This window comes from Halomonas saccharevitans, from assembly GCF_900116405.1.
Taxonomy (GTDB): domain Bacteria; phylum Pseudomonadota; class Gammaproteobacteria; order Pseudomonadales; family Halomonadaceae; genus Halomonas; species Halomonas saccharevitans.
Map to the genome: position 1 here is coordinate 709 of NZ_FPAQ01000031.1, position 40781 is coordinate 41489.

At 66.4% G+C, this 40781-nt stretch carries 31 protein-coding genes and 1 pseudogene; 21 read left to right on the plus strand and 11 right to left on the minus strand.

From position 1 onward, the window contains the following. From BM388_RS13365 to BM388_RS13375, 4 genes are all read left to right on the plus strand, one after another. Positions 1–357: Spy/CpxP family protein refolding chaperone (locus BM388_RS13365; RefSeq protein ID WP_139233947.1), on the plus strand; the 357-nt coding region annotated here is incomplete at its 5' end. A 102-nt stretch (positions 358–459) separates the two neighbouring features. Next, on the plus strand, positions 460–762 hold the full coding sequence (locus tag BM388_RS13370) for a hypothetical protein (RefSeq protein ID WP_089850983.1): 303 nt from the start codon (positions 460–462) through the stop codon (positions 760–762). Positions 763–840: 78 nt separating this feature from the next. Further along, positions 841–993 carry a hypothetical protein gene (locus tag BM388_RS17885; RefSeq protein ID WP_175535102.1) on the plus strand — a complete coding sequence of 51 codons (153 nt, stop codon included), beginning with the start codon at positions 841–843 and terminating at the stop codon, positions 991–993. Next, positions 990–1430 carry a DUF411 domain-containing protein gene (locus tag BM388_RS13375; protein WP_089850985.1) on the plus strand — a complete coding sequence of 147 codons (441 nt, stop codon included), beginning with the start codon at positions 990–992 and terminating at the stop codon, positions 1428–1430. Before BM388_RS17885 ends, BM388_RS13375 begins: the two co-directional genes overlap by 4 nt. A gap of 103 nt (positions 1431–1533) precedes the next feature. On the opposite strand, the gene BM388_RS13380 is transcribed toward BM388_RS13375, so the two are convergent. The 6 genes from BM388_RS13380 to BM388_RS13405 form a co-directional block, all read right to left on the minus strand. Further along, positions 1534–2754, minus strand: a complete 1221-nt coding sequence (locus BM388_RS13380; RefSeq protein ID WP_089850988.1) for a TauD/TfdA family dioxygenase — start codon at positions 2752–2754, stop codon at positions 1534–1536. A gap of 98 nt (positions 2755–2852) precedes the next feature. Further along, complete coding sequence (locus tag BM388_RS13385; RefSeq protein ID WP_089850990.1) at positions 2853–3818, minus strand: GlxA family transcriptional regulator; 966 nt, start codon at positions 3816–3818, stop codon at positions 2853–2855. A gap of 134 nt (positions 3819–3952) precedes the next feature. After that, positions 3953–5560, minus strand: a complete 1608-nt coding sequence (locus BM388_RS13390) for a BCCT family transporter (protein WP_089850992.1) — start codon at positions 5558–5560, stop codon at positions 3953–3955. Positions 5561–5752: 192 nt separating this feature from the next. Further along, positions 5753–6214: a thioesterase family protein gene (locus BM388_RS13395; RefSeq protein ID WP_089850994.1), complete on the minus strand. Its 462-nt coding sequence runs from the start codon at positions 6212–6214 to the stop codon at positions 5753–5755. Then, on the minus strand, positions 6214–7170 hold the full coding sequence (locus BM388_RS13400; protein ID WP_089850996.1) for an L-carnitine dehydrogenase: 957 nt from the start codon (positions 7168–7170) through the stop codon (positions 6214–6216). Before BM388_RS13400 ends, BM388_RS13395 begins: the two co-directional genes overlap by 1 nt. Then, the gene (locus BM388_RS13405; RefSeq protein WP_089850998.1) at positions 7167–8075 is read right to left on the minus strand and encodes a beta-keto acid cleavage family enzyme; all 909 of its coding nucleotides are present in this window, start codon (positions 8073–8075) and stop codon (positions 7167–7169) included. The genes BM388_RS13400 and BM388_RS13405 overlap by 4 nt, the downstream gene beginning before the upstream one ends. Positions 8076–8387: 312 nt before the next feature. Between BM388_RS13405 and BM388_RS13410 the strand changes: the two genes are divergently transcribed. Further along, positions 8388–9206, plus strand: coding sequence for a ribonuclease H family protein (locus BM388_RS13410; protein ID WP_089851000.1), 819 nt, complete (start codon positions 8388–8390; stop codon positions 9204–9206). Positions 9207–9325: 119 nt separating this feature from the next. Here BM388_RS13410 and putA read toward each other — a convergent pair whose 3' ends face one another. The 3 genes from putA to BM388_RS13425 form a co-directional block, all read right to left on the minus strand. After that, positions 9326–13006: a bifunctional proline dehydrogenase/L-glutamate gamma-semialdehyde dehydrogenase PutA gene (gene putA / locus BM388_RS13415; protein WP_089851002.1), complete on the minus strand. Its 3681-nt coding sequence runs from the start codon at positions 13004–13006 to the stop codon at positions 9326–9328. Positions 13007–13184: 178 nt separating this feature from the next. Continuing rightward, positions 13185–17168 (minus strand): EAL domain-containing protein, encoded by a 3984-nt coding sequence (locus tag BM388_RS18115; RefSeq protein ID WP_245781552.1) that lies wholly within the window; start codon positions 17166–17168, stop codon positions 13185–13187. Between the two features lie 160 nt (positions 17169–17328). Then, entirely contained in the window at positions 17329–17556 is a 228-nt protein-coding gene (locus BM388_RS13425; protein WP_089851004.1) for a DUF2835 domain-containing protein, read from the minus strand. 211 nt (positions 17557–17767) lie between these two features. Here BM388_RS13425 and BM388_RS13430 point away from each other — a divergent pair, with 211 nt between their 5' ends. Continuing rightward, the gene (locus BM388_RS13430; protein WP_089851006.1) at positions 17768–18310 is read left to right on the plus strand and encodes a FlgO family outer membrane protein; all 543 of its coding nucleotides are present in this window, start codon (positions 17768–17770) and stop codon (positions 18308–18310) included. Positions 18311–18350: 40 nt separating this feature from the next. Here the strand turns inward: BM388_RS13430 and BM388_RS13435 are convergent, their stop codons facing one another. After that, complete coding sequence (locus BM388_RS13435) at positions 18351–19355, minus strand: OmpA family protein (RefSeq protein ID WP_089851008.1); 1005 nt, start codon at positions 19353–19355, stop codon at positions 18351–18353. Positions 19356–19646: 291 nt separating this feature from the next. Between BM388_RS13435 and BM388_RS13440 the strand changes: the two genes are divergently transcribed. Then, positions 19647–21173, plus strand: coding sequence for a methyl-accepting chemotaxis protein (locus BM388_RS13440; RefSeq protein WP_089851010.1), 1527 nt, complete (start codon positions 19647–19649; stop codon positions 21171–21173). On the opposite strand, the gene BM388_RS13445 is transcribed toward BM388_RS13440, so the two are convergent. Further along, on the minus strand, positions 21104–21709 hold the full coding sequence (locus BM388_RS13445) for a transglycosylase SLT domain-containing protein (protein ID WP_425431938.1): 606 nt from the start codon (positions 21707–21709) through the stop codon (positions 21104–21106). The genes BM388_RS13440 and BM388_RS13445 overlap by 70 nt on opposite strands. A gap of 496 nt (positions 21710–22205) precedes the next feature. On the opposite strand from BM388_RS13445, the gene BM388_RS18120 reads away from it, so the two are divergent. The 14 genes and pseudogenes from BM388_RS18120 to BM388_RS13520 all read left to right on the plus strand — a co-directional run. Beyond that, entirely contained in the window at positions 22206–23645 is a 1440-nt protein-coding gene (locus tag BM388_RS18120) for an SrfA family protein (RefSeq protein ID WP_089851014.1), read from the plus strand. A gap of 18 nt (positions 23646–23663) precedes the next feature. Beyond that, positions 23664–26729 (plus strand): virulence factor SrfB, encoded by a 3066-nt coding sequence (locus BM388_RS13455; protein WP_089851017.1) that lies wholly within the window; start codon positions 23664–23666, stop codon positions 26727–26729. Continuing rightward, positions 26726–29452 carry a putative virulence factor gene (locus tag BM388_RS13460; RefSeq protein WP_089851019.1) on the plus strand — a complete coding sequence of 909 codons (2727 nt, stop codon included), beginning with the start codon at positions 26726–26728 and terminating at the stop codon, positions 29450–29452. The genes BM388_RS13455 and BM388_RS13460 overlap by 4 nt, the downstream gene beginning before the upstream one ends. Continuing rightward, positions 29445–30677 carry a hypothetical protein gene (locus BM388_RS13465; protein ID WP_089851021.1) on the plus strand — a complete coding sequence of 411 codons (1233 nt, stop codon included), beginning with the start codon at positions 29445–29447 and terminating at the stop codon, positions 30675–30677. Before BM388_RS13460 ends, BM388_RS13465 begins: the two co-directional genes overlap by 8 nt. Continuing rightward, the gene (locus tag BM388_RS13470; RefSeq protein WP_089851023.1) at positions 30674–32644 is read left to right on the plus strand and encodes a vWA domain-containing protein; all 1971 of its coding nucleotides are present in this window, start codon (positions 30674–30676) and stop codon (positions 32642–32644) included. The genes BM388_RS13465 and BM388_RS13470 overlap by 4 nt, the downstream gene beginning before the upstream one ends. Before the next feature lie 77 nt (positions 32645–32721). Further along, the gene (locus BM388_RS13475) at positions 32722–33348 is read left to right on the plus strand and encodes an ABC transporter ATP-binding protein (RefSeq protein WP_245781553.1); all 627 of its coding nucleotides are present in this window, start codon (positions 32722–32724) and stop codon (positions 33346–33348) included. Further along, positions 33332–34555 (plus strand): ABC transporter permease, encoded by a 1224-nt coding sequence (locus tag BM388_RS13480; protein ID WP_089851027.1) that lies wholly within the window; start codon positions 33332–33334, stop codon positions 34553–34555. The genes BM388_RS13475 and BM388_RS13480 overlap by 17 nt, the downstream gene beginning before the upstream one ends. Further along, positions 34545–36125 (plus strand): formylglycine-generating enzyme family protein, encoded by a 1581-nt coding sequence (locus tag BM388_RS13485; protein WP_245781554.1) that lies wholly within the window; start codon positions 34545–34547, stop codon positions 36123–36125. Before BM388_RS13480 ends, BM388_RS13485 begins: the two co-directional genes overlap by 11 nt. 31 nt (positions 36126–36156) lie before the next feature. Beyond that, a complete protein-coding gene (locus tag BM388_RS13490) occupies positions 36157–36891 on the plus strand; it encodes a hypothetical protein (RefSeq protein ID WP_089851029.1) in 735 nt (244 codons plus the stop codon). Positions 36892–36902: 11 nt separating this feature from the next. Beyond that, positions 36903–37403, plus strand: a complete 501-nt coding sequence (locus BM388_RS13495; RefSeq protein ID WP_089851031.1) for a hypothetical protein — start codon at positions 36903–36905, stop codon at positions 37401–37403. A 36-nt stretch (positions 37404–37439) separates the two neighbouring features. Next, positions 37440–38456 (plus strand): hypothetical protein, encoded by a 1017-nt coding sequence (locus BM388_RS13500; RefSeq protein ID WP_089851034.1) that lies wholly within the window; start codon positions 37440–37442, stop codon positions 38454–38456. Between the two features lie 97 nt (positions 38457–38553). Continuing rightward, positions 38554–39000, plus strand: coding sequence for a hypothetical protein (locus BM388_RS13505; RefSeq protein WP_089851036.1), 447 nt, complete (start codon positions 38554–38556; stop codon positions 38998–39000). 233 nt (positions 39001–39233) lie between these two features. Next, entirely contained in the window at positions 39234–40058 is an 825-nt protein-coding gene (locus tag BM388_RS13510) for a DUF2628 domain-containing protein (RefSeq protein ID WP_089851038.1), read from the plus strand. 475 nt (positions 40059–40533) lie between these two features. Beyond that, positions 40534–40781: pseudogene (locus tag BM388_RS13520) on the plus strand (IS481 family transposase); the annotation flags it as partial.

Genomic DNA, 40781 nt, shown 5'->3' on the forward strand with positions numbered 1-40781 from the left:
GGCATGATGATGGGCGGCCAGGGCGGCATGGGGCCCGGCATGATGATGGGCGGCATGGCCAACCTGCTCGATGAGGAGCAGCTGGGCACCCTGCGCGAGATGCGTCAGCAGCACCGCACCACCCACTTCGCGCACATGGGCGAGATGATGAACCTGCGTGACGACATGGCGCTGGTGATGCGGGCGGAGCGCCCGGATCCCGAGGAGCTCCAGGCGCTGCATCGCCAGATGGCCGAACTGCAGGGCGAGATGATGGCGGACCGGGTGCGCCTGCACAATCAGATGCAGGATCTGCTGACCGACGAGCAGCGCGAACAACTCAAGCAGCGCGCCCCTGGCCTGCAGCGCCAGCCCTGATGCCGCTGGGCGCTGCCGGGTGATGCGATCCAAGCTTGCGCTGGATCAAGATGGCGGATCGCCCCTTGGGCCCACAATGAGGCTGCCACGACGAGGTAACCCATGACCGTACCGGCTCGACACTCGCATCACCCCCGAGGCCAACGCCTGCTGGCGCTGCTGCTCGCGGTGCTGCTGTCGGTGGCGAGCCTCTCGGGTCACGCGGCGATGGACGCCTGCAGCGTCGACTGCGCGACGCCGCTGGCGGAGATGGTCGATGGCGTCGACGCCGATTGCGGCGCCTGCGCGGCCATGGCCGCCATGCCCCTCATCGCCGCCAGCGCGGCCGACACCCTGGCCGGCACCGCCGACCCGGCGCTGGTCGACTTCATCCCCCTGCCGGCCCGGCCCCCTCCCAGACCCTGACGGCACCTTCGCCTGCTCGGTGACGCCGGCATCCCGCCCGCCACCGGAACTTTCCGCACTCTCGTCAGGAGTCACACCATGATGACCACCGACTGCTTCGCCCTGATGGGCTCCATGGGCTGGATAGGCTGGCTGATGCCGCTCGCCGTCCTGCTGCTGCTGGGCCTCGGCATCGCCTCTCTCGCCAAGTACCTGTTCTCGTCACGCCGTTCCCGGGAGGATCGCTCATGAGCCGCCACGCCACGCCGCTGCTGCTGTCCGCCGCCCTGCTGCTGGGCGCCGGCACCGCCCAGGCCGCCCTGCCTGCCGAGGCCACCCTTTACAAGAATCCGCAGTGCGCCTGCTGCGACGGCTATGCCCGGCACCTCGAGGCGCTGGGCGTCGAGGTCAGCGTGGTCGATGACCGACCGCTCGGCCAGCTCAAACAGGCCACCGGCGTGCCCTACGGGCTCGGCTCCTGTCATACCGTGACCATGGGCGACTACGTGATCGAGGGCCACGTGCCGATGGCGGCCGTGGCGCGGCTGTTCGAGGAGCGACCGGCGATCGATGGCATCGGCCTTTCGGGCATGCCGATCGGCACCCCCGGCATGCCCGGCCCCCAGCGCTCGCCCTATGAGGTCTACCGGTTCACCGACCGACAGGACGCGCCCTTCATGACGCTATGAGGTGTGCCCTCAACGCGACGCTTAGCAGCAACACATAGCAGCCACCCAACGAGATCGCCCCGGCAGTGCCGGGGCGATCTCACTTTCGCGTTCACCAGGGGCCTCAGGCCTCGGCGGTGACCCGCCGGCGTCGCCGGGCGCGCTGGATCATGCGATAGCGCGAGCGGATCTCGTCGCGCTCCATGTAGCAGCCCTGCAGCCAGCGGCGGCCGGTACTGCCCTCGAAGGCGTCCCGAGCGTGCAGCAGGCGGCGGTTGTCGAAGATCACCAGATCGCCGGGATAGTAGGTGAAGCGGATCGCGAAGGCCGGATCGCCCAGCAGGCGCTGCAGGGTCATCAGCGCCTCATAGGCCGGCTCGACGTCCTCGAAGGCAGTCTGCAGCGGGCCGCGCAGGAAGTCGGCGATGCGCACCTCGAGCAGCTCACCCCGGGCGTCCAGGCGGATCATCGGTTCGAACCAGACGTAGTCGCTGGTCTTGGCTGTATTGGCGTAGCACCAGCGCACCCGAGTCAGGGTCTCCCAGGCGTCGGGATGGCGCTCGCGCAGCGCCTCGGCCACGGCGAAGCCGTCGAGCATCACCGCCTGGCCGCCTTCGACGCTGTTCTCCAGGCAGTGCAGCATCTGCAGGCCGGGATGGTACTCGCGGGTCGGCAGGTCGGTGTGCGGCGGCAGGGCGATGGAGGTGTAGGCGTTGGAGTCCGGATCCGGCTTGGCCCGGACGTCGAACAGGCCGCCGAAGTTGGTGTCGCGGATCGGCCCGATGCGATGGGCGATGGCCTCCAGGGAGCCCGGCTCGGTGGGCAGGTCGCGCAGGCGCACCAGGCCCTTGGCGAGCACGCTCTCGAGCGCCGGGGCGAGGATCGCCTCCTCGGCCTCGCTGTCGAGCGCGGTGTCGAGCAGCCCGGCGGCGGAGAGGGTGTCCGGGCCGGCCTCGGGGCCGCCCTGCCAGTGGGTCACCGGCACCAGCGGCGCGTCGGCGTCATGGAGGTTGTCGTAGTCGTGGGCGCGCAGCCAGCCGGGGTGGAAGCGCAGGCGGCGATCCTCCACGGCGAAGTCCACGCAGAGCGCGCCGGCCTCGTCGATCTCGGCGCCATCGACCTCCGGCCAGGCGGGCAGCGTGGAGAGATCCAGGATGCGCTCCCGGGTCGCCGGGTTGACGGTGGTGTCGTCGGCGGCGTTCTCGCGCAGCCAGATGCTGTGATAGCGGCTGACCCGGCCGTCGCTCCAGGTCACCGTCACCAGACGCGGGGTGAAGGCGACGCGCTCGAGGTCGGCCTCGATGGGCCAGGCGTCATAGTCGGGGGTAAGCGGTAGCGTGGTCATGGGGTGACTCCCGTTGGCGTTGAGCATGGCCACAGGATGCCAGCCGGACCCGGGCACGATACGACCCAATTCGACACCCACTGTGCAGGATTCGACAGTCAGCTCGACTCGGCGCGTCGCCGCAGCTGGCTCGGCGTCACGCCGTGATGGCGGCGGAAGGCGCGGGTGAAGCTCGAGGCGGAGGCGAAGCCGCTGGCCAGGGCAACCTGGGTGACCGGGTGGCGCGTCTCGCGCAGCAGCCGATGGGCGTGGGCCAGGCGGCGCTCCACGTAGAAGCGCTGGGGCGAACAGGCGAGGTCCCGCTCGAAGAGGCGCTCCAGGCGGCGCCAGCCGAGTCCCAGCTCGTCGGCGAGCGCGCGGATGCTCAGCGGCGCCTCCAGGTGATCCTCCATCAGCACGATGGCGCGATGGAGCAGCGGGTCGAGGCCCTGGCCCGGATGGCCCCGCTGGCGGCTCGCCGGCTGGCGCCCCTGATGGTGGACGAGCTGCTCGCGGACCCGGTCGGCCAGGTCATCGCCGTGACGCCGGCGGATCAGGTCGAGGCTCATGTCGATGGCCGCGCTGCCGCCGGCGCAGGAGAAGCCGCTCGGCGTGACCTCGAAGACCGACTCCACCGCCTCGATCTCGGGGAAGCGCTCGCGAAACTCCGGCAGGCTCTCCCAGTGCAGGGTCACCGTCTGGTCGGCGAGCAGGTCGGCGGCGGCCAGCACGAAGCAGCCAGTGTCCATGCCGCCCAGGGTGACGCCTTGGGCGGCCCGCTCGCGCAGCCACTCGAGCAGCGTCTCGTCGACGGCGGCGTCCGGGGCGAAGCTCGCACAGACCGCCAGGCTCGGCGCCATCGGCACGTCATCCAGGCTCACGTCGGCGGCCAGCGTCATGCCATTGGAGGCCTCGACCGGCCCGCCGTCGCGGCTGATCACGTCCCACTGGAAGAGCGTCTGCCCGCTGATGCGGTTGGCGATGCGCAGCGGCTCGATGGCCGAGAAGAAGGCCACCATGGCGAAGCGCGGCAGCAGCAGGAAACCGAGACGCTCCGGGAGGGACGCGGGAGGCTGGAGTCGCATGGAGCACCTGGGCGAGGAGTGGGCCGGAATCGAGCGCCGATTGTAGGCGGCCGGGACGGTGCAACGGAAGCGGCCGAGATACCCGGGGGTATCTCGGCCGCCTTCATCGACCCGCGCAAGGACGCGGCGTCAGGTCACTGGCGCTGCGACGCCCCGACGCGGCGGCGCGACTCGCGAAACAGCGAGACCAGCACGCCGGCGGTCATCACCAGGATCACCACGCTCAGCGGCAGGGCCGCGGCGATCAGCGCGGTCTGCAGCGCCTTGAGGCCGCCGGCCATCAGCAGTGTCGCCGCCACCAGGCCGATCACCACGCCCCAGAACACGCGGAAGCGCTGCGGCGGCTCCTCGTTGCCCAGCGACAGGATGGTGGTCAGCACCAGGGTGCCGGAGTCCGACGAGGTGACGAACCAGCTCATCAGCAGGAACACCATCAGCGCCGAGAGCACCCAGCCGAAGGCCCCGGTGCCGGCGATGCCGTCGGCGCTTTCGAACAGCGCGGCCGGCAGGTTCCAGGCGTTGACCAGTTCGATGATGCCGCCGCTGCCCGGGCCGCCGGCGGCGGTGAGCTCCTGGTGGAGGGCGTTGCCACCGAAGATGATCAGCCAGACGAAGATGATCATCGTCGGCACCAGCAGCACGCCGAGCACGAATTCACGCAGCGTACGGCCGCGCGAGATACGCGCGATGAAGATGCCGACGAACGGCGCCCAGGCCAGCCACCAGCCCCAGTAGAAGATGGTCCAGCCCTGCTGCCACTCGGTCGTGCCGGGATCGTCGGCGAACCACAGCCCCATGGGGATGAAGTTGAGGGCGTAGTCGAGCACGGTATCGCCGAAGGCGCCGATCAGCCACAGGGTCGGGCCGCCGATCAGGAAAGTCGCGACCACGGCCACCGAGACCCAGATGTTCATCTCCGAGATGATCTTGATGCCGCGCTTGACCCCGGAGACCGCCGAGATGACCGACACTGTCGAGATCACGGCGATCAGCACCAGCTGGGAATTGAGCCCCGGGTCGGTGCCGATCAGGCGCTCCAGGCCCACGGCCATCTGGCTGACGCCGAGTCCCAGCGAGGTGGCCACGCCGAACACGCAGCCGAGCACGCCGAGGATATCCACGGCGTGGCCGATGGGGCCGAAGATGCGCTCGCCGATGAACGGATAGAGCGCCGAGCGCAGCGCCAGGGGCAGGCCCTTGCGGTAGGCGAAGTAGGCCAGCGACATGCCGACGATCACGTAGATCGCCCAGCCGTGCAGCCCCCAGTGGAACACCGAGACGCGCAGCGCATCGATGGCCCGCTCGTAGTTCATGGCGGCCGCGCCAGCCATGTCGGCATGGGGGTTGTTGGGGTAGCCGAAGGCGCCGGTGTTGTCGAAGTAGAAGGTCGGTTCGGCGACGCCGAAGAACAGGATGCCGATGCCGATGCCGGCGGAGAACAGCATCGAGAACCAGGCGAAGTTGCTGAAGTCGGGCCGGCTGTCATCGGGTCCCAGGCGCACACTGCCATGGCGGCTGAGCACGATGTAGGCGCAGACCACCAGCAGCAGCATCACGGTGATCAGGTAGTAGCCGCTGAAGGTGGTCTCGATCCAGGTACGCGTGGTGCCGAACAGGCCACCGGCGAGGTCTGGCATCACGCCGGTGAAGAGCACGAAGCCCAGCACCAGCAGCGCGGCGGTGATGGTCATGCCCTTGTGCATGCCACTGAAGAAGCCGTCCTGTGAAATCTCGGTGACCATGTAGTCGGTCGACGTCTCGACCTCATGGCTGGCACGGCGTGTCGGCGGAGTGGGGGGAGTTGAAGTAGCGATAACGTCATCCTCTTGAGCCGGGCCTCGGGCCGGCGATCCCGTCAACCGCCCGGCCTCGGCCGGGCGGTACCTGATTCTTATTCTTGGCGTCCATGTACTTGGCGTAACGGCAGAAGACGCTCAGCGCTTGGCGGGCAGCCCGATGCGACGCCCGGCGAGTTCCGGCCAGTCACCCTCGGCGGCGGCGGGCAGCGTCTCGATGACGCCGGCCACGGCCTCCGGGAACGGCGCCGGGCGCCCGGCGTCGCTGTCGATGCCCATCAGCATCTGCTCGCTAGTGGCGAGCAGCGTGCCCTCGCTGTCGTGCATCGTGAAGAAGACGTGCAGGCGCTTAGCATCGCGCGCCAGCACCGTCACCTCGACCGACAGCGGCTGGCCCTCGTGGACCTCGCGCCGGTAGCAGAGGTGCGTCTCCAGGGTGAAGAGGGTGTAGCCATAGCGCGCCCGACCGGCCTCATCGAGGCCGATGGCGTCCATCAGCGCCTCCACGCCCAGCGAGAACACCCGCGCGTACTCGGCGTCGTTCATGTGGCCGTTGTAGTCGACCCACTCGGAGGCGACACGGATCTCCATCAGGGCCATCAGATGCGCCCTTCCAGGCCTTCGGCCTCGGGCCAGTACTTCTGCACCAGGCCGAGCAGCTCGACCAGGAAGTCGTCGCGGCGGCGATCGAGCTCGGCGACCGGGCGACCGGCGGCCTGGTACTCGCAGCCCTCGACCACCTTGTCGATCAGCTCATCGGTGAGCTCCGGGGCCTCGAGCTTGGTCCAGGGCAGCTTCAGCGCCGGGCCGAACTGCTCGAGCATGTGGCGCATGCCCTGCTCGCCGCCGGCCAGATGGAAGGTCAGGAAGGTGCCCATCAGCGACCAGCGCAGGCCGCAGCCGTAGACCACGGCAGCGTCGATCTCCTCGGTGGTGGCGACGCCGTCGTTGACCAGGTGCAGCGCCTCGCGCCACAGCGCCTCCATCAGGCGGTCGGCGATGTGGCCCTCGATCTCGCGCTTGACCACCAGCGGGCGCATCGCCAGCCCCTGGTAGAGCGCCTGGGCGGTGTCAGTAGTCGCGCTGGTGGTCGCTTCGCCGCCCACCAGTTCGACCAGCGGCAGCAGGTAGACCGGATTGAAGGGATGGGCGACGATCACCCGGCCGGGCACCTTCGCGCAATCCCGCTGCAGATCGGTCGGCTTGAAGCCCGAGGTGGAGGAGCCGATGATCGTCTCCGGCGCGGCCGCGGCGTCAAGCGCAGCGAGGATCTCGCACTTGAGCTCGAGGCGCTCGGGCACGTTCTCCTGGATCAGGTCGGCGCCTTCCACGGCGGCCTCGAGGCTCGCGACGAAGCGCAGCCGCTCGGGGCTCGCCCCCTCGGCCAGGCCCTGCTTCTCGAGCGAGTCCCAGGCGTTGTCGACGAAGGCGCGGGTGCGCGCCTCTGCGCCCTCGGCCGGATCGAAGGCGACCACGTCCCAGCCGCGGGCCAGGGCCCGGGCGATCCAGCCGTTACCGATGACGCCGGTGCCGATGACGGTCAGCTGCTGGCTCATGCTTCACCTCCCATGATCTTACCGGTGTTCGGATCGCGCAGCTTGAGGTGCGCGCGGGTCTCGGCCGGGGTCATGATGCGACCGCCGAGGTTCTCGATGATGGTGCCGGACTTCTCGACCAGGCCGCCGTTGGTGGCCAGCACGCCCTTCTCGAGGTAGAGGTTGTCCTCCAGGCCGACCCGGGCGTGGCCGCCGAGCAGCATCGCCTGGGCGACCATCGGCATCTGGTGACGGCCGATGCCGAAGGCGGCCCAGTTGGCGTTCTCCGGCAGCTTGTTGCGCATCGCCAGCATGGTCTCGGTGTCGGCTTCGGCGCCCCAGGGAATGCCCAGGCAGAGCTGGAACAGCGGGTCGCCGTCGAGCAGGCCTTCTTTCTGCAGCTGGCGGGCGAACCAGACGTGGCCCAGGTCGAAGCACTCGAGCTCGGGCTTGACGCCGGCGGCCTGCACCAGGCGGGCGTGCTCGCGCAGCCAGTCGGCGGTGTTGACGTAGACCATGTCGCTGAAGTTGAGGCTGCCGCAGTCCAGGGTGCAGAGCTCGGGCAGCAGCTCGCCCACCGGGGCATGGCGCTCGGCCGGGGTCTGGATGTCGGTGCCCGGGCCGCCGCGGGTCGGATCCTCGACGTCCGGCACCCAGTCACCGCCGCCGCCGGCGGTGATGTTCATGACGATGTCGACGTCGGCCTCGCGAACGCGCTCCATCACCTCGCGGAAGTGCTCGGTGGAGTGGCTGATGCCACCGGTCTCGGGGTCGCGCACGTGGATGTGGGCGACGCTGGCGCCGGCGCGGGCGGCCTCGATGCAGTTGTCGGCGATCTGCTTCGGCGTGACCGGCACATTGGGGTTCTTGCCGGCGGTGTCGCCGGCGCCGGTAACGGCGCAGGTCAGAATGACGTTGCGGTTCATGATCGACCTCCTGGGGTTCTAGGATGGGAATGGCGACAGTGTGGGGGTATCTCGCCCTCTTGATTCGACTCAAGGCGACTATAAATATACACAGAGCGACATTTGTACCTAAAAATCACCGCCAGGGACGTGGCGATGGCACCGGGCTCGGCAGCTGGCGCGCCGCTCCCGTAGAATTGGCGGCGTCGCGACGGCGCCATCGCCGCGTGCCGAGCGTCGATGCCGAGCGAGTGCGAACGGCGGTCCTTCTGGACCGCGTGCGGCCAGACTCAGCCATTACTGACACCGAGCCACCTCATCACGGAGCGCCGCATGGCAGCACGGAAAGGCCCCAAGTCCTACGTCGTCTGGGTCGGGCGACAGACCGGCATCTTCAGCACCTGGGACGAGTGCAGTCGCCAGGTGAAGGGCTACCCCAAGGCCCGCTATAAGTCCTTCCCCTCCCGGGAGGAGGCCGAGGCCGCCTTCGCCAAGGGGCCGGGCAGCGCCGCGCCCGCCAAACGGCCCAAGGCCTCGGGCGAGACCGGGGCTCGGGCTAAGACCCAGGGGACTGCGAACGGCGCCACGCGCCCACGCCAGGGGGCGCCGGCACGCGACGAGCCGGGCCAACGCTTCGATACCGAGATCTACTGCGATGGCGCCTGCGAGCCCAACCCCGGCGATGCCGGCTCGGGCATGGCCGTCTACCGTCAGGGGGCGCTGGCCGAGCTATGGTATGGGCTGCACAACCCCCAGGGCACCAACAACACCGCCGAGCTCAATGCCTTCCACCAGGCGCTTCGGGTCGCCGAGCAGGAGATCGCCCGGGGCGCCTCGGTGCGCATCCACTGCGACTCCACCTACACCATCAACGCCATCACCAAGTGGGCCGGCGGCTGGAAGAAGCGCGGCTGGAAGAAGGCCGACGGCCAGGCGATCAAGAACCCGGAGATCATCCAGCCGACCCATGCCCTCTTTGAGCGCCTCAAGGCGAAGGTCGCCATCGCCCACGTCAAGGGCCACGCCGGGGTGGAGGGCAACGAGCTGGCCGACCGGATGGCGATGTACGGCGCCGACCAGCAAGAGCGCGAATTCACTCGCTACCAGGGCAGCCACGCCGTGGCCGAGGTGCTCAAGCTCAAGCGGGGCTGACGGCGTCACGAGGAGCCGCGAAACATCTAAAAAAGGGCCTGCGACGACGTCGCAGGCCCTTGTGCTTCTCTCGCGGTGTTATCCGTCTTTCCTGTCGGTTTAGCCGTCGGGTGGCGCGCCTACTCGGCGGTGGCCAGCAGGCTGGCGTTGCCGCCGGCGGCGGTGGTGTCGATGCAGAGGTGGCGCTCCAGCGCGTAGCGCTCCGGCGCGATGGTCTGGGTCTCCAGCGGCACGATGGCCCCCTCGCGCTCGGCCAGCGCCAGGCGCAGCTCGCGGGTCCAGTCGCTGCTGCCGGCGGCGGCCACCGCCACGATGCCCTCGACCGCGGTCAGCGTATCGGCCGCGACGCGACCGTCGAGCCCGGCGACCGGCGCCCCGGCACTCTGTAACGGCTGCACGGCCTCGGCCGCCCCCGGGGCGACGACAAGCGCCGGACAGCCGGCGCCAAGGGCCTGCACCGCCTGGGCGACGGCGATATCCAGCGTCGGGCCGAGGCAGAGCACCGGCCCCTTGGGGTACATCGCCAGCCGGTTGCTCTCCCCGGTCGGCCCCGGCAGCGTCTGCGGCGTCATGTCCAGGGACGCCGCCTCGGCCAGCGCCTTGCGGATCACGCCGCGCTTGCCGGAGAGCGCCCGGCGCAGCACCTCGACCCGATCGGGCCGCGCCGCCCAGTTGCGCGAATCGAGCCCGTCGAGGGCCGACTGCAGATCGCCGAGCGACACGGCCTCGCCTGTCGGCGCATCCAGGCGCTCGGCCTCGGCGGTGCGGCGAAAGCGGGTGACGTAGAGCGGCCCGCCGGCCTTGGGACCGGTGCCCGAGAGCCCCTCGCCGCCGAATGGCTGGGAGCCGACGATGGCGCCGATCTGGTTGCGGTTGACGTAGACGTTGCCGACGTGGATCCGTTCGACGATCTGCTGCACGCGATCATCGATGCGGGTATGCAGGCCGAAGGTCAGGCCATAGCCCCGCTCGTTGATCGCGTCGACCACCTCGTCGATCTCGCGCGCCTTGAAGGTGGCCACGTGCAGCACCGGCCCGAAGATCTCGCGCTCGAGGTCATTGATACCGCCGACCTCGACCACCGCCGGTGTGACGAAGGTGCCTTCCTCCGGTGCGGGCAGCGTTTTCAGCAGCTTGCCGGCCTTGCGGGCCGCCGCCACGTAGGCGGTGATATCGGCCTGGGCCTCGGCGTCGATCACCGGCGAGACGTCGGTGTCGGTGTTCCAGGGGTCGCCGATCACCAGCGCGTCCATGGCGCCGTCGAGCATGGTCAAGAGCCGCTCGCGCGCCTCCTCCTGGACGTAGAGCATGCGCAGCGCCGAGCAGCGCTGGCCGGCCGACTGGAAGGAGGAGATCAGGATGTCGCGCACCGCCTGCTCGGTCAGCGCGCTGGAGTCCACGATCATGGCGTTGAGCCCGCCGGTCTCGGCGATCAGCACCGCCTCCGGACCGGCGTTCTGCGCCAGCGCCTTGTGGATGATCTGCGCCACCTCGGTGGAGCCGGTGAAGCAGACGCCGGCGATGCGCGGGTCGCTGGTCAAGGGCCCGCCCACCGTCGGACCGTCGCCGGGCAGCAGCTGCAGCGCGGCCTCGGGCAGGCCGGCCTCACGCATCAGCTCGACGGCACGGGCGGCGATCAGCGGCGTCTGTTCGGCGGGCTTGGCGAGCACGGCGTTGCCGGCCCCCAGCGCGGCCGCGATCTGGCCGGTGAAGATCGCCAGCGGGAAGTTCCACGGGCTAATGCAGACGAAGACGCCCCGGGCGCTGCCGGGCTCCTCGGCCTCGAGACGCTCGCTCTCGTTGGCGTAGTAGCGCAGGAAGTCCACCGCCTCGCGGACCTCGGCGATGCCGTCGAACATCATCTTGCCGGCCTCGCGGGTGGCGATCACGGTCAGCTCGGCGATGTGCTCCTCGTAGAGATCGGCGGTGCGGCGCAGCACCTCGGCGCGCTCGGCGACCGGGCGTGCCGACCACTCCTTGAAGCCCTCCTCGGCGGCGTCCAGCGCGGCGGTCACCTCCTCCTTGGTCGCCTCATGCACCTGGCCGACCACCCGCGACGTATCGGCGGGCGACAGGGCATCGCGCGCCTCGCCCTGGGGTGCCGGGCCTCCAGCGAGCATCGGCCCGGCCGTCCAGGTGCTGTCGGCGAAGGTCTCCCGCGCCGCCAGCAGCGGCCGGATCGAGGCCGGCTCGTTGATCCGGTAGCCCCGGGAGTTCTTGCGCTCCGGGGCGAACAGCTCGCCGGGCTGGCGGATCGACGGGCTGGCGATGGTGTCACCCAGGCGCTGCATCTCGGCCACCGGATCCTTCGCGACCTCGCTCGGCGGGATGGTGTCGTCTACCACCTGGTTGACGAAGGAGGAGTTCGCCCCGTTCTCCAGCAGGCGGCGCACCAGGTAGGCCAGCAGGTCGCGGTGCGCACCGACCGGGGCATAGATGCGGCAGTGCGTGCCCTCCGACTGCTTGACGATATGGTGCAGCGACTCGCCCATGCCGTGCAGGCGCTGGAACTCGTAGCTGTCCTTGTCGTCGCCCCCCATGGCGATGATGGCGGCGCAGGTATGGGCGTTGTGGGTCGCGAACTGCGGGTAGATGCGATCGCGCCGATCGAGCAGCATCTGCGCGCAGGCCATGTAGCTGACGTCGGTGTTGACCTTGCGGGTGAAGACCGGGAAGGTCTCGACGCCCATCTCCTGGGCCAGCTTGATCTCGGTGTCCCAGTAAGCGCCCTTGACCAGGCGCACCATGATCTTGCGGTCGAAGCGCTCGGCCATCTCATGCAGGGCCTCGATCATCGGCGCGGCGCGGCGCCCGTAGGCCTGCACCACCACCCCGAAGCCGTCCCAGCCGGCGAGGCTCGGGTCACAGAGCAGTTCCTCGATCACGTCCAGCGACAGGTCCAGGCGGTCCTGCTCCTCGGCATCGATGTTGAAGCCGATGTTGGCCTTGGCCGCCTGCTTGACGAGCTCCCGCGCGCGCGGTACGAGGTCGCTCATCACGGTGTCGCGGTGGGTGGTTTCATAGCGCGGATGCAGCGCCGAGAGCTTCACCGAGATGCCGGGGCTGCCGCGCACGTCGCCCTTGGCCTGCTTGGCGATGGCGCTGATCGCCTTGGCGTAGGCGTCGTGATAGCGCTGCGCGTCCTCGTCGGTGCGCGCCGCCTCGCCCAGCATGTCGTAGGAGTAGGTGTAGCCCTGCTTCTCAAGCTCGCGGGCGTTCTTCATACCCTCCTCGATGGTCTGGCCGAGCACGAACTGGCGGCCGAGGATCTTCATCGACTGTCCCACCGCGGTGCGCACCACCGGCTCGCCCATGCGGCGCACCAGGCCGCGCAGCGCGCGCACCGGGCCCTTGGGATCGTCGTCGAGCACCTTGCCGGTGAGCATCAGCGCCCAGGTCGAGGCGTTGACCATCGACGAGGAAGACTTGCCGAGGTGCGCGCCCCAGTCGGAGGGCTCGATCTTGTCGTGGATCAGGTCGTCGATGGTCTCGGCGTCGGGCACGCGCAGCAGCGCCTCGGCCAGGCACATCAGGCCGACGCCCTCGGCGGTGGAGAGCCCGTATTCGGCCAGGAACGACTCCATCATGCTCGGCGAGGTTTCCTTGCGCACCCGCGCCACGTAGTTGGCGCCGGCCTCGGCCACCCGCCGGCGCTCCTCGTCCGGCAGGGCGATACGCTCGAACAGTGCCCTGAGCACCTCGGCCTCGTCGGCCGCGTAGTGAGCGCGGATCCGCTCGCGCAGCTCGCTCACGTTGCCACGGCCATGGCCGTCTAGACCTCTGATTGCTTCGTTCACCATCGATTCTCCTGCCGCGGCGACGGGAATCGCGGCCGGTGACCCGGCAAGGCGACCGTCGCCATTGTAGAAAGCCATCCCCTAAGCATAGGCGTCATGACCGACCTTGCATAAGCCGCCGAGAGGCGCACTCCGACACTGAGTTAACGCTGGGGATGACGCGGCGCCGACGCGGGCCCCGCTAGTCATCGATCGAGAGCGGACGATGCTCGGCGAGAAAGTCGATAAGCGACTCGAGCGGCATGGGCCGGGCGAAGTGATAACCCTGGAAGAGATCGCAGCCATGGGCCGACAGCAGGTGATGCTGCTGCTCCTGCTCGATGCCCTCGGCGACCACCTTGAGCCCGAGGTGATGGGCCATGGAGATGATGCCCTGGATGATCGCCGCGTCCTCGGCGCTATGGGCGACTCCGCTGACGAAGCTGCGATCGATCTTGACTCGATCAATGGGCAGGTTCTTGAGATAGCTGAGGCTGGAGAAGCCGGTGCCGAAGTCGTCGATGGCGACGCCCACGCCCATTTCTCTGAGGGCATGCAGGGTCGCGATGGCGCCTTCGGTATCGTCCAACAGCACCCCCTCGGTCAGCTCCAGCGACAGCTGGAGTGCCGGCAGCCCGGTGACCGCCAGGGTCTCGCGCAGGTTGCCCAGAAAGCTCGCGCGATGGAACTGCAGCGGCGAGAGGTTGACCGCGACGTTGAGGGTGCCATGTCCCTCCTGGTCGAGCTGGCTCAGATCCCGACAGGCCCTGGCCAGCACCCACTCGCTGATCGGAATGATCTGCCCGGTTTCCTCGGCCAGGGGAATGAAATCAGCGGGCGAGACGAAGCCACGCAGGGGATGGGGCCAGCGCAACAGCGCCTCCACGCCCGCCACACGTCCCTCGCGATCGATCAGTGGCTGGTAGTGGAGCTCGAAATCTCGCGCCTCGATCGCTTCCTGAAGCTCGTTACGCAGCGCCACGCGATCGCCCATCCGATGGATGATCTCGGGGCTGAACCACTGGCAGGCATTGCGCCCCTGCTGCTTGGCTCGGTACATGGCCATGTCGGCCTGCTGGATGAGTTCGAGGGGCTGTGTCGTCTCGGCGGTGCTGACGGCGATACCGATGCTGCACGACAGCGTGAGTTCATGCTCGCCGACCCGATAGGGCCGACTCACGATCGACAGCAGCCGCTCGGCCACCTCCGTCGCCTGGCCGCCATCGTGCAGGTCCGGCAGCAGCACCACGAACTCGTCACCGCCCAGTCGCGCCAGGGTATCACCCGGCCGCATGGCCGCCGACAGGCGCTGCGAGACCCCGCGCAGCAGCTCGTCGCCGATGGCGTGCCCGAGGCTGTCGTTGATCGGCTTGAACTCGTCGAGGTCGAGGAAGAGCACCGCCAGGCGCGTGCCTTGGCGTCTGGTCAACTCGACGTCGTGCACCAGCCGATCCTCGAGCAGCGTGCGGTTGGCCAGTCCCGTCAGGGCGTCGTGGCCGGCGTGATAGGCCAGATGCGCCTCATAGGCCTTCTGCTCGGAGATATCGTGCTGGATGCCCACATAGTGGGTGACCCGTCCGTGATCGTCGCGCACCGGGGAAATATAGAGATCGTTCCAGAACGGCGTGCCGTCCTTGCGGTAGTTGCACAGGGTGGCGTGCACCTCGCGCTCTTGCGCCAGCTCGCGACGAATCTTCTGCACGGCCAGCTCATCGGTCTCGCCGCCCTGCAGGAAGCGCGCGTTGCGGCCGATGACCTCCGCCCGCGCATAGCCCGTCATGCGCTGGAAGGCGTCGTTGGCGTAGATGATCGGCAGGTCGGGCACGCCCGCATCGGCGATCAGCACGCCGTTGACGCTGGCTTCCACGCCGCGCTCCAGGATTCTCAGTCGGGTCTCGTACTCTCGCCGCTGGGTGACGTCCTTGGCGATGCCGTAGATACCCGTGATGCGCTCATCGACCACCACCGGCAGCGTGGTGAGATCCAGCCAGCGTAGCGTGCCGTCCTGGTGCGGCACCTGCAGCTCGTAGCGGGAGGGCTTTCCGCTTCCCGTGCGCGCAAACTGGCGCTGCACGGTGGCCGGATCTTCCGGCGACAGGAACTCGGCGAAGTGCCTTCCTATCAGCGCGTCGGTAGAAAAGCCCGTCAGCGCGGCACAGTGATCGTTGGCGGTGACGAAGTGGCCCTGCAGGTCCATGGAGAACACCGCATCCGGGTTGTAGGTGAACAGCGACCGGTAGCGCTGCTCGCTCTCCCACAGCGAGCGGCGATCCTGGGCGCGCTCCATGGCCAGGGCCACCAGGTCAACGGCCTGAACGATGCGCTCCAACGCGTGTTCGGTCGGCGCTGACGGATGTCGGTAGTAGGTGGCGAAGGTCCCCAGTAGACGGCCATCGCGGGCGATCACCGGGTAGGACCAGCAGGCCCTGAGCCCCTCCCTGGCGGCCAGGTCGGCCAATCCCGCCCAGCGGGGATCGCGGGCGAGGTCCGTGCAGACCACCAGCTCACGGCGGTGCGCGGAGCTTCCGCAGGCGCCCACATCCGCACCGATGGCCACCGAGGCGATCGCCTGTCGATAGGCCGCCGAGAGGCGCTGGCCCGCGATCAGGCGTAGCTCGTGCCCCTGGTCGTCGGCCTGCATGATCGAGCAGATACCGCCCGTCAGCTGGGCCTCGAGCATCCGGCAGATGGCCTCGAGCGTCTGATCGAGCGGCGCCTCCTCGACGATCATCGCCTGGATGGCCTGCTGCTGCTCGAGCTGCTTCTGCGCCGCCATCAGCTCCCGAGACCGCCCCACCGCCAGGCGCACCATGCCCAGGCTGAAGACCAGCAGATAGCTCAGCGTCAGCCCGCCCATCGCCACGGCCGAGGGCATCATGCCGGCCTGCAGTGGGTCCATCCCGGGCCAGACCTGCACGGAGGGGCTGAGCATCGTCCCCCCCGGCAGCCCGATGTGGCGGGCCGCCAGGGCAGGCGTGCCTGCCACATCGGCCGCGACTCGGCCCGTTCCGGCCAGGGCGGTAAGCACCTCGCCGTCGCGGGCGAGGCTCAGCTGGAAATCACCCAGCTGAACGCGCAGCTCGTGATCCAGGAGGGTGGCCATGTCCATCACCGCCACCAGCTGCTGGTCACGACGCGGCAGGGCGATCGCCATGATCGCCAGCCCCGGCGCCGCCTGGTCGGGCACCATCATGCGGGGTTCGGGAAAGGGCAGGGTCAACCAGTCGGCGACCCGCTCGGTACGCGTCCAACGCGCCAGCCAGCCCCGCACTTCGTCGCTGCGCGCCTGTTGCCAGTACCAGTCGCGACGGCGATCCAGCAGGCCGATGACCTCCAGATTGGGGATATCGCGCAGATAGTTGGCCACGTCCCGATTCCGCACCACGACCTCAAGCCCCTCGGCGGAGGCGTCCAGCCGCTCGGCCATGCGTCGCATCTGCTCCAGGTGAGAGTGCAGCAGCTGATCGGCATTGAGCCGCACATTGTCGAGCAGATGTTCCGCCTGCTGATACATGCGCTGCTGCTGCTGCGCGCTGAGCAGATACCACGCCAGACTGCTGATCAGCACTCCGGCCAGGCCCGCCGTGATCGCCGCGCGCCCCAACTTGAGGGGCAAGGCGCGTCGCCTGGCGCTGGCCGCCAGCATGGCCGTGCCGTACAGCAGCGCGAACGGCACCACCAGCCAGGGAGAGGCGGTCATCTCCCGCAAGCCCAAATCAGTCGCCGGGACAAAACCCCTCACGCCAAGCACCAGCAGCCCGTAGCTCAGCACCAATAGCCCACCTATCCGCCAGAGCTTCCGCCGCCCGGGTCGCCCGCCCCCTACCGAGATGCAAATGGCCGCCATCGTCATCACGGAAGCCGACCAGGAGGAGACGCGTGCGCCGCCGGTCAACCAGGAGACGCCCGTCTGATGGCCGCCGAGCAGCGCGTTGTGCAAGAGGGTATAGAGCATCAGGGCCAGCAGTGCGGCGCCGGCCATCTGGCGCACCCGCCGCCACCGCTGCACCATGGCCAGCAGGCCGACACCGCCGAGCAGAGTGGCCAGGGAGGAATCCGGCATCAGCAGGGTAAGCGCGGGGGCGTGCCACCACTGCGCCAGCCCGACCAGCCCCATCAGCATGAAGGCCGCCGAGACCATCAGCAGCCAGCTATCCTGGGCGATATCGCGAGTCTTGAAAGGCATGACGACGGTGCTCCCTGCACGTGGGCAGCGTTGCGCCGGGCATGTCGCCAGCCATCGCTGCCTTGTCCTGATGACTCAGAGGATGAGGCGATTTGCGCCGGGGTACCAGTGTCCGGCCTCATTCATTGGGCGAAGACGCCCCCTTCAGCAGCGCAGGGGCTCAGGGCGGTCCAAGCCGCCGAATCGCGCAGAAGCGTCCAGCCTCGGTGAAGGTCAGCCGAAAGCGACCGTGCACGCCGTCACGAGTCACCACGCGCCGCAGCGCTTCGGCGGGAAACACCACCCGGCGGCCGTCCAGGCTGCGGGTCTGTACCTGGTCCACGCGCCCCGTGTAGTGCGCCAGGCAGGCCTCATGAGAAAGTTCTATCACCACGTCGATACTGGGCATGGGGGTTCGCTGGCGTGTCGTTCGTTCGTTCGTTCGTTCGTTCGTTCGTTCGTTTGGGACTGAGAATACTCTAATATTACTTTATCGCCAGCTCCGATCGCCTCATCGGACCCGCCGCAAGGCCGACATGACGCCAATACAACGCCGCCTTCAAGTTTCCGGGCGATCCGCCGAAAAAGTGAACGATATTCTCCCGGGAGACGCCACCATCATGCTCAACCCCCTGCGACAGGCCTGCCTGCTGCTTATCCTGCTGCTGAGCCTGACCGGCTGTGCCAATCATGAGCGCGCCCTCTACAATGCACCGCCCGCTCCGGGGCTCGACGAGGCCCTCGGGAGCGCCATGCACGAGATGACCGAGGCGTTTCCCGAGCTCGCCGAGCAGGGGCCGATGATCGCCGCCTCGTTCATCAACGTGGAAGGCGCCGGCGCCTCGACGGCGTTCGATCGCATCGCCGCCGAACTCTCGGCCGCGGGGCTGGCCAGGGGCGGCATGCCGGTGCGCGAGGTGCTCCTCGACGGGGGACAGCTGATGGTGCTGGAGGGCAACGATGGTCTGCTGACGCGCCGGGTGCGGCGTCGGGGGGCCGGCGAAGGCGCCCGGACCCTGCTGCTCGGCACCTACGCCCTCGGACAAGATCGTCTCTTCCTGGCGCTGCGCGTGGTGGAGCTGCGCACCGATCGGGTGCTGGCGAGCCGCGGCCTCTCGCTGCCACTCGACGGCGACCTGCGCCAGCTGCTGCGCTCGTACTGAGCCCACGCTGAGCCTGCGCCGACCCCGCGTCGAGCCCAGATCAGCGCGCCTGGATCACCACCTCCACTCGGCGGTTGCGCGCGCGCCCCTCGGCGGTGTCGTTGCTGGCCAGGGGCCGCGTATCGGCCAGGCCCACGGCGCGTAGCCGCGCCGGGTCGACCCCGGCCGCGACCAGCGCCTCGACGATGGCGATGGCGCGAGCGCTGGAGAGCGCCCAGTTGGAGGGGAAGCGCTCGGTGCTGATCGCGCGGCTGTCGGAGTGCCCCTCCACCGCCACTTCGCCCGGGTGGCGCCGCACCATCTCATAGAGCCGCTTGGCCACCAGGGCGCGCCCTTCGTCGGTCAGCTCCGCCTCGGCGGTCGGGAACAGCAGGCGATCCTCTACTCGCAGCCGCACGCCCTCGGGAATCCGCGACACCTCCATGCCGTCCAGGTCCGCCAGATACGGGGCCTCCATCAGCGCTTCGGTCACGAAACGGGCACCTGCGATGGCGGCTTCGTCGACCGCCTGGAATCCCACCGGGGGACGGTCGGCGAGCACCACCAGATAGTCGGCCAGCGGCCTGGTGAGATCGACGCCGGCCGCTACCAGCCACTGCGGCCCCTCGGCGTCGATGCCGCCTTGCGCCTCGTCCTGAAGCTCGACGGTACCCGGCAGCGCCAGCAGCGACGGCGGTGCGGGGCGCACCTCCGGCAGGCCGGCCACCCCCAGGGCGGCGGTGATAGCGCGCGCCGACATGCCCCCTGGCGCGGCGACCTGGATCGCACGTTCGTCCGCGACTCGCCGCAGCGGCTCGGGAAGCGGCACGCCGAGATCGAGCGTCGCCGTCGGCGCGGTGGACGCGGTGGGCGCGTCGGTGTCGGCGGCCTCCGGCGTGGCGGCCCCGGCGCCCAGCTGGCCCAGGGTGATGATCAGCACCAGCAGGGCCACCAGCAGGGTCATGATGTCGACGTAGCTGATCATCCAGCCGCTGGCGTCATCATCCGCCGGCAGCGGGCGCATCAGGGCATCGTGGCGACCCCGCCCGCGGTGCTCATCGATCATCTGACCCTCCGGGCGCGTCTCTGGCAGGTAACGGAAAACCGACAACCTTAGGCACAGGCCGCCTTCGATACAACCGTTCGCCGTCAAGATAACGCATGACGCCGCCGCAGCGGCCAGGTCCACTCGGGGCCTCGAGCAGAGATGGCGCCCCAGCGCTATACACAAGTTTCACTTAGCTCTCCGGAAGTATAAAGATCGCCGTTCGACGGCCGATAACGACAGTGACGGTCGAACCGCATTCAACAACAGTCCAACGATCGTTCGCTTCGCCACTCGACAGGAGACCGCGTCGTGCCCCAACACCAGACCTCTTCCACCGCCTCCCAAGCCGGCAACGATCATCGCCAGCGCATCGACCGGCTGATGTGGATGCTCGCCGGCCTGCATCTGGCGCTCTGCCTGGCCGTGGGCCTCTACAACGGCACGCTGCCGCTGGCCCTGGGGTTTGGCGCCACCGCCTTCCCGCTGGTGGCGCTGCTGCAGTGGCGGCTGCCCCAGGGCGCCGGCGGCTTCTTGATGGCGGCGCTGTTCATGGGGCTCTCGGCGCTGCTCATCGAGCAGAGTGACGGCCAGATCGAGGCTCACTTCAGCATCTTCATCATGCTCTCGGCGCTGATCCCCTACAGCGACTGGCGGGTCATCGTCTGCGGCGCCGTCGTCATTGCCGTGCACCATATTCTCTTCACCTGGCTGCAATACCTCGGCGTGGTGAACCTGTATGCCGGCATGGCGCATCACGATGCGGCGGCCCTGGTCGTCTGCCTGCTGCAGCATGCCGGCGCCGTGGTGGTGCAGGCCGTGATACTGGGCTATCTCGCCCGCATGCTCGACCGCATGGTCCAGGATGGCCTGCGCGTCGCTCGCTTCGCCGAGCAGGCCGGCCAGGGGCGGCTGGACATCCCGTTCAGCGACGAGGAACGCCGCCGCGAGACCCTGGCCGCCGTCGCCAGCATGCAGCAGCGGGTGGCTTCCACCCTGTTGAAGGCCCAGGCCACCGGCCACGAGGTCAGCGACCTGAGCGATACGCTGTTCGCCGGCCAGGCAGGACTGCGCGGTCAGGCCGAGCGCAACGCCGCCCAGGTCGAGCGCGTATCAACCAGCGCCACCGAGCTCAGCGCCACCACCCGCGAGAGCGCCGCCGAGGCCAGCCGGGTCCGCGAGCTCGCCGGCGAGGCCGCCGAGCATGCACGCGGCGGACAGCAGGAGGTACTCGCCCTGCAGCACTCCATGCAGGAGCTCTCCACCAACGCCGCCGGCATCGCCGAGCTGCTGGGCGACATCGACGAGATCACCTTCCAGACCAACCTTCTGGCCCTCAATGCCTCGGTAGAAGCCGCCCGCGCCGGCGAGCAGGGTCGGGGCTTCGCGGTGGTCGCCGGCGAGGTACGTCAGCTGGCCCAGCGCACCCGGGAGACGGCCGAGCAGATCCGCTCACGGATTCGCCAGAACGACGACAGCGTGCAGGCCGGCGTCAGCCGCACCCGCATCGCCGGCGAGGCCATGACCCAGGTACTGGGCGCCTTCGACCAGGTCGCCCAGCGGCTGCGCGAGATCGACGGCGCCAGCCAGCAGCAGCATCAGGGCATCGAGGAGCTGGAGAGCAGCGTGCTCGAGATGCAGGGCTCCCTCCAGCACTCGTCCCGAGCGCTGGACGAGGCCCACGCCACGGCCGAGAAGCTGAGCGAGGCGGCCGGCGAGCTGATGGATGCGGTGGGCTCGTTCCGCCTCGGCACTCCTTCAGCCGAGCCTCAACGGCAGAAGGGCCAGACCTCCAGCAACCCATCGCAGCGGAACTCCGCCTCGCAGGCGGCCAGCTGACTGCGATAGCGCGCGGCGGTGCGCTCGACCTGGCCGGCCGCGCGCCGGACGGCGGGCTTGCTGCGCCAGGAGCCGCGGCGATAGCCGCCCTGCCCCTCGTGGTAGGCCAGGTAGAGGTGGCGAGGGTTGTGCAATGAGACGCCCGTCATCCGACGGGTGCGGGCGTTGTACCAGCCGATGAAGTCGGTGGCGTGCTTCATGTGGGTGCGCCGCGCGAACAGCCGCCCGGCGTCCGCCTCGTACTCGCCCCACACCGGGTCCTGCGCCTGGGCATAACCGTAGGCCGATGACGGCCGGGTCCAGGGGATAAAGCCGAGCAGCTTCGTGCGCGGCGGCTTCACATGGCTGCGAAAGCTGGATTCGCGCTGGATGAAGGCCATCTGAGTGGCGATCGGCGTGCCCCACGTCTCCTGTGATGCCCTGGCGTAGTCGTACCAGTCGGGCTGCTCGCGGAATATCTCGCAGACGTTCGACTGACGCTCGGGTGGCGCCGGCGCCAGCATAGCGCAGCCGGTGAGCATGGAGGTCAGGGCCAAGCAGATTAGCAGCCTGAGGGCCGACGCGCGTTGATCCGAAGGTGTCATTGCATTTGAACTCCTGCCGCCGCGATTTCACTGATGCCGATGATATCTCTTCTGAACGGATCATCGTCCGGTGAAAAGAAGCACGATTCTGTGCCTGCAGCCGGACTATCGCTTCCTGCACCTCTTCTGCGGATCCTGGATGGACGCAACAGCCACAGTGAATATTAAAGAGACTACCGTAATGGCCGATACGCCACAGTAGCCGATCATTAGTATCCACTGGCATAATAAGATCTAATTTAAAATGTAGAAAAACAGAGACAGACGAAACGTCGCGCCAGCTTCCATCGGCCGATGAATACGCAAGGGATGGCATAGCAAGTGCAAGGAGCCCACGGGTAGCGTCTGGCGCAAGGAATGCCGCCAGCCCGAGCTCTTCCTATGACACCTGGCAACTCTACATCCTGCGACAGATACGCAGGTGGCCATGTCAGAGGGAGAGGCCAGCATGTCCGCAATTCTGCTGCATAGCGGCAAGATAGAGCAGTTCCGAGCCTTGGGCGAGACTGGCCAACCGGCCTATCACTCCGCGCTTCAGCTACGCAAAGTCATTTCACGTCGCCTCAGCGGCCGAGAGAGACATCTTGCCATCCCCCAGCGCGACCAGCAGGGGGAAGGTGTCGACTGGTACAGCGGCATACCTGGCGACGTGGTGCCCTGGCGAAGCGCTACCGAAGGCGAGCGCGAGGACGCCCGGATCCAGCTGGAGGCCTTCCGCAAGGAAATCCTGGCCGTCGAGCCACCCGCCGAGGGGCAGTCAGGCGACCATGAGGTCTTCACCCGGCTGGTCAAGTGGGTGTGCCACTTTCCCGACGAGAATTTCGTCTACCTGGTGGACGGCACACCGGTCATGACGTTTTGGGGATTCACCCATCCGGACACCGACCGCCATGCCAATCCGCTGCAGTGCCTCTACCCTTCGGCCTCACCGGAGCCGGCCCACGTGTCGCCAGTACCGCTGGTAAGCTCCCAGGCCTCACCGGAACCCGACTCGATCGCCGCCCCCGTGGCACTGCCCTGGTGGCGCCGCTGGTGGTGGTGGCTGTTGCTGGCACTCGCCGTTGGCTTGCTGCTGTTCGGCATCAAGGCCTGCACCTCATTCGCCGCCCCCGATCTCGCGCCCCCTTCACTGGAAGGCGGTGATACCTCCGCTTCTTTTCCCCAGTCGCTATGGAGTGGCCGGAATATCTGGCCCTTCAACCTCTGGAGCTCCGACACACCGTCGCTGCAGGTTGCCCCCTCCCTGGAGCTGAACGGTGGCATGGCCATGTCTGGCCTCGGTGAGGGAGGGCTTCCCGAGACGGGCTTGCCGACCGTACTGCTGCCGGACATGCCGGAGCTGGACACTGGCTTGTCGAGCAACGAGCCGGCGCTGCCAGCGAACGTGCCGGTGCCAGACACCACCCCGGATGCCCCGGGGCTCCGGGATGACGTGCTGCCTCCCGAGATCCCTCTGGAAGGCCAGGCCACGCCGCCGCTCCCCGCGGCCTCCGCTCCCGCAGACCTCTCCGCCATGGAGCCCCTCTCCTTGCCGACCGATGCCCCAGATGGTTCGGCCGAGTTTCTCGATGGGAACTGGCGGGGGGCCGGGGTGATGGATAGCCAGAACGGCCGCCCGCTCCAGGTGACCTACGTGTTCGAGCATGGCGAGGGACATATGTACATCCAGCGGGGCGGCCGCGACGGCGTGACCTGTGCCGGCCCTGTGACCGCCACCATGCAGGGTGGAACGTTGCAGGTAGAGGCACAGCAAAAGGCCCGGTGCGAGGACGGCAGCCACTACGAGATGCCGCGGATGCAATGCCTTCAGGCGAACGGTCAGAGAGCCAGCTGTTCCGTCGGCTACGACGACGCCTTCTTCCCGATGCAGCTACGGAAAGCCAGCTAACAGGACAGTGAAAGCACCATGTTGACTGAGATCATCAATTTCGAAGAGGTGGCCACCCTGGTCAGCCACTCTGGAGTCCAGTTCATGGACTTCGGCCTGACACTGGACCCACGCAAGGAACCCGCTGGCGAATTCAAGTACCTCGCCAATACCGACAAGATGCCGACTCGACTGCTGGTCAATGAGGAAGACGGCTCACTGTTCCACGTGGTGGAAGTCGAGGCGGATAGAGACAAGATCGAGACGGTCAAGCAGCCAGATCTCGAGATGGCCATGAGCACCAGCCTCGAACAACTGGATGGCGCCTGGCTGCCGGTTCCCTTCCTGCGCTTCCGCCCCCCGCGGAAATTCGATGCAGGGCCCGCTAACTGGGCACGCATGCGCCTCGTGGCACTCCAGGAGCCCGATCTCGACGGTCATACTCACCGCCTGACGCTGGCCTTCGATACCCGCACCCTGCCGCGCCGGGACAACACCGCCTATCTCGGCCCCACCGACGACGACGTCAGGGCCGGGGCCAACTATCGCCTGGCCACCACGACCACCAACATGCGCTGGTTTATGGATCAGCCCTGGGTCAGGGAGTGGCTCGAGGAACTATTCAAGGAGGCCAATCAGGGACTGGATAGTCAGGAGATGGGCGAGGCGCTCGAGGAGCGACAGCACCTCGCCCACTATCTCAACGTGCTGAGCCTGCTGCACCGACCCATCGAAGAGGAGCACAGAGGGCTCACCCCGCGCGTCGAGATTCCCGACCTCAAGGTGATCGCCCAACAGGAGGGCGCCATCCCGGTCGACCTGGTGCTGGACGTGGGCAACTCGCGTACCTGCGGCATCCTGATCGAGGACCACGGCCAATCGGGCATGGGCCTGAAGCACAACTATCTGCTGGAGCTGCGCGACCTGGTCGACCCGGAGCGGGTCTATCGCGACCCCTTCGAGAGCCGCGTCGAGTTCTCCCAAACGTTCTTCGGCAAGGATCACCTGTCGGTCAAGAGCGGCCGCCATGATGCCTTCCTGTGGCCAACCATCGCCCGTGTCGGAGTCGAGGCGGGACACCTGGCAGGGCGCCGGCGCGGCACCGAGGGCTCCACCGGTCTCTCGAGCCCCAAGCGCTATCTATGGGACGAAGATATCTATCGCCATGGATGGCGCTTCAACAGCGCCTATGTGCGCACCGACACCGAACCCCATGCGACGGCGGCACCTTTCTCGCACCTGATCAACGAGCTGGGGGATGCGCTTTATACGCTGGAGGAGGACGAGCAGCTTCCGGTCTTCAAGCCCCACTATTCGCGCAGTTCGCTGATGACCTTCATGCTGGCCGAAGTGCTCGCCCAGGCGCTGATGCAGATGAACAGCCCCGCTCAGCGCGTTCGGCAGGGACACACCCATCGCCCTCGACAGCTGCGCTCGATCACCCTGACCGTGCCGCCGGCCATGCCGCAGGCGGAGCGAAGCCTGCTCGAGTCGCGCCTTCAACAGTCGGTGGCGCTGGTCTGGAAAAGCCTCGGCTGGCATGAAGATGACGATGAGAGCAACCCGTTCGAGGCGGACAACGACGGCTCACTGCGCGTGCCGATGCCGCGACTTCGCGTGGAATGGGACGAAGCCTCCTGCGGCCAGCTGGTCTATCTGTATACCGAGATCAAGGAAAACTTTGCCGGCCATCCGGAGGAGTTCTTCACCACTCTGGCCCGGCCCGGCAAGGCTCGAGACGAACGCATCACCCTCGCCAGCATCGATATCGGCGGCGGCACCACCGATCTGGTGATTACCGATTACTACCTCGACCGCAACGGCGCCGCGAGCGGCGGCAGCAACGTCTTCGTGGTTCCCGAGCAACGTTTTCGCGACGGTTTCCGCGTCGCCGGCGACGACATCCTGCTCGACATCATCCAGCTATTCGTACTGCCGAGCTTCGAGGCGGCCCTCAAGCAGGCCGGAGTGAGCTCGCCCGATGCCATGATGTCGCGGCTCTGCGGTCAAGAGGGGGCCAATGCTCAGGAGCAAGTGCTGCGTCAGCAGCTCAACCTGCAGGTCTTCACGCCCCTGGGACTAAGACTGCTGGAGGCCTACGAGACATTCGATCCCCAGAGCCCCGACGGCCCCGAAACGCTCACCTATGGCGAACGCCTCGGCGACCAGGCCGTCAGCGAGCCGGTGCGCCGCTACGTCGAGGGCGCGCTGCGGCGCGAGCTCGGGCCAGAGCTCGAGTTTGACCTGCTGAGCATCCCGCTAACCATCAATCTGCTCGAAGTGCACCGCGCCTTCCTGACGGATCGTTTCAACATCTGCAAGACCCTGGCCTCGCTGTGCGAAGTGGTGTTCCAGTACCACTGCGACACCCTGCTGATCACCGGGCGGCCGTCGCGTCTGCCCGGAATCCAGGCCTATCTGCGCAAGATGCTGCCGCTACCTCCGGGGCGTATCCTGCCGCTGCAGGGGTATCGTACCGGCAGCTGGTACCCCTTCCATCGCAACGGACGCATCGACGACCCCAAGAGCACTGCCTCCGTGGGCGCCATGCTCTGCCTGCTGTGCGCCCAGCGCAATGTTTCCAACTTCTTCTTCCGGGCAGCGGCGCTGCGACCCTACTCGACCATTCGTCATATCGGCCTGATCGATAACAACAACACCATTCCCGACGCAGACGTGACGTATCGCGATATCACCATCGGCGAGGACGGCACCACCATCCAGTTGCCGGAAGACGAAGACGGCAACACTCCCAGCATCGAGATGCGTGGACCGCTGAGAATAGGCTTCCGCCAGCTGGCAGCCCAGCGCTGGACGGCATCGCCGCTCTATACCCTGGACTTCACCGCCTCGGGTGCCGAAAAGCTCGCCAAGGCGGAGGCCAAGGGAGATTCGGCACCGGTGCTGAGGGTGCAGCTGGCCGTCGATGAGCGAGCCGGAAAAGGCAGCTTGATCAGCGATCGTCTCAAGGTCGCCCGGGTCGAGACCGACGGCAACACCGGCTTCACGTCGAGTCACCTCAAGCTGCAGCTCAACACCCTCAACGATGCCGGTCTGGGCGATACCAACTACTGGCTGGACAGCGGGAGCGTGAAGCGCACATGAACCAGTTGACCCCCCAACAACAGCGACTCAGCGAAGGCTGGCAGGCCTTTCATCAAGGGGCCGGGGCGGCCCTGGAATGGATCGAGGCGGTACGCGACAGCGCTCCGAGCCTCGACAGCGAGGCGGATAGTCTCGGCCTGGCGCTCTATCGCGCTCGCAACCTTGCGCAGAGCCTGTCGCGCGCCGCCACCACCCCCATGACGGTGGGTTTCTTCGGCCTCTCCCAAGCGGGCAAGTCCTACCTGATCTCGGCGCTCGCCGCCGGCGAGAATGGCAAGCTGGAAACCTGCTATGGCCCCGCCCGCCTGGACTTCATCGAGCACGTCAATCCGGTGGGAGGCGGCAAGGAAGCAACCGGCCTGGTCACCCGGTTCAGCCGCAGCGCCGGCTCCGGCCCCGCGGACTTTCCCGTCGAGCTCAAGCTGTTCAGCGAGATCGAGGTGGCCAAGGTGCTGGCCAACGCCTGGTTCAATGACTTCGATCACGAGCGTGAAGACGTCTACGAGATCGATGAAGGCAAGATCGCGAGCCTCCTGGCCGCCCACGAAAGCGAACTCAGGGATACTCCGCAGCCCGGCGTCACGCCCGAAGACATGGTAGATCTGTGGGACTACCTCGAGGCCAACTTTCCCAAGTCGGTTGCCAAGCTGAAGAGCCGCTATTGGCCGCGGGTAGTGAAGCTGGCACCGCGCCTGAACAGCCACCAGCGAGCGGACTTGCTCTCCATCCTGTGGGGTGAGCAGCCCGAGCTGACCCAGCTTTATCGTCAGCTGGCAAAGGCGCTCGGCTCGCTGGGTCACGCCGACCGGGTCTTCGCCCCGCTTCGTTGCCTGGTGACCCGTGATGGTGATGGGTTCAGCCAGCGCGACAGCATCATGAACGTGGACATCCTCGAGAGGCTGGGCAGCGCTCAGGATAAGCCACTGGATGTCTGTCCCGTCCAGGACGCGGAGCTCGGCGATCCCGTCGGCCTACCCGTCGCCCAGCTCGCCGCCCTGACCGCCGAACTGACCTTCCCTCTGGTGGAGCCCACCCGTGATCCGCGGGTAGAGCAGGTCGATCTGCTCGACTTCCCAGGCTATCGCGGCCGCCTGAACCTGCGCAGCATCGGCGAACCCGACAGTCAGGCAGGTCTCTCCCAGCTGCTGCTACGCGGCAAGGTTGCCTACCTTTTCGAGCGCTATACCGACAGCCAGGAGATGAACGGCCTGGTGGTATGCACCAGCGCCGACAAGCAGAGCGACGTTACCAGCGTCGGCCCGGTGCTGACACGCTGGATCGAGAAGACTCAGGGCGAAACCCCCGATGAGCGCGGCCAGCTCGCACCGGGGCTGATCTGGGCGCTGACCATGTTCGACAAGCGAATCGTCGGCGCCCTGCCACAGACCGACAGTCAGCTTCACGAGGGCTGGGAGGGCCTGATCAAGATGACCATGCTCGAACGCTTCGGCAGCTTCGAGTGGATGCGGGAGTGGTCCCCCGGCCAGGCCTTCGACAACACCTTCTTGGTGCGCAAACCGCGACTGCCGGTGCCCTTCCTGACCAGCGAGCAGGGTCGCGAGGTCGCCTTGAACGAGGATTCCCGCGACGCCCTAGCGCGCATGCAGGCCACCTTCATCGAGAGTCCCTCGGTGCAGCGCCATGTGGGCCAGCCGGCCGAAGCCTGGCAGGCCATGCTGGCACTGGACGACGGGGGCATGGCGCGCATCGGCGACTATCTGGGTCGCATCGCCGGGCTCGAGTACAAGCTGGACCGCATCGAGCGCCAGCTCGAAGACACCCATCAGGCCCTGATCATCGACCGCCTGACCCGCTGGCACTTCGGTGACGCCGATGGGGAAGTCGCGGAGAAGCGCGAGATCGCGACCCGCTTCTGGAAAGAGCTGCAGACACGCCTCGCGTCGCTTGGCGAGCTGCAGTATCACCTCGAGCTGTCCGACGAGACGGTCCGCGACCTCTATCTCAGTGATAGCGAGGACAGCTTGGCGCCCGAGCCCCGGGGCCAGGAAGACGCGGCCTCACCGCTCGACGATGGCGGGCTCTATGGCAGCAGCGGCTTCGGACTCGATGACGGCCTCGGGGAGTTGCCCTTCGGTGACGGCCCCGATGACGCGTTCCCGGTTACCAGCCAGGCACCCACGCCGATCTTGCAAAGCGCCGATCACCGTTTCGCTCGGGCCGTCTACAACGCCTGGGTGGGTCACGTCCGAGAACTTCCCCAGCGCCATGGGCTGCTGCGCATGCTCGGCATCGATCGCGACCTGGCTAAGCACCTCGCCGACGAGCTGATCACCGGTGCGAGCAGAATGGGGGTGCGCGAAAAGCTACAGGAGGCCCTGCTGCAGCGGGTACAGAGTGGTGCGCGGCGCGACCGACTGGTGGCCCGTCAGGTGCTGGCCGCTCAGCTGGTGCTGCGGGACTACATTGCCTGGCTGGGTTTCCACCACGCTCCGGTGGAACAGCGCCCGATCAGTTTCGTCGGCGCCAAGACGCATCTGTTCGGCTACGAGCGTCACCAGGTGTCGAGTGGCGAGCTGCCTCAGCTGCCGAGCCAGCCGGTCAACCAGGCCGTGGTCTATCTCGGCGACTGGCTCTCGGGCCTGTTCCTCATGACCCGAGACAACGCCGGCCACACCGAGGGGCGTGAAATCACCATCGAACAGAACGAGCGTCTCGGCGAGGTGCTGGAGATGTTCGCCGTCAAGGAGAAGGCGAATGCGTAAGGTCGAACTGCGACCCCTGGAGACCAACCAGCCTGGATACGCCCGGCTGGTCCTCATCGGCTGGCAAGGACCCAGCGAGGGACTGTCGGTGGATATCCAGCGCAACCAGGATGAGAACTTCCTGCAGGATGACGGCGAATGGCGCAATCACGCCTGCCAGTTCCCGCTGCCCCCGCTTCAGGCCGACGTCGACGGTAACCTGGCCGCGATAGTCGACCGCCAGATCGTCGATCCCCTGCTGGAAAATCCTCATGCCACCAACATGGCAAGGCTCCATGGAGCGGATGGCATCGAGCTCGGCATGGCCCGCATCCGACTCTCGCGCGACCTGCTGCCCTCCGGTGCCGGTGGCAGCACCCCATCGCTGAATACCGTGGCCACGCCGAACGCCGCCGAACCGACACCCGAGCCCGAGGCGACACCCGACAAGCCCGCCCCGACCGAGCCCGCCCCGACCGAGCCGGAACCGACCGAGCCGGAACCGATCGAGCCGCAACCGGACGAGCCGAAACCGGCCGAGCCGACTCCGACGCCAGCAGCGACCCCGGAGCCCACTGCCCCTGCCGTCACCACCGGCAAGGGCAAGCGCTGGCCGTGGATCGTACTGGCCGTCGTGTTGCTGATTGCCATCCTGGGCGCTGCCGCCTGGTTCGGCATGTCGATGCGCGACGCGGACGATGCCGTCGTCGAGAGTGACGCACCGGCAGAAAGCACAGCCGCCAACGACGAGCCCCTGGCAGACAGCGAGATAGCGGACCCGGAAGAGACACCCGACCCGCTGAATGAGGACACCGCTGCCGAGCAGGCCACCGAGGAGCGTCGCAGCGACGATCCAGCACCGGCCGAGCCAGCCCCGAGCGAGGCCAGCACGGCGGCCGCCGGCCCTTGCTCGCTGCAGCGCATGGGTGAGATGGGTGAACTGGAGTTCATTCAGGCATGCACCGGCGCCGAGAACTCGGGCGATGACATGCTCAACGTGGTGAACGAAGCCCTGGCGAACGACCACTGCGGCGTTGCGCGACGCCTCTATGCGCATCGTGCCCTCAACGGTGACGCCGACGCTGCGCTGAACTATGCCCAGGAATTCGACCCCGCTCAGCACTCGCCCAGCACCTGCTTCCCCGAGCCTGACGCGGAAACGGCCATCTTCTGGTATGAAACCGCACTTGGCCTCGATGCCGACAACGCAGAGGCCAGCCAGCGGCTGCAGGAGTTGCAGGGATGACACCGCGCACGCTACTGCTGAGCCTGACGGCGGCACTGCCGATGGCCTTCGCCGCGACTCCTGCCATGTCCGATGCCCGCCCACTGCTCCAGGAAGGCAAGCAGACGCTCTATCAGCGCGTGCTGACCACCCCAGGCTGCCGGCTCGCCGAACACTCCGGTGGCACAGGGGGCGAGGTGCAGCCCGCCTTCAGCCGCTTCTATGTCTATCAGCGCAGCGAACAGAATGGCGAGCGCTGGCTCGAAGTCGGCCCGGACAGCTACGGCAGCGCCAGCGGCTGGCTACCGGAGTCCTGCACCGTGGACTGGAAGATGCAGCTCACGCTGTCCTTCACCAACCCGGCCAACCGCGACCGCCTGATGTTTTTCGGCGAGCGCGACGGTCTGATGACGGTCTTCGACGACTTCGAGCCCTCCAGTCAGGTCGCCCCACTGCGCGCCCAACTGCGCCGCGACGGTTCCGCACCGGGCATCGTCGCCCAGGAGCCCGAGTACTTCGTCGATCTCCAGGAGCAGTTCTACCTGCTGCCGATCCTGGAAGGCGAGGAGATCATGACGGAAGCGGGCTTCATGACCCGCCTGCTGAGAGTCGCCTCGGTCAGTGAAGCGGAGCAGGGCGAAGCGCCCCAGGCGCCCGACGACGTTGCCGCTCAGCTTCGCGAGTTCAACGCTGGCGTCGTGTTCGTGATCGACTCCACCATTTCCATGGGCCCCTACATCGAACGTACCCGCGAGGCGGTGGAACGGATCTATCAGCGCATCGAGGCTCAGGACCTCGCCGACCAGGTAAGCTTCGGCCTCGTTTCCTACCGTGACAGCGTCGATGCAGCGCCCGGAATCGACTACGTGACTCGCATGTACGCAGACCCGGGCGACGTCGAGGATGGCAGCGACTTCATCACCCGCGTCGCCGACCTTCACGAGGCCCCGGCACCCACCGTGGGCTGGGAAGAGGACGCCTATGCCGGCATGATGCAGGCCATCGATGAGGTCGAGTGGAGCAACTTCGGCGCGCGCTACGTCGTGCTGATTACCGATGCCAGTGCTATCGAAGGCGATAGCGAACGCTCCTCAACCGGGCTCGATGCCGATCAGATCCGCCTCGAGGCGGCTCGCCAAGGCATCGCCGTCTACACCCTGCATCTCAAGACACCGGGTGGCGAGCAGCGTGGCGATCATGCCGTCGCCGAGTCGCAGTACCGAAATCTCTCCACCTTCAGCGGAACCGGCACCTCCCTCTATTACCCGGTGGCAACTGGCGACGTGGCCCTCTTCGGCCAGCGTGTCGATGCCTTGGCCGCCGCCATTACCGATCAGGTTCGCTCCGCCTACCTCGGCGAGGAAGCCATCGGCAGTGCGTTGCACGCCGAGGAGGAACCGGAGGATGCCAGCCAGCAGCGGATGATGGACGACCTGGACATGATCGGTCATGCCATGCGCCTGGCTTATCTCGGCCAGGCCACCGGCAGCCAGGCACCGCCGGTGTTCGAGGCGTGGATCAGCGATCGCGACCTGATCGCCCAGCACGTACCCACCACCGAAGTCCGGGTGCTGCTCACCAAGGGCCAGCTGAGCGATCTGAGCGACGTGGTCAGCAATATCCTCGATGCCGCCAACGCCGGACTGATCTCTCCCTCCGACATGTTCGAGCGGCTGCGTTCGGTGGCTGCTGCCATGGGGGCGGATCCGAACCAGGTGCAGCAGAGCGAGGCCCAGCGCCTGGGTGAGCTGGGGCTGATGGGCGAGTATCTGGACGACCTGCCCTACCAGAGCGAGGTGCTCAACCTCGACGAGGAGACGTGGCTGAGCTGGGATGGCCTGCAGCAGGAACGATTCATCCGTCGCCTGGCCACCAAACTACGCCACTACCGACGCTATAACGAAGACGTGGACCGCTGGGTCTCACTGGCCGAAGGCGCCGATCCTCGCGATGACGTCTATCCCGTGCCCCTTGAAATGATGCCCTGACCGCCATGCTGTCCTTGAGCGATCTTCGCGTTACACGCGGCCGAGGGGCCGGGCGTCATGAGATCCACGTCCCCCGTTTGGCACTTGCTTCCGGTGACATGCTGGCCATCGTGGGTCCCAGCGGCTGCGGTAAAAGCACCCTGCTGGAGGCCCTCGGCCTGCTGCTCCGGCCAAGCGAGCTTGGCCGCTATACGCTCGGCCCGGATGGAACCGACCTGGCGGCACTTCTGCAGGCCAACAACGAGTCCGCCCTCGCCGAGATCCGCTCGCGAGAGTTGGGCTTCCTGCTGCAGAACGGCGGTCTGCTGCCCTTCCTGAGCGTTCGCGACAATATCACCCTGCCTCGCCGCCTGCTCGGTCTGCCGGCGAGCAGCGAACGCGTGCGCCACGCCTGCGTGACGCTGGGCCTCGAGCCTCTTCTCGACAAACGCCCAGGGGCGCTCTCCATCGGTGAGCGCCAACGCACCGCCTTCGTGCGTGCCATGGCCCACGAGCCACGCCTGCTGCTGGCAGACGAACCCACGGCCGCCCTCGACCCGCAGGCCGGCGAACGACTGTTCGGGCTGATCCTCTCGCTGGTCCAGGAGCTCGACATGGCCGCCCTGGTGGTCTCCCACGACCGTTCACTGGTCGCCCAGTTCTCGCTGCCACGGTTGGCGGCCAACCTGACATCAGGAGGATGTCGTTTTGCGCCCGAGCCCTAGCCGCGCCGCACTGATCCTGCGCCTGGCCATTCAGGATCTCTGGCATGATCGCCAGGTCTCGCTGTGCATCGCCGCCGCGCTGGTGGCCGTCATCGCACCACTGCTGCTGCTCTTCGGCCTCAAGCACGGCGTAGTCAGCCAGCTGCAACGTGAGCTGCTCGACGATCCGCGCAATCTGGAAGTGCGCATGCTGACCAGCGGCAGCTACGACGAGGCCTGGTTGGACGACGTACGCGCACTACCGGGCGTCGGCTTCGCCATCGGCCTGACTCGCTCGCTCAACACCCAGGCAGACCTGCTCAAGGATCGCCGACACTTTCTGAAAGGCGTCGAGCTGGTGCCTTCTGCCATCGGCGACCCCCTGCTCGCGGATCTGTCTCGCTACCCGCAAGGGAGCGGAGTGGTGCTCAGCGAGCCGGCCGCGCGCCGACTCGACGTGGCTCCTGGGGAACGGTTGACCCTGGCCGCCAGCCGGCGGCTGGAGGGCCAACAGGAGCGCGGTCGCGTGGAAGTCGAGGTGATCGGCGTGCTCGACGCGGCCCGTTTCCCGCGCCCGGCCGCCTTCATCGATCTGGAGCTGCTGATCGAGCTGGAGCGTTTCCGTGACGGCCATGCCAGCCCGCTGCTGGGCGTCACGAGCGGCGCTCAGCGCGCCGACTATCCCCTGCGCTATGCCCGCGCGCGCATCTTCGCCAGCGAAGGAGAGGCCGTGGCCGGCGTGGTCGAACAACTGGAAGCCCAACGCATCGAGACGGCCAGCCGGCTCGCCGACATCGAGAACGTGCGCGCCATCAACCGAGTCCTCGGACTGATCTTCGGGGTGATCGCCCTCACGGCCCTGGTGGGCTGCCTGGCCTCCATGGCCGGTGCCTTCATGGCCAATATCGACCGCAAGCGACGTGAATATGCCGTGCTTCGCCTGCTTGGCTTGAAGCGCCCGGCCGTGGCGGCCTACGTAGCCGTGCAGGTAGGCCTGCTGAGCCTCATTGCCTTCGTGGCCGGCCTGGGGCTGTTCGCCCTCGGCGCCGCCGTCTTCAACCGTGCCCTCGCCACCAGCCACCTGGCGTCCGGCGTGGTCAGCCATATCACCGCCGCGCATGCCCTCATCGCCCTGGCGCTGACCCTCGGGGTCGCCCTGCTGGTCGCGGCCATCGGCGTGGCGCGCGCCTTCAGCATCCAGCCCGCGGAGAGCCTACGTGAAGCCTGAACTCCATGTCGCCACCCTGCTCGTCACCCTGGCCACCGGCCTGGGCATCACCATGGCGGCCCACGCCCAGCCCGAATGGGATGAGCGGCTCTACAATCCAACGCCTCTGGAAGACGACATCACCCTGCCGATGCCCTGCGGCGGTGCCATGACCTTTCGTCAGGTACACGTGCCGGCCACCGCGCCCCTCGACGACTTCGCGGTACAGATCGGCCAGGACGGCACCGGGTGGGGCTATGTAGAGCAAAGCCGACCCGCCTTCATCTCCGGAAGCTTCACCGGGGAGGAGGGCAGCGCCTCGCGTCACTACCTGCTTGCCAAGTATGAGCTCACCGAGCTGCAGTACGACGCCCTGATGGGTGACGAGTGTCCCGAGCCATCCACCCGCAAGCGCTTTCCCCGTGTGGAGCTGAGCTGGTTCGACGCCATGCAGCTCAGTGACGACTACAACCTTTGGCTGCGCGAACACGCGCCCGAGGCGCTGCCCAGCGAGGATGGCGTTCGCGGCTTCCTGCGACTGCCCACCGAGGTCGAATGGGAATTCGCCGCGCGAGGAGGGCTGGAAGTCAGCACCGCCGAGTATCGCGATACCCGTTATCCCATGCCCGAGGGACTCAATGCCCATGAATGGTTCGCCGGATCTCAGTCCGCCAACGGACGCCTTCAGCTCGCCGGCCTCCTGGCGACGAATCCTCTGGGTCTTCACGACATGCTGGGCAATGCCGGTGAGATGATGTTCGAGCCCTTCCGGCTCAACAAGCTTGACCGACAACACGGCCAGGCCGGTGGCTTCGTGGTTCGTGGCGGCAGCTACCTGACGCCCCGCGAGGACCTGCGCACCGCTCTGCGGGGAGAGGAGCCCTACTACTCCGAGCATCAGAGTCACGACGCCGACGCGGGCACTCGCAGCCGCGCCATCGGGATGCGTTTGGCGCTGGTCGCCCCGACCCTGACCTCCCGGGAACGCATTGCCGCCATCGAGGAAGACTGGGCCGAACTGGGGCTTGGTGAAGAGGAGAGCGACGCCTCTCCGGGCACCGTGTTGCAGCTGGCCGAGCTGGCTTCGGGGGTCGAAGACGAAGCCTTGCAAGAACAGCTGCAGTCGTTGGAACGCGAGTTGCGCGCCAGCAACCAGCGCCAGAAGGAGGCCCGCAACCAGGCCATCCGCGCCAGCCTCAACCTGGGCGCCTTCCTGTGCACCAAGCTCGAGGACGATGGCGTCTTCTTCGACTTTCTGGCCGACAACTACCGACTCAATTGCGCAGGCGATACCCCGGATGCCAGCTGCACCATGCGCCAGACACGCCTGGCCGAACAGGAGCAACGCCTGCAGGGGCTGAGCCGCTACTACGCCAGCAGCCTGGTGGAATCCGCCACGCTCTACGGCCGCGAGTCCATCGCACAGCAGGTCGAGGTATTCGGCGAGATCCTCTCGCGCAACGCCCATTTGAGCGGGCTCGCCCCCTACCTACAGACCTACTGGCAGCACCAGCGCCAGTACCTGGACGAACAGCGCATCACTACCCAGGCCTGGCTGGAAAGCTGCAAGGCCATGGCAAACACCCCATAACCACCAACCGCAATACGCAAGGGAAATCACCATGACGCTGACCGCAACCACCTCTTTCAAGAAGCTGCTGCTGGGGACTGCCGTGGCGAGCGCGCTGCTCCTCACCGGCTGCGCCAGCACCGGCAGCAGCCTGCTGGGCAACCAACAGTCGGCCGATCCGCGGCTGACTCAGGGTAACGATGCTCAGTTCTTCAGCAAGTCGGGCTTTCAGGCCTGCGCGGCCGGCGCCACCGTCGGGGTCATGGGCTGCGTGCTCAGCGGTAGCAGCAACAAGACCGCCTGCGCGGTCACCGCCGGCATCACGGCCTGTGGCGTCGCCATGGGCGCCAACTACTACCTCGACCAGCGTCGTGGCGAGTACGCCTCCACGGAGGAGCGCCTGAACGTCATGAGTCAGGACATTCAGGAAGATACCCAGAAGGTGATCGCACGCACCGAAACCGCTCGCCAGGTCATGGCCGAAGACCGTGCGCGCCTCGAGCACCTCGAGCAGGAGATGGCCGAGCAGCGGCTCGACCAGCAAGCCGCCGAGCGCGAGCTCGCCGCCATCGACAGCAACATCAGCATTCTTCGCCGCGACCTCGGCAACATGCAGCGCACCGTCGAGGAGTACGAGGAGGTCGCCGAGGCGGAGCGCCAGGAAGCCAGCCCGGCGGAAATTCACAAGATCGAGCAGGAAATCGGCACGATGAACGAACGGGTGGTAGCGCTACAGCAGGAGGTCGACGACCTCTATACCATGCGTTCTGCCATCACCCTGGGTTAAAGGAGGCCACCATGAGTGTACGTCTCCTCATCGCCCTGAGCGGGCTCGTCATGCTGGGCGGCTGCGCCACTTCGCCGGAGGCCTGCGATCCCTATAACCGGGACGCCAGCCTGGTGACCAAGCTCGCCTGCGACGCAGGCGGCGGCTACCGGGCCCGCGTCGACGCGGGGGAAAGGCAGGTCAAGCTCGATCAGCAAGAGAATGCGCTGTTTCGCAAGATCGACCGCCAGATCACCGAACAGCAGCGCGCTACTCGCAACGAGCTGCGCGTCACTAATACTCAGCACTACGAGCTGGAGCGTGACCTCCAGGCACTGGTGGCCAAACTGCAGCAGCGCACGCAGGATCAGCTGGGCCTGCAGCATCGACTCAACGAGCTGGAGCGACAGATGGATGCGGGCCCCGGCACATCCGACGCTGAGCCCGAAACACTGGCGCAGCGCCAGGCCCGCTTGGAAGCCCTGCAGCAGCAGGTCAACCGACTGCAGCAAAGCCTGGGCTACACACCGTGACGCCCATGATCGCCGCCACCACCGGGGAGAGCCGACATGCAGCGCATACTGCGTGACGAGGGGCATGTGCTTGTCGATCCGCAGCAGCCTGCGCATCGGCAGGCGCTGATCCATCGCCACTGCCCGCCCAGCATCGGCTACCTCTTCGCCACTCCGCGAGAAGGCCGCAACGGAGGTCTGGAATGGTGGTCGGAGCTGCCCGGCCAGCCTCGCCGCCTGGATGAGCTGGCGGCCAGCGAGCAAGCGGCCCTAGAGGCGCGTCTTTCCCAGCGCCTGGCGGCGCTGGGAGGCCTGATCGCCGAGCTGGAGCGGCGCGGCGACCCGGCGGCGGTGGAATTACGACAGTTGCCGACGGCGGCGGCGCCGGAAACCCTCTATTCGGTTGGCGGTGAACCGCTGCTGATTCGCTGGGTGCCGGTACAGCCGAACACGACGACAACGAGACCGCCAGCGTCTGCAGCGGCAGCGAGCTCCTTGCCGGCTGCCCACGCGGCCAGGCCGCGCAGGCGCTGGCTGCTTCCGGTTGCCCTGCCGTTGCTGCTCGGCCTGGTGCTGCTCGGCCTGTGGCTGCTGTTTCAACACGGGGACCGATACTCGCTGCCCTGGCTGAAAAGCCATCCCCTGACCGCGCAGGAGGCCGGGACGACCGCGCCGCGTGGGGAGCCTGTGCTGGGCACCGGGGATATCCAGATCACCCTGCGCTGGCAGGGAGGCGATGACCTGGACCTGGCCGTTACCGACCCCAGCGGCGACACGGCCTATTTCAGGAATCCCTCTATCCCTTCCGGTGGGCAGCTCGACGTAGACTCCAACGCCGGCTGCACCGGCCACTTCCAGAGTCCCGTTGAGAATATCTTCTGGGATTCCGGTGATAACCCGGAAGGCGTCTATGTGGCCACCGTATCCTTGTACTCGCGTTGCAGCGAGGATCGCGACCCTATTCCCTTCAAACTCTTTATCAGAGTTAACGGTAATACCGAAAAACGAACAGGAACGGTCAACGACCCATCCTCCCCTCAAGCCTTCGAGTTCAGCTTTTCTCAGGATAGATGAGCTCATACCCGCAGCGTGGTGATCCGTACCGCAGGAGAACCTCGCTTTAATGCACCGCAACACAATCCATACCAATCTAACGAACCAAGGATAGGACATGTCTCAACTGAAAAACGATATCGCCCCCGCCCTGCTACCCGCCGTCATCAGCGCCCTGATCGTCTGTATCGTGCGCTTCTTCACCATTCCGTGGAGTATCTGGAAAGGCGCAGCCCTGCGTCTGGCCGACATGCGCAAACGCGATGAGGCCGAAATGAGCGCCTCCAGCCGGTCGGAATTCCCGGTTTTCGACTGGCTGCGAGCGGCCTGGGATGGCCTGATTTTCCTTTCGTGGTTCATTGGCGCCATCGTGAGCCTTCTAACCTTCTTCACCGTCGCATTCAGCCACTATGGCAGCTTGTTTGGCGGTATCTCGTCGATGATCGGCACCCTGATCACCACCTACTTCTCGGTAATTGTCATGTCACTGGCAAAGGAGAGTCTAATCATTATCCTGTCGATTGCGCTGAATGTGGAAAGAATGTCAAAGCACAACCGCACTTGAACATCGAATAAAAAGAACGAGAGACTTTCGACAGGATATGCCTAGTTAAAATGAGAAAAGAAAGAAAAAGCCCCTCGACCTAGGCTACCGACATCCAGAAAACGCCTGCCGGGATAGTAGGCTATTCGGGAAAAACCTCTCAAAAAGTTAGCGGGCAGGCCTTGAAATCATGGTGGCCCGCAGACATCAGCGACAAGAAAAGCAACTACGTTTTCATTAAAGGAGAACATAGCATGGAAGACACAATGAATAGCGAAAAAGACACGCCGCAAGAGCACCTTAGCCAAGCATGGAAAACCAAGTTCGACTTACTCGAGAAGGTTGGCGCCGATCACCGATCCATCTACAAGGCCATGGGCACGCCGGAATACAAGGCATTGGGGTTTCGCGACAAGCAGCGAATCACCTTCAACTTATGGGCGTTCGTATTTGGTCCTCTTTACTACTTCGTCAAGAAAATGTGGGGCAAGGGCCTGTTAATAATAGCCTTGACCTGGTTGCTAGCGACAGCACTCACCCTATTTGAAGTGGCGGTCGGCTTTAGCCTTCCCGGTGTAGTCTACTGGATTCCAAGTGCCGTAATCTGCGCTCAATTTGCCAACCATGACTACTACCGAAAGGTCACCAAGCATGAAACAGCTTGGCCGGCCACTCCCGACTTTTTCACCAAACCCTGGGGACTGGCCATCGCGCCAATTGGGGCTCTGATTCTACTATTCGGGGCTTCTTTATTCACACCCGAGTTCGGTAAAGAGATGGAAAATTACCAACTAGAGGATGTGAGCGGCGTCTGGGTATCAGAGCTAGATAGCACCATGGTACGCGTCGACTTTCTTGACCGAAAGCGAAGCCATCTGACCATTAACGGCGAGCGCGTACCGGTAACCATTACCGAGGTAGACCTTGACAATAGCATCGTGTCTTTTCGCCTCATGCTTAACGGCCAATCTTACATCTGGTCGCTTCGGCAGGTCTTTTATGAAAACAACGAATTCACACTAGAGATGACCTTGCACGACGGCACGCGAGAGCCTTTCGATTTCGTTCGCAACCTCTAGCATCACACCGCTGGCCCGGCACTTGACGATGCCGGGCCAAACCATTTCTTCCCTATATCTAGCCACTTGACTCAGAGAGCCAAACCTCAAGAGAAATAAGAGCACTTATCTTGAAGTTTATTTCAAGCCTCCTGAGCCACAGGAAGAGTCATTCCCACCTTGTTGGATACCTGCTCGACGGTCCCCATACCTACTGACTTCACCTTGAAGCCAGAGCCCACCAACTCCTTGATGTAAAGCTTATTATAAATAAACATAAAAACCAGGTTGCTCAATCCTACCGTTATCAAGGCCAGCAAAAAAATGATTATTGCCCACTTCCAATCACCACGAAACATCGGCGGGAAGAAGCCGAAGAAAAATACCGTCCAAGAGAAGCCTACCTGTAGGATCCCGGATGATCAGATCGCCTATAGAAGTTATCCTCTGCTAGCAGCCAGAGAGCTTCTACAGCAATTCATTCGGGAGCAGGTTCATGGACATCAAGCTGCATAAGCAGGCTACGACGACACCGAAGATCCGTGCCGAGATCCAGGCAGCCCCCTCTAGCATCACGGATAGCGAGTTGGCCCGCCAATACGGCGTCGCCACCGCGACTATCCGGCGTTGGCGGTACCGTGACGATGTCCACGACCGACCGCACACGCGGCACAACCTGCTGGCCACGCTCACGCCCGAACAGGAAGAGGTGCTGATCGCGGCTCGTGAATTCCTTCGCCTTGG

Bases quoted from the DNA above. Each gene is read 5' to 3' on its own strand.
- BM388_RS13425 (WP_089851004.1), bottom strand. From the start codon at position 17,556: ATGCCCAGTATCGACGTGGTGATAGAACTTTCTCATGAGGCCTGCCTG.
- BM388_RS13505 (WP_089851036.1), top strand. From the start codon at position 38,554: ATGTCTCAACTGAAAAACGATATCGCCCCCGCCCTGCTACCCGCCGTC.
- BM388_RS13410 (WP_089851000.1), top strand. From the start codon at position 8,388: ATGGCAGCACGGAAAGGCCCCAAGTCCTACGTCGTCTGGGTCGGGCGA.
- BM388_RS13455 (WP_089851017.1), top strand. From the start codon at position 23,664: ATGTTGACTGAGATCATCAATTTCGAAGAGGTGGCCACCCTGGTCAGC.
- BM388_RS13370 (WP_089850983.1), top strand. From the start codon at position 460: ATGACCGTACCGGCTCGACACTCGCATCACCCCCGAGGCCAACGCCTG.
- BM388_RS13495 (WP_089851031.1), top strand. From the start codon at position 36,903: ATGAGTGTACGTCTCCTCATCGCCCTGAGCGGGCTCGTCATGCTGGGC.
- BM388_RS13430 (WP_089851006.1), top strand. From the start codon at position 17,768: ATGCTCAACCCCCTGCGACAGGCCTGCCTGCTGCTTATCCTGCTGCTG.
- BM388_RS13510 (WP_089851038.1), top strand. From the start codon at position 39,234: ATGGAAGACACAATGAATAGCGAAAAAGACACGCCGCAAGAGCACCTT.
- BM388_RS18115 (WP_245781552.1), bottom strand. From the start codon at position 17,168: ATGCCTTTCAAGACTCGCGATATCGCCCAGGATAGCTGGCTGCTGATG.
- BM388_RS13375 (WP_089850985.1), top strand. From the start codon at position 990: ATGAGCCGCCACGCCACGCCGCTGCTGCTGTCCGCCGCCCTGCTGCTG.
- BM388_RS13435 (WP_089851008.1), bottom strand. From the start codon at position 19,355: ATGATCGATGAGCACCGCGGGCGGGGTCGCCACGATGCCCTGATGCGC.
- BM388_RS13405 (WP_089850998.1), bottom strand. From the start codon at position 8,075: ATGAACCGCAACGTCATTCTGACCTGCGCCGTTACCGGCGCCGGCGAC.
- BM388_RS13460 (WP_089851019.1), top strand. From the start codon at position 26,726: ATGAACCAGTTGACCCCCCAACAACAGCGACTCAGCGAAGGCTGGCAG.
- BM388_RS13465 (WP_089851021.1), top strand. From the start codon at position 29,445: ATGCGTAAGGTCGAACTGCGACCCCTGGAGACCAACCAGCCTGGATAC.
- BM388_RS13395 (WP_089850994.1), bottom strand. From the start codon at position 6,214: ATGGCCCTGATGGAGATCCGTGTCGCCTCCGAGTGGGTCGACTACAAC.
- BM388_RS13390 (WP_089850992.1), bottom strand. From the start codon at position 5,560: ATGGTCACCGAGATTTCACAGGACGGCTTCTTCAGTGGCATGCACAAG.
- BM388_RS13500 (WP_089851034.1), top strand. From the start codon at position 37,440: ATGCAGCGCATACTGCGTGACGAGGGGCATGTGCTTGTCGATCCGCAG.
- BM388_RS13380 (WP_089850988.1), bottom strand. From the start codon at position 2,754: ATGACCACGCTACCGCTTACCCCCGACTATGACGCCTGGCCCATCGAG.
- BM388_RS13400 (WP_089850996.1), bottom strand. From the start codon at position 7,170: ATGAGCCAGCAGCTGACCGTCATCGGCACCGGCGTCATCGGTAACGGC.
- BM388_RS13385 (WP_089850990.1), bottom strand. From the start codon at position 3,818: ATGCGACTCCAGCCTCCCGCGTCCCTCCCGGAGCGTCTCGGTTTCCTG.
- BM388_RS18120 (WP_089851014.1), top strand. From the start codon at position 22,206: ATGTCCGCAATTCTGCTGCATAGCGGCAAGATAGAGCAGTTCCGAGCC.
- putA (WP_089851002.1), bottom strand. From the start codon at position 13,006: ATGGTGAACGAAGCAATCAGAGGTCTAGACGGCCATGGCCGTGGCAAC.
- BM388_RS17885 (WP_175535102.1), top strand. From the start codon at position 841: ATGATGACCACCGACTGCTTCGCCCTGATGGGCTCCATGGGCTGGATA.
- BM388_RS13470 (WP_089851023.1), top strand. From the start codon at position 30,674: ATGACACCGCGCACGCTACTGCTGAGCCTGACGGCGGCACTGCCGATG.
- BM388_RS13490 (WP_089851029.1), top strand. From the start codon at position 36,157: ATGACGCTGACCGCAACCACCTCTTTCAAGAAGCTGCTGCTGGGGACT.